Source organism: Fundidesulfovibrio agrisoli (assembly GCF_022808715.1).
Classification (GTDB): domain Bacteria; phylum Desulfobacterota; class Desulfovibrionia; order Desulfovibrionales; family Desulfovibrionaceae; genus Fundidesulfovibrio; species Fundidesulfovibrio agrisoli.
In genome coordinates, this window is the sequence record NZ_JAKZKX010000022.1 from 1 (window position 1) to 55,749 (window position 55,749).

Below are 55,749 nucleotides of genomic sequence, written 5' to 3' on the forward strand. Positions count from 1 at the left end.
CTGATATTCTTCCGATATATCGGGGTGCGCCGCCGCCCGCAGCCCGGCAGGGGAGACTCCAACCACAATGATGTTCTCAGCCCCAACGGCCCAAAAGGGATTCCAAAGGGAGGAACTCCCTTTGGCGGGGTCCAGGGGCGGCGCCCCTGGCCGCCGGAGGCTCCTCCCCCCTCTCGCCCCTTACGCCTTCCTGGGCCGCACGGCGTAGCCGTACTGGGTGGGCCACTTGGCGTCCGCCCCGAGCTCCTGGAAGGCCCGGTGCGCGAAGTAGGGCTCGCGCAGCATCTGGCGGCCCAGCATCACCATGTCCGCCTGGCCCGAGGACACGATGGCCTCGGCCTGGGCCGGGTCCGTAATCATGCCCACGGCGCTCACGGGCATGCCCGCCCGCTTGCGCACGGCCTCGGCGAAGGGCACCTGATAGCCCGGCCCCACGGGAATTTTGGCGTGAGGGACGAGCCCGCCGGAGGTGATGTCCATCAGGTCAACCCCGACGCCCCTGAGCTCCTTGGCCAGGGCCACGGTCTGCTCCAGGTCCCAGCCGCCGTCCACCCAGTCCGTGGCGGAGACGCGCACCATGAGCGGCATGGATTCGGGCAGGGTGTTGCGCAGGGCCTCGGCGGTCTCCAGGGTCAGGCGCATGCGGTTCTCCAGCGTGCCGCCGTATTCGTCGCCGCGCTTGTTGGAGAGCGGGGAGAGGAACTGGTGCAGCAGGTAGCCGTGGGCGGCGTGCAGCTCCACCACGTCGAACCCGGCGGCCACTGCGCGGCGGGCGGCCATGACGAAGGCCGACTTGATCTCCGCGATGGAGTCGGTGTCCAGGGCGCGCGGTGCGGGCTCGCCCTCGGAGAAGGGGATGGCGCTCGGGGCCACGATCTCCCAGCCGTCCTCGGCCTCCGGGGCCACGCGCGCCCCGCCCGTCCAGGGCGGCAGGCAGCTGGCCTTGCGCCCGGCGTGGGCCAGTTGCATGCCCGAGACCGCGCCCATGCGCCGCAGGAACGCGGTGACGCGCGCCAGGGGCTCGATGTGGGCTTCGGTCCAGATGCCCAGGTCGGTGGCGGAGATGCGGCCCTGGGCCGTGACGGCCGTTGCCTCGGCGAACACCAGGCCCGCGCCGCCCACGGCCCGGCTGCCCAGGTGGACAAGGTGCCAGTCGTCGGCGAAGCCGTCCTGCGCGCAATACTGGCACATGGGGGAGACGACGATGCGGTTGGGTATGGTCAGGCCGCGAAGGGTCATGGGCGCGAGCAGCGCGGCGGTATTCACGGGGGAATCAGCATTCATGGGATGCCTCCTTGCTGTGGCCGCCGGAGGGCGGGCTGCTCAATGCTATGGCCCATAGCGGGCGCGATGGCAACCCGGTGGGACGCGAGGCACCATCCCCCACGGTGCCCGGCCCCTCCTGAAAGGCCAAAGAAAAAGGCCGCCCGGAGGCGGCCTTCCCAAGAGAGGGGCGTAGGGGGGGCTAGCCCTTCTTTTTGGATTTCTTCATCGACATGCCCACACCTTCGAACATGAAGAAGATGCTGTAGCCGTACCACATGGTGTAGACCACGTAGAAGGCGAGCAGGCTGATGAGCAGGGTGAGGTTCTTGGAGACGGGCTCGCCGGGCACGCCGTAGAAGTTGTAGGCGGGTTCCAGGCCCTTGCGCATCACGGTGTCCAGCACCTTGGCCTCGGCGACCTTGCCTTCCTTCTGCAGGGGCTTCATCATGGAGCCGAAGCCCTTCCAGAGGTCCTTGCAGAGTTTGCGATCGGCCAGGTTCTCGGGCTTGTCCACGTCCGTGCCGACCACGGCGAAGACCTTCATGGCCTTGGCGGTGGCGAATTCGGTCATGGCGCCCAGGTCGCCCTTGATCGTCATCACGTTGTCCTTGACCTCAACCTGCGCTCCGGAGGCGGTGAGGGCCTTGGCGTAGGCCTGGGCGTCCTTGTTGGCCTTGTCCTGGGCCTTGGCCGGGTCGGGCTCGTCCTTGGGGTCGGGCTTGGCCACGGTGGCGGTCACGGCGACCTGCACGCCCTTCTGCTTGGCCACGGTGGCCTTCACCTGGTCGAAGTAGTCGGAGGAGTTCTTCGCCAGCATGTTGAAGAAGTCGTCGGAGAACTCGAGGCCGTTCTGCGGCTTGCCGTTCTGATCCTTGAAGAGCGGCGACATGATGCAGAAGAACACGGCCAGGAACGTCACCATCAGGAACGCGCCCTTGGCGAAGGGCCCTTTGTTGACGATTATCATTTCTTATTCCTCCCCGCGCAGCATGGAGATGTTGGCAAAGAACTTCCCGAACACCCACACGCCGAACAGGCCGACGCTGACCCAGAACACGATGTTGCCCACGTATTCGATCATGTTGTTGAGTTCGGGGGACCAGCCCAGATAGCCAAGCTCGGTGAGCTTCTTGGGCAGGGTGGCCGCGCGGTTGATGAAGCCGGAGATGATGGACAGGGCGTAGAAGCCGCGGATGTGAACGCCCTTGACCACCTTGGTCACCAGCGCGCCCACCTGGATGCCCAGCAGGGAGCCGATGAGCATGCCCATGGCCAGGGTGTAGAACACGAAGCCGTAGAGCGCGTATTCCTTGATGGCCGCGAAGCCTGAGGTGAAGATGATCTGCAGGATGTCGGTGCCCACCGTGGTCATGGAGGAGACGCCGAACACGTACACGAACATGGGGAAGGTGATGAAGCCGCCGCCCACGCCCATGATGGCGGCCAGGGCGCCCACGATGAAGCCGCCGCAGGCCAGCACCCACATGGAAAGCTGACGCCCGCCGGGGACGAAGTCCTCGTCAAAGGTGATCATCGGGGGAATGCGCAGGGCCTGCACCTTGGCGGCCAGGGGAGGCACGTCGCCGCCGGCGGGGCCGCCGTGGGCGTCGCCGCCAGCGGCCTCATTGCGGGACTTCAGGAAGTCGTACGCGCCGTAGAAGCCCAGGAAGCCCAGCAGCACCGCGTAGATGGTGGAGATGAACAGCTCGGACATGAGCGGGTCGGAGTCGTAGAGGGCCTTGTTCAGGTAGCCGCCCGTGACCGCGCCGAAGCCCGAACCCAGCAGGAAGCCCAGGGCCAGCTTCACCGAGACGTTGCCCAGCTTCTTGTGCACCGCGGTGCCCATGATGGCCTTGGCGAAGATGTGGAACAGGTCCGTGCCCACCGCCAGGATGCCCTTGACGCCCGCGGCCATCAGCGCCGGGGTGATGATGAAGCCGCCGCCAGCGCCGATGCAGCCGGTGATGAGGCCGGCGGCGAGGCCCACGCCGATGGAGGCCAGGAAGATCGTGGTGTTGTAGTAGGAAGGCATGTAGGCGGTCTTGCCGCCGATCACGTCGGCCGCCTCGACCAGGCTGAAGCCCAGCACCGGCAGGGCCAGCACGGCAAGAATCAACAGTTTCTTGCGGTTCTTGATGATGCTCATGGAGACTTCGTAGTCCCATTTGGCATGAGCTCGGGCTCCATCCATCATGCAGGTGTATACATCCCTGAAAAATCGCATCCCAACCACCTCCGGTTAAGTCACGCGTTTGGCCCCTCGGGGCGTAGCATCGGGGCGCCAACCCGCGCCCCCCCAATCAACCCTCTGCCGGGAGACCGGGGCTCACAGCCCCGAAAAACCCTTTTCCATCCCTCCGCGAACGGCATCCACCACCAGCGCCGGGTCTTCGCCCTTGGGCACGAAGAGCACGCGGGGCTCGCCGAGACACTCCCCCGCCTCGTCCCTGCTGTGGGCCAGCACGGCCACCGGAAACCCGGGCCGCGCCCGGCGCACCAGCCGGATCACCGAGAGGGGGTCCATGTCCGGCAGCTCGGAGTCCATGACCAGCAGGTCTGAACCGGCGCTCACCAGGTCCACTGCCTCGCGCCCCAGGGCGCAGCCCTTCACCGCGTAGCCCTCGCGGTTGAACTCCCTGGCGAGCAGCTCCCGGATGTGGGGGTTGCGATCCGCCAGGATGACGGTGAAGGTCGTGGATGCCGCAGTTGCCATGCCTCCCCTTAGGCAAGACGCGTGCCGGAATTCACGAATCGCAACCATGCTGAATAACGACATAAAAAAGGCGGCGGACCGAATGGTCCGCCGCCTGGGTGTCCGTTTTCTTTACAGCCGGTAAAGAATCAGACGCCGATGGCCCTGGCTCCTTCCGCCTTGCTTTCCTCCAGGTCCGCGATGACGGTCTTGAGCTCATGGGCGTGGCCGGAGAGGCCCTGCACGGCCCGGGCGAACTCGCCCACGCCCTGGGCCAGGTTCTGGGAGAAGCTGCTGATGTCGGAGACGGCCCGGGCGATCTCCTCGCTGACGCTGGACTGCTGCCCCGCGGCCTGGGCGATGCCGCGCACCTGGCCGGAGCTTTGGTCGACCAGGCCCACGATGAGGGCCAGGGCCTCGCCTGACTGGTCCGCCAGCCCGGCGGCCACGGCCACGGCCTGGGCCGCGCGTTTCACCAGTTCGACGTTGCCGGAGGTGTTGGCCTGGATGTTGGCGATGGCCTGGCCCACCTCCTTGGTGGAGTCCATGGTCTTCTCGGCCAGCTTGCGCACCTCGTCGGCAACCACCGCGAAGCCCCTGCCCGCGTCGCCCGCGCGGGCCGCCTCGATGGCGGCGTTGAGGGCCAGCAGGTTGGTCTGGTCGGCGATATCGGAGATGACGGTCATGACCTGGCCGATGGCCGTGGCCTGATCGCCCAGCTTGGCCATGCCCTGCTCCAGGGTTTTGGCCAGGCCGTCCACCTCGTTGATGGCTTTGCGGGCGTTCTCCACCACTTCGTGGCCGCTCTGGGCCTGCACGCGGGTCTTGTCCGCCAGTTCGGAGGCCTCGGCCGCGTTGCGGGCCACCTCCAGCACGCTGGAGTTCATCTCGTCCATGGCGGCCGCGGTCTCGCCCGTGGTGGCCTCCTGCCCGGACACGCCCTTGCGCAGGGAGTCGATCTCGGCCATGAGCGCCTCGGAGCTCTCGGTGATGCCGCCCACCACGCCGTGCAGAATCCCGGCGGCCTGGAGCATGCCCTCGCGCCGCGCGGCCTCGGCCTCGTGGCGGGCCTGCTCGGCCAGCTCCAGGGCCTGCTTGGCTTCGAGCACGGCGTTCTCGGCGCGGCGCCCCTCCTCCCGGATGGTCTCCAGGTTGGCCTTGAGCGAGTCCACCATCTTGCGCAGGTCGTCGGCCAGCGCGCCTAGCTGATCCGAGCTGTGGAGCTCCAGCCTGGCGTCCAGGCTGCCCCCGGCCACGCCGCGCGCGAATTCGCCGCACGCCGAGAGTGGCTTGAGAATGCACACCCGCAGCGCCACCATGATAACCCCGGCCAGCGCCAGGGCGATCACGAAGGATACGAGCATGTTGTTCTGGTTCACGGCCTGCACCAGGGCGGTCATTTCCTGGTAGGGGGAGACCACGACGTAGCGCCAGCCCGTGAGCGGATCGGGCAGCACCGTGACCATGCCCTTGTGCCCGTCCTGGTTGGTGGCGACCTTTTCCATCGCAGTGGCCGCCAGGGCCTTGCGCATCCACTCGGGCGGGTCCTTTTCGGTCTGCATGCGCTTGGCCGCGTCCGGGTGGGCCACGTACATGCCGTCGCGGTCCAGGATGAAGGCGTAGCCGGACTCGCCGATGCGGGTCTTGCCCACCTCGGAGGTGAGGTACTCCAGGTCCAGCCCGGCGTTGAGCACGCCCACGAGCTTGCCCGAGGAGTCCTTGATCGCCGCCGCCAGCACCACCACGGCCTTGCCCACCGTGCGGCTCATGAGCGGCTTGGAAACGGCCTTGTCTTTTCCTGAACTGACGGCCTTGAAATAGTCGCGGTCCGCCACGTTCACGGAGCCCTTGAGCACCTCGGAGGAAGTGACCGCCTCGCCTTTGAGGTCGAAGACGTTGAGGTAGAGGAGCCCCTTGAAGCTGTGGATCAGGCTCAGCAGCTCCTCGTGGGTGCCTGGGGGGGTCTTGCCCTCCGCGGCCAGGATCACGTCCTGGCGCTTGGCGATGCCCACCAGGGCGTGGAGCCTGTCCTCGACGCCGCCGGTCACGTCGCGGGAGAGGAATTGCGCCAGCAGGGCCGTGTCCTGCCCGAGCATGGTCTCCATCGAAGAGCGCACCAGGTTGGCGTTGAGCACCACCAGGCAGACCATGCCCAGCAGGATCGCCCCGAGGGCCGGAAACAGGAATTTCAATTGCAGCGACAACCTCATGAGCCCCCCTGGATAATCGTTTCCGCGTAGCTTGGCACCCTTTCTATTTGTTTCGGCAATAGCCCCGAAAAGATTAGTCCGGCCCCGCCGGGGCGCAGGAACCGGAGTCGCGCGGGCGGCGGGGTCGCGTGCGAAGGCCTAGATCACGGGCACCCGCAGCAGGATGCGCCGGCGATCGGGCGCGGTGCGGTCGGGGTCGTTCAGGGCCACCTCGTGCAGGCGGCCCACGGCGTAGGCTCCGCGCTCCTCGATGAAGGCGTAGAGGGCCTTGATCGACTCCGCCAGGGCCTCGCGCGGCCCCACGTGCAGCATCTGGGCGCAGCGGCGCTCCTCCATGCCCATGGCCACGGCCAGGCGCAGCGCGGGCGGGACATCGCCCTTGGCCGCCAGGGCCGCCTTGACCTCCTCCAGCTCGTTCTCGCCCACGGAGTCGGGCAGGCGCATGCACAGGGCCCAGTTGAGGGCCTCGTCGGGGGTCTGGGTGATGTCGAAATATCCCGGGTCCATGTGCCAGAGCGTCTCGCGGCGGCAGAGCTTGAAGCCCTGCCCCCCGGCGGCGGCCCGGGCCTGCAGCGCCCGGCCTAGCAGGCCCAGCGCCTGGAGGCCCTGGCGGTATTCGCCGCCGTCCATCCCGCCGCGCCCCTCCACGCAGAGGTACCAGCCCGACTCCACCTCGAGGAAGCGGGGTTTGCGCCGGGCGGCGTAATCCTTGCGGTTCAGGGCGAAGAGGTCGATTTTCTGCTGGGTCATGAACTGCTCCGGGTTGTGTTTGGCGATCAAAGATTCTAACTGCCTGCGGCATGCACGCCACGCCCGCCCTGCCCAGGCGCATAGCGCGCCAACTGCGCGCGCAGCCCGGAAGCCCGGAGCACGACCTGGCCGAAAACCTCTGGAGCCAGGCCCTGCTGCTGGCCGCGCCCAGGGCCTTCGCCCTGCGCCTGGCCCGGCGGGATTTCGAGGCCCTGTTCGGAGCGCACCTGGCGCAGGCCGGGCGGACCAGGGCCGCCCTGGAGGGCTGCACCGGGGTGTGGGTGCTGGCGGCCAGCATCGGCCCGGCCCTGGAGGAACGCGCGCGGGCGCTGTTCGACTCCGGCGAGGCCTTCGCGGGTTACGCACTGGACCTGTGCGGCAACCTCCTGGCGGACCAGGCCCTGCGCTCCCGCATGGAGGCGGCCAAAGCACAGGAGCCCCCGGGCAGCCGCTTCACCCGGCGCATCAGCCCCGGCTACCGGGACTTCCCCCTGGAGGCCCAGGCCGTGTTCGTGGAGCTGGCCGGGGCCGCAACGGGCATCGCCTGCGGCGCGGGCATGGGCCTTGCCCCGCGGAAATCCCTCACGGCGCTCCTGGGCCTGCTTCCCTGAGATCTTCCGTCGGTCCCGGCTAGGGCAGCACGTCGCCTATCCGCACCGAAGCCTCCACCACCAGCCCGAGCTTCTCCATCTTTGCCAGCAGCGTGGGCCGCGACAGCCCCAGCAGCCGCGCCGCCTGGGAGCGGTTGCCCCCAGTGACGCGCAGGGCCTCGGCCAGCACCACCGCGGCGAAGCGGTCAGTCACGTGGGCGAAGAGGTCCGGCCCGCCGGCGGCCACGGCCTGGGCCGCGTAGCGCTTCAAGGCCTCCTCCAGGTCTGCTGGAGACTCCGCCCCGGCCTCGGGCGAGCGTTCGGCGATGGCGGCGCGCACGTCTTCCGGGCCGATGGGCAGCCCACGGCTGAAAATCAGCGTCTTGTGCAGCACGTTGGAGAGTTCGCGCACGTTGCCGGGCCAGTCGTGGGCCGTGAGCGCCGCGAGCCCGTCCGGGGTGACGCCCGGGCTGGCCGTTCCCGCCCCGGCCGCGTGCTGGGCCAGGAAGTGCTCGGCCAGTTGGGGGATGTCCTCCTTGCGCTCGCGCAGGGGCGGCAGCAGGATACGCACCACCTGCAGGCGGTAGTAGAGGTCCTCCCGGAAGCGGCCTTCGGCTATGGCGGCGTCCAGGTCGCGGTTGGTGGCCGCGATGATGCGCACGTCCACGGGGATGGGCCCCTTGCCGCCCAGGCGCTCGATCTGCTTCTCCTGCAGCAGGCGCAGCAGCTTGGCCTGGATGGACAGGGGCATGTCGCCTATCTCGTCGAGGAAAACGGTGCCGCCCATGGCCTGTTCGATCTTGCCCGCCCGGCGCTGGGCCGCGCCGGTGAAGGCCCCCTTCTCGTGGCCGAAGAGCTCGCTCTCCAGCAGGGTTTCGGGGATGGCCACGCAGTTGACCACCACGAAGGGCCTGCCCTTGCGGGGGGAGTAGCTCCACAGGGCGCGGGCGGCCAGCTCCTTGCCGGTGCCGGATTCGCCCTGCACCAGCACCGTGGCGTCGGTGGCGGCCACGCGCCCGAGCTGCTTGTAGACCTCCCGCATGACCCGGCTCTGGCCCACCAGGCTCACCGGCGGGGCCTGGGCCGCCTCGGCGCCGTTCTCCTGCCCGGCCTTGGCCTGGCGAGAGGCGTCCAGCGCCTGGGAGATGAGCCCCAGCATCTCCGGGATGTCGAAGGGCTTGAGGATGTAGTCGAACGCGCCCTTGTTCACGGCCTCGATGGCCGTGTCCGTGGCCCCGTAGGCCGTCATGATGATTACGGGGGTGTGGGGGTCGGCGGCCTTCATGCGCTCCAGGGCCTCGATGCCGCTGATGCCCTGCATGCGCACGTCCATGACCACCACGTCGGGCTTGTCCGCCTTGAGCCGGGCGATGCCCTCCTCGCCGGAGGCGGCCGTGAGCGGCGTGTAGCCCTCCAGCGCGATGAGCTTGGCGAAGCTGTCGCGCAGGCGCGGGTCGTCGTCCACCACGAGTATCACTGCCACCGCGCGCCCCCCTGCATCCTGTTGTCGAAGGGGATGGTCATGGTGAACTTGGCCCCGCCGCCCTTGGCCTGGGTCAGGGTCAGGCTGCCGCCGTGCTCCCGCACGATGCGCCGGGCGATGGGCAGGCCCAGGCCGGTGCCCTCCTCCTTGGTGGTGTGGAAGGGCTCGAACACGCGCTCGCGCTCCTGCTCGGGCACGCCCGGGCCTGTGTCGGACAATGAGACGATGGCCACCCTGCCCATGGGCTCCATGAAGCCCTCGATCTCCTCCACCACGATGCGCCCGGGGCCGTGCATGGCCTCCATGGCGTTGCTCACGAGGTTCACCAGCACCTCCTTGAGCTGCTCCGGGTCGATGAGGATGGGCTGGAGCGCACCGTCGCGCACCACCTCCAGCTGCACGCCCTGGGCCTCCAGGCGCGGGCCGAGCAGGTGGGCCGCCGCGTCCGTGACGTCGGAGGGGCTGATGCGCTTGAGCGAGAGCTTGAGCGGGCGGGCGTACTCCAGGAAGTTCTGGATGATGCCGTCCAGGTGTTTGATTTCGTGCGAGATGACCTCGAAGTCCTCGTGCTGGTTCTCGTTCAATTCCAGGGAGCGTTGCAGCGAGAACAGGCGCATCTTCACCGAGGTCAGCGGGTTGCGGATGGAGTGGGCCACGCCCGCGGCCATCTTGCCCACCGTGGCCAGGCGCTCCGTGGCCTCCAGGGCGGTCTGGCTCTTCTCCAGCTTGGATCGGGCCTGCACCGCGCGCTCCACCAGGGTGTGCACGCGGTTCTCCAGCGCGGCCACCTCGTCCGCGCCCACGGGGTCGTCCTCGCCCTGGGCCAGGCGGCGGATGGGGCCAAGCAACTGGCGGGAGAGCACCAGGGCCAGAATCATGCCCAGGATCAGGGTGAAGGGCAGGAAGGCCGTGGCCATGCCATTGACCAGGCGCATACGCCACAAGCCCTCGGCCCGGTCGCGCTCCAGGTTGCGGCGCAGGGTGTCCAGGAAGAGCTCGCAGCTCACGATGAGTGAGTCGAAGCGCTTGCGCGCGGCGGCGTGCACGGGGGTGGCCAGTTCGCGCTTGCCCTCGTCCAGCAGGCTCACCACCTTCTCGCGCTCAACCGTGAGCCGGATGAACTCGCCCTCGATGTGGTTGAGCATGGCGCGGGCCTCCTCGTCGTCCACGAAGGGCCGAACCCGGACGATCTCCTTCTCGAAGGAGGCTTGCTGGTCGGCCAGGCGGGCCAGCCAGACGGGGTCGAAGTTCAGGGAGTAGTAGGTCAGGAAGCCGCGCTGGGCGGCCAGGGAGCTCTCCAGGCGCATGGCGGCGTCCATGGCCGCCACCTGGCGCTCGAATATGCCGGAGAAGAAGTTCTGCAGCCCCGTGCCGTACCAGAGCATGAACGTGCCCCCGCCCACGGTGACCAGCATGAGCAGGCCGAGCACCAGATAGACACGCATCCGCAAGGACATGGAGAACTTGAGCCGCATCCGTCGATATTGCGGGGGCGCGCCGGGAAGTCAAGGCCGGGGGAGGGCGCATTCCACCGGCATGGTGGCATTTTTCCCGGGTGATGCTATGGTCGCCCCACGTACCGGGCTTGGCTTCGGGCCTGATTCCGGGCCTACCCGGGCCGCCCTCAAGGAGGCAGCATGTTCGGTTTGTCGCCATCCGTGGCCTGGGCCCTGGCGGGCCTGCTCCTGATCGCTCTGGAAGCCGTTGTGCCGGGGCTCATCATCGTGTTCTTCGGCCTGGGTGCGCTGGCCACCTCCCTGGCGACCGCCCTGTTCGGTCTTTCCACGGATTCCCAGCTCTTGCTGTTCGCCGCGTCCTCGGTGGTCAGCCTGCTGGGCCTGCGCCGACTGTTCAAGAAAACCTTCCAGGGCGAGGCCCGCACGGAGAACCAGCTCCGCCAGCGCCTGGAGGACTTCACAGGCGAGGCCGCCGTGGTCACGGAGGCCATCCCCGAGGGGGGCGCGGGCCGCATCAAGCTGCGCGGCTCGTTCTACGCGGCGGTCGCGCGGGAGGCCATCCCTGCCGGGACCGCCGTGAAGGTCGCGGCGGACGTCCACGGCGACCACAGCCTGTTCAAGGTCGAAACCCTCTAGCCATCCAAGGGAGCCCTCATGCCCTACGTCGCACTCTCCATCGCGGCAGTGGTGCTGCTGCTGATACTCATGTCGGCCACGGTGGTGCCGCAACAGAACGCCTACATCGTGGAGCGCCTCGGCAAGTACAGCCGCACCCTGGAGGCCGGTTTCCACGTGCTGGTGCCCCTGCTGGACAGGATCGCCTACAAGTACTCCCTCAAGGAGGAGCTTGTGGACACCCCCTCCCAGCCCTGCATCACCAAGGACAACGTGACCGTGCACGTGGACGGCCTGGTCTACATCAAGGTCAACGACCCCAGGCTCGCGGCCTACGGCGTGGCCAGCTACCGCTCGGCCGCCACGCAGCTGGCCCAGACCTCCCTGCGCTCGGCCATCGGCAAGATCACCCTGGACAAGGCTTTCGAGGAGCGCGAGCTGATAAACTCCGAAGTGGTCAAGGCCGTGGACGAGGCCGCCGCGCCCTGGGGCGTGAAGGTGATGCGCTTCGAGATCAAGGACATCTCCCCCCCGGAATCGGTCAAGGTGGCCATGGAGGCCCAGATGACCGCCGAGCGGGAGAAGCGCGCCCAGATTGCCCTGGCCGAAGGCCAGAAGCAGAGCGCCATCAACATCTCGGAGGGCCAGATGCAGCAGGCCATCAACCTCTCCGCGGGCGAGAAGCAGCGCCAGATCAACGAGGCCGAAGGCCGGGCCAGGCAGATCGAGCTGGTGGCCGCCGCCACGGCCGGGGGCATCCGCACCGTGGCCCAGGCCCTGAACGAGGAAGGGGGCGTCACCGCCGCCAACCTGCGCGTGGCCGAGCAGTACATGGACGCCTTCGCGAAGCTGGCCAAGGAGTCCACCACCATGCTCATCCCGCAGAACGCGGCGGACGCCGCCGGGCTGGTGGCCACGGCCATGCAGGTCATCAAGAAGAGTTGAGCTGTCCCCGCCTCCGAGCGGGGCCAGGCGGAAGAACGCCATTACTTGGGTTGGAGTCTCCGGCCCTGACCGCCCCCCCGGCGCGCCGCCCGACATATCGGAAGAATGTCGAACGGCGCGCCGGGGGGCGGCCAGGGCCGGAGACGGCTTTGTTCAGGGCGGAAACTCCTGGAGACTGGCTTCAGTCCACAACGCGGATACCCGTCCAAAAGCGCAGGAATTCACGAAAATATGCCGGTCCGCCCCTGGATTTGTTGCCAACACGCCTATTTCAAGGCATCCATTTCCAAACGAGAACGGAAGGGCCGCCCATGTTTTTCGATCCGAAACTGCCGGACAAACTCTACAAGCGTTCGCTCTTCTCCTGGGTCCTCACGAGCAATCTCAAGCTCCAGGGTCTGTTGCTGCTGGTGATCGTGGTCACGGTCTCCATCCGGGTGCTGCCCCTGGAGATGCAGAAGAAGATCATCAACGAGGCCATCGGCGGGCAGAAGGTCCAGCTCCTGCTCCTCTACTGCGGCTACTACCTGCTCGCCGTGGTGTCCGGCTCGGCCCTCAAGTTCGCCATCAACGCGCTCCAGGCCCGCATCGGGCAGGAGTCCCTGGCGGACATGCGCAAGAAGCTCTACGCCCACATCCTGACCCTGCCCATCAACTTCTTCCGAACCTCAAGCCCGGGCATGATCGTCTCCTCCCTGGTGACGGAGGTGGCCAACGCGGGCGATTTCGTGGGCCAGGCCATCGCCGTGCCCGTGACCAACATCCTGACCCTGCTGGCCTTCGCGGGCTACCTCTTCTACCTCAACCCGCTCCTGGCCGGGCTTTCCATGGTGCTCTACCCCCTGGCGCTGATCTTCGTGCCCATGATGCAGCGCCGCTCCAACGACGCCAACCGCGAGCGGGTGGACACGGGGCGCACCATGTCCACCATGATCGGGGAGACCGTCTCCGGCATCCACGAGATCCACGCCAACGCCTCCTTCCGGCACGAGAACAACCGCTTCGGCGACATCACCGACAAGCAGTACCGCATCCGCCTGCGCTGGACCCTCTGGAAGTTCGCCATCAAGAACTCCAACAACTTCTTCCAGTCCCTGGGGCCGTTCGTGCTCTTCCTGGTGGGCGGCTGGCTGGCCATCAACGGCCGGTTCGACCTGGGCGCGCTGGTGGCCTTCCTCTCGGCCAACGAGAAGCTCTACGACCCCTGGAAGGAGCTGATGGACTTCTACCAGACCTGGCAGGACGCCAAGGTGAGCTACAACCGGGTGATGGAGTACTTCGCGGAGGACTGCGAGTTCACCCTGGAGCCCGCCGAGCCGCGCGAGCCCCTCTCCCTGAAGGGGCGGGTGGAGGTCAAGGACCTGGTAATGGAGGCCCAGGGCGGCATCAAGCTGCTCAAGGGCGTCTCCGTCAGCGTGGAGCCGGGGCAGCACATGGCCCTGGTGGGCTTCTCGGGTTCGGGCAAGTCCACCCTGGCCCTGTGCATCGCCCAGATCTACCGCTATTCCAACGGGCACGCGCTGCTGGGGGGGCACGAAATTGCGGACATGGCCAAGTCCGACCTGGCCGAGAACATGGGCTTCGTGCCCCAGCACCCCTTCATCTTCGACGGCTCCATCCGCCAGAACCTGCTCTACGGCGTGAACTCCCGCATGGTGGACAAAGGCCAGGACCCCGCCGAGTTCGAGCCCAGCCTGGACGAGCTCATCGAGATAACCCAGCAGGTGGGCCTGTTCCTGGACGTGCTGCGCTTCGGCCTGAACACCGTGTTCCGCAAGGGCAAGAAGGAGCACCTGGTCCAGAAGATCATCGCCATCCGCGAGGCCTACGCCACCCAGCAAAGCGAGGAGCTGCGCGGCCTGGTGGAGTTCTTCGACGAGGGCCGCTACCTGCTCTACGCCTCCGTGGCCGAGAACCTGGTCTTCGGCAACGCCAACGACGAGGCCTACCTGCCCGAGAACCTGCCCCGCAACGCCGACTTCCGCGACTTCCTGCAGGACGCCGGGCTCATGGACGTGCTCCTGGAGCTGGGCAAGGCCCTGGCCATGCAGACGGTGGACATCCTCAAACTGGTGCCCGGCGCGGACGCCTCCTTCTTCGAGCAGACCCCCGTGCTCCAGGAGGAGTTCGAGGGCGACCTCCAACTGGCCGAACACCTGGATCGCACCCCCATAAGCGAACTCAGCGCCGAGGAGCGAGACCGCCTGCTCACCCTTGCCCTGCGCTTCACCCCGGGGCGGCACGCCCTGGTGCCGCTGACCGTGGAGCTGGAGCGCAAGCTGCTCTCCGGCCGGGCCCTGTTCATGGACCGCATCGCGGCCAGCGCGCCCGAGAAGGTCAGCTTCTACCGGCGCGACAACTACATCCACACCCAGACCATCCTGGACAACATCCTCTTCGGCCGCCTCAAGAGCGAGAGCCCCAAGGTGCTGGAGCGGGTCAACAAGTCCATCATCCGGCTGCTCATCGCCCAGGACATGCTGGAGCGCATCGTGGAGCTGGGCCTGGACTTCCAGGTGGGCACCATGGGCGACAGGCTCTCCGGCGGGCAGCGCCAGAAGGTGGCCCTGGCCAGGGCCTTCCTCAAGGACCCGCCCCTGCTTATGTTGGACGAGGCCACCGCTGCGCTGGACAACGCCTCCCAGACGCGCATCCAGAACCTGCTGGAGAACCGCTGGAAAGGCCGGTCCACCGTCATCGCCGTGGTGCACCGCCTCGATACCATCAAGAACTACGACATCATCGCGGTCATGAAGGCCGGGCAGATCGTCGAATCCGGCTCCTACCAGGAGCTGATAGAGAGAAAGGGGATGCTCTATGAGCTCGTCCACGGACCCAGGGCAAGCGCCTGAGGCCTGCGGGTACAGCGACTTCCTGGACATCATGCGCGGGCTGCCCTTGTTCGCCAAGGTGCCCCTGGAGGTCAGCAAGGTGCTCGCCTACCTGAGCCGCCTGGAGGAATTCCAGCCGGGCGACTACCTGGTGCGCGAAGGCGAACACGCCGAGACGTTCTATTACATCACCTGCGGCAGCATCGTGGTCAGCCGCATGGCAGGCGGGGAGCCCGTGACGCTGCGCCGCTTCGGCGCGGGGGACTGCCTGGGCGGCCTGGCCCTGATTTTGGGCGGCAGGAGCCTCTACACCCTGCAGGCCGATACGCGGACCTCGGCCATGACCCTGGGGCGCGAGCAGTTCCTCAAGACCGTGCAGCGCTTCCCGCAGGTGGAGCCCGCCATGCTCCAGTCCCTGGCGGAACACGTGCTCGCCTGGGAGGAGCGCTTCCTTTCCCGCCACCCGGAGCAGTTCGCCCAGTTCGGGCAGGATTTCGGCCTGACCCTCTATTGAAACCAGCCGTTTGACACGTGGCCGCCTTCCCGGCTACGTGCCTGCAAATTCAGCCGGAGAGCCACATGCAAGACCCGCACGTCCTGTTCAACGACTACGCCGCCAAGCAGCGCCTCAAAATGACGCCGCAGCGGCGGCACATCCTGGACGTATTCCTCGAACAGAAGGGGCACGTGACCTCCGAGGAGCTCTACGAGCTGGTCAAGAAGGCCTACAAGACCATCGGCCAGGCCACGGTCTACCGGACGCTCAAGCTCCTCTCCGGCGCGGGCATCGCCAAGGAGGTGGACTTCGGCGACGGCGTGACCCGCTACGAGCTGCAGCAGGGCGACGACCACCACGACCACCTCATCTGCGAAGGCTGCGGCGAGAACGTCGAAGTTCTCGACGAGGAGATCGAAAAGCTCCAGGAGCAGGTTGCCGCGCGCCACGGCTACCGCCTCACCCGCCACAAGATGTACCTCTACGGCATCTGCCCGAAATGCCAGGGGAAGAAGAAAGCCTGAGGAAGAAGAGGATGCCTCCGGCGGCCAAAGGGCCTTCGGCCCTCTGGACTCCCTTTTTGCTTCGCGCCTACCGGTGCGGATGCTTGGAATTGCGATAAATCGAACAGCCTGGAAGGCTCCGCCTTCCAGGCTGTTTTTTTCGCTACGGGCATCGTGGCCTGAAGCACCCGACGCTTCCGCCCTGTCCCATTTGCGGGTCAAGGGGGCCACGCCCCCTTGCGGGGCGCGGGGCAGCGCCCCGCTCTTCACTTCCTTCCCCTCCGCTCTCGCCCCAGCGCCCGAAAAAGAGGGAGCCCCCGCGTCTGCGCTCGCGGGGGCTCCCAGGGCGGCCTCCTGTCAGGAGGCTTTTCGGAGGAGGAAATTCTCGCCTGCCGCGGTCCTCACTGGGGGGGCGGAGGCGGTGGCCCGTCGGCCGGGCCCTGCCCGGGGGGCGGGGGCGGCGGGCCGCCGAAGAGGCCCAGCCCGCCGGGCGGCGGGCCAGGCGGGTGCACGCCCGGTTCGAAATTCTTGCGGCGCTGGCGCATCTCCTCCCGGCGCTTCTCGTGTATCTTGGCCTGCTCAGGAGTGAGGTACTGGCTGATGCGGCCCATGTAGTCGTCCCGGATGCGCTCCTCCTGCTCCATGAAGGGCTTGCGCTGCTCTTCCAGCTTCTCGACCATCTCCTTGAGCACCGCGCCGATTTTGAGGCGCTGCTCTTCGCTCAGGCCCAAGTCCTTGGTCATGTGCTCCAGAATGAAGGCCTGCGGCCCCATGCGCTGCATGCGCGCGAACTGGTCGCCGCGCACCACGCGCCAGGCTTCCGTGCCCAGGGCTCCGACAGCCGCGCCCGTGAAGAACAGGGCGGCCGCCAGCATCCATCCGCGATTTCTGGTCATCATTCCCCCTACAACGTCATCATCGAGGCCAACAGCGGGCCGTCCAGCGCGGTGGTCAGGTAACCGGCCGCGTCCTGGCCCTGCCCGTGCAGCACCACCGCGCCCAGCAGGGCGGCGGCGGCCAGCCCGACCGCGAACCAGGGTTTGGCCGAAAGGCCCAGCACGTCCCATACGGAGAGTTCCCGCCGTGCGGTGGACAGAGCGGCCATGACCCTGGCCTCGAAACCGAGCGACGCCCCCTGTGGGATGTCCCTGGTGAACCAGTCGCCCAGCAGGTTGTCGAGCCTGGTGAATTCCTTTTCGTCGTGCATCATGCTTCTCCCTCGAGTGCCGCCTGATCCAGGGCCTTGGCCATCAGCTTTCGGGCCCTGTGCAGGCGGACCTTGACCTTCTCAAGGCTCCAGCCGAGCATCTCCGCGATCTCGGAGAGTTCGTGGTCCCGCCCGTAGAAGAGCCCCAGGGCCACCCTGTCCTCCGGTTTGACCTTGCCCAGCAGCCAGGACACCACGGACCCGGCCTCCCGACGCCTGAGCAGCTCCTCATGGCGCTCCTGGGACTCCCCGGCCATGAAGGCTTCCGCCCAGGAGCTTCCGTCCGGGCCCGGCGCGTCCATGGAGACCTCGTTGCGCGAGCCCACCCCGCGCCAGTAGCGGATCGCCCGCCGCAGGGCCAGGGAGGACAGCCAGGAGCGGAAAGCCGCCTTGTCTCGCAACTGGCTGAGCTTCTCGAACCCCTGGATGAAGGCCTCCTGGGCCACTTCCGCCACTTCGGAGGCGGGCAGGTGCCGGCGCAGCAGGGCGAACAGATAGTCCTGATGCCGCCGGACGAGCACCGCGAAGGCGTCTGTCCGGCCTGAGAGCACCAAGTCGATCGCTTCGGCGTCGCTCGGGTCGGCGTCTTGTGCTTTTCTCATGCCTCTGGCTGCCGTGTTGAGGGTTCCCCTCCCCCCTTGACGGCCTGCGCTCTCTCCGGTCGCGCCTGGCGCGCTCCGGCTGCGCACTACTCCTCCCATCTATCGTTCCCGACTATGGAGCTAGAGCGGCGCCGCCTCTCCCGAGTTACACACCTGCCAGAAAAAACGTGCCTATGCAAAAGCGGAACCGCCCGGCTTGTGCCGGGCGGTTCATGGGGTTGGGGGGGGTGTTTTGGAAGGAAACTAGAACAGCCTGGTGCCGAACTGGAAGACGGCCACGGCCAGGCCGTAGGCGAACACGGTGTTGAAGGTCATGGAGAACACGGACCACTTCCAGGAGCCTGTCTCCTTGCCGATGGCGACAACCGTGGGGAAGCAGGGCGAATACAGCAGGATGAACACCATCAGCGCCAGCCCGCCCGCCACGGTGAGCCCTTCGGCGGAGAGCATCTCGGCCAGGGGCGCGGCGTCGTCCTTGTCCACCTTGCCCAGGGAGTAGGCGGTGCCCAGGGTGGAGATGATGACCTCCTTGGCGGCGAACCCGCCCACCAGGGCGATGTTGGTGCGCCAGTCGAACCCGGCGTAGCGGGTGAGCGGCTCCAGGGAGGCGCCCAGGCGGCCCGCTAGGGAGGCGGAAAGGCCCTCGGCGGCTTCCCTCTTCTCGATGTCGGCCAGCTTCTCCTTGAGGGCGTCCAGGCCCTCGGGTTCGGCGGCCTGGGCCGTGGCGGCCTCTTCGCCCTGGGCGGGGGCCTCGGAGCCGAGGGCCGGAGCCTCATCCTTGGAGTCGGCCGCGGTTCCGGGTGCGGCCGGAGCCTCGATGGCCTCGATCTTGGCCGCGATCTCGGCCTTGGCGGCCTCGAAGGAGGCGGCCTTGTCCTCGTCCACGCCGGGGAAGGTCATGGCGGCCCAGACCACGATGGACACGGCCAGGATCATGGAGCCCGCCTTCTTCATGTACTGCCAGGTGCGCTCCCAGGTGTGGATGGCCAGGCCGCGCCAGGTGGGCAGGCGGTAGGGCGGCAGCTCCATGACGAAGGGGGTGGCCTCACCGCGCACCATGCTGGAGCGCAGCATCCAGGCCACGGCCAGGGCCATGGCCCAGCCCAGCAGGGTCATGCCGAAGAGCACCTGGGCCTGGCTGTCGGGGAAGAACACCGAGGCCAGCAGGATGAGCACCGGCAGCTTTGCGCCGCAGGTCATGAAGGGCGCGGTGAGGATGGTGGCCAGGCGCTCCTTGGGGCTGCGCAGGGTGCGGCTGGCCATGACGCCGGGCACCGCGCACCCGCCCGCGATGCCGCCGGAGATGATGAAGGGCATCACCGAGCAGCCGTGCAGGCCGAAGATGCGGAAGACCCTGTCGAGCATATAGGCGATGCGCGCCATGTAGCCCGAGTCCTCCAGGAAGGCGATGAGCAGGAAGATGAGCATGACCAGCGGCACGAAGCCCATGACGCCGCCCACGCCCGCGATGATGCCGTCCACCAGCAGGGAGCGCAGCAGGCCCTCGGGCAGCGCGCCCTCCACCAGCTTGGCCATCAGTGCGAAAAGGTTCTGGGTCCACTCCATGGGCACTTTGCCCACGGTGAAGGTGATCTGGTAGACGAGGTAGAGCACGCCCAGCATGAGCACGGGGCCCAGCAGCTTGTGGGTGAGCACCTGGTCCAGCCGGTCGGAGAAGGCCAGGCGGTCGCCCAGGTTGTCCCTGGTGACCACGCCGCCCTTGAGCACCGAGGCGATGAAGCCGTAGCGATAGTCCGCGATGACGGCCTCGGGGTAGGTGCTCAGGGTGGTGCGCAGGTGCGCGGCCACGTGCGCGGCGCGCTCCTCCAGCCAGGCGGAGAGGACAGGGTCGGCCTGGACGCCCAGCTCCCTGATCTGGGAGTCGTTCTCCAGGTACTTGAGCGCCACCCAGCGGGCCGGGTAACGGCTGCTCAGGAACGACTTGGTCATGATCGCGGCGCTCATCTCGGCCAGCACGGGGTCCAGGTCCGGGCCGTAGGAGATCTCCACGGGCTTCCAGCGGCCCTGGCGCTCCTTGGCCAGGCGGGTGGCGGCGGCGGTGAGCTCGCGCACGCCCGTGCCGGTCCTGGCGACGAGCTCCACCGCGGGGCAGCCCAGCAGCTCGCCCAGGCGCTTGGCGTCCACCACCATGCCCATCTTGCGGGCCTCGTCCATCATGTTCAGGCCCAGCACCACGGGGATGCCGAGCTCCAGGAACTGCACGGCGAGGTAGAGGTTGCGCTCCAGCGACCCGGCGTTGAGCACGTCCACCACGGCCTGGGGGCGCTCCTCCACCAGGAAGTCGCGGGCCACCAGCTCCTCGGCGGAATAGGCGGTGAGGGAGTAGGTACCGGGCAGGTCCACCACGTTCAGCACCGCGTCGGAAGTGCGCACCTGGCCCACCTTCTTCTCCACGGTGATGCCGGGGTAGTTGCCCACATGGGTGCGCGCCCCGGTGAGGGCGTTGAACAGGGTGGACTTCCCCGCGTTGGGGTTGCCCGCCAGGGCGATGGTGTACGTGGAGAGGGCGGCGTCCTTGCCGGAGCCCTTGCCGGGCTCCTTGCCCGGGGCGCTGGCGGCGGAGACGTTCTGGCTGGCGTTGGTCACTTCATTCCTCCGGGGTGGCGACGAGAATATTGTCCGCCTCGTTGTTGCGAAGCGACAGGGTGAAGCCCCGCAGACGCAGGGCCACGGGGTCTTTCAGGGGCGCGCGGCCCACTATCTCAACTTCCGCGCCGGGCACGAGGCCCATGTCACGGATACGGCGTCCGAGTTCGCCCTCGGCGTTCACCTGGGCGATGATGGCCTTATCCCCCACCTTGAGGGAGCGCAGCGGTCGTGACTGGGGCATGTTATCTCCGATGTTGATAATCATTCTCAATTATGGGGCAAAAATTAAAGCCCCTTGGAGCAGCCGCAACCACCGCCAGGGCGCATTTCGCCAATGGAGCCGCCCTGGCAGGAGCAGCCCGAGGAGGACTTGCCCGAGCCCGAGGAGCAACAGCCGGAGCTGGAACCACAGCCGCACCCGCCGCCGGCGAACTTCCGGCGTATCAGCCAGGCGGCTGCCAGGGCCACAATGAGCCCGACGAGCACTTTTTCGAACATTCTTGTTTCTCCTTGAGGGGAAATCGTCGTAGGAGCCCGGCGCTAGACCCGCACCACCTTGATCTGGTCGGCCAGGCCGTTGCCCAGGCAGATCTCGTCGCCCCGGACACACACGCGGCAGCTCTCGCCGTCCTGGCGGATCACGGCCTCAACGCCGGGCGTGAGGCCCATGGAGCACAGCCTGCACCGGCACTTGGGATCATCGCAGAGTTCGAGGACCCGAACCTTGCTTCCCTTGGGGCATCTGCTCAAACTGACCATGAGGACTCCTCGGCGGCTTCCGGAAACTTTCGGGGCCTCTCCGCTCCGGCCGGTGGGCCATGCGCGGCAGGCGTTTCCTGCGCCACGGCTTCTTGATAATGTCATTGATAATCATTGTCAACAACGAATGAAAAAAACCTCCCTTCCTGATCCAGTTCCCCTCCCTGGCAGGCCCGGCGGAGGGGCCTCCGGGCCAGGCTCCTGGCGCGCTTACGCCCGTGACAACGAGCACTTGGAAGCACACCCCGAGTGGTTCAGGCTTCGGACGCGCGTGATCGGGGGGAGGCAGGAGGCGCGGCCACCGCGACTCGCCGATGAATTATCCTGGCCTCCCATGCCCGCGCGCGCCGCTCTGCCGGAACGCCGCGCGGCTACGCGCCTGGATAATTCAGGCGCTTGCGCGCATCCGCGCCTCGTCCAGGCCCGGGAACAGGCTCTGCGCGGTGGTGAGCAGGCGCTCCAGGTCCGCGTCGGCCAGGCCCAGGCGCGTGCGCAGGCGCTCCAGCTCCACCCCGGGGTCGTAGAGGGGGTAGTCGCTGCCGAAGAGCACGCGCTCGGCCGGGTGCCTGTCCAGAATGGCCCGAAGAGTCGCGTCCTGTATGAAGGGCAGGCTGGAGGAGGTGTCGAGGTACACGTCCTTGCCCGCCAGGTGCTCCAGGGCTTCCTCCCAGTGCATCAGCCCGCCCAGGTGCGCGGCGATGATGGTCAGCCCGGGAAACTCCCTGTGGATGGCCGCCAGCTTTATCGGGCAGGAGGGGTTCTTGTCCGGCGGGAGCCGGTCGCCCACATGGAAGATGGTCACGAAACGGCCCTCCAGGGCCGCCATCACGGGGCGCAGGGCCGGGTCGTCCAGGCGGAAGCCCTGGAAGTCGGCGTGTATCTTGATGCCCCGGATGCCCGCGCGCTCCAGGCGGTCCAGCTCCTTGGCGTTGTCCGCGTAGCCGGGGTGCACCGTGCCGAAGGGGATGAGCGCCGGGTATTTCCGGGCCAGTTCCATGGCCCAGTTGTTGGCCGGGATCACCTGGGCCGGGGTGGTCGCGGCGGCGTGCACGGCGGCGCGGTCGATGCCGGCGGCGGCCAGCCTGCGCAGCAGGTCTTCCGGGGTGCCGTCGCCCACGGCCTTGATATCGTAATGCTCGTTGAGCTGCCGCACCGCCTTGCCCGCGATCTTGGGGTGGAAGGCGTGGGCGTGTATGTCGATTTTCACTGCTGACAAATATCCTTGAGCCAGGCGGGAACGGCCACGGGCCTGCCCGAGGCGTCCACGCAGGCGTGCTGTGTGGAGCCCAGGCACAGGGGCCGGGTGCAGTCCGGCGGCCCGTAGACCTGGTAGACGAAGGTTACGGAAGCCCGCCCCCAGACGCTGATGCCGGCGCGCACGCTCACCAGTTCGTCGTAGCGGGCCGGGGCCAGGTAGCGCACGGCCATCTCGCGCACCGGCAGCATCACGCCCCGGCGCTCAACCTCCGCGTAGGAGAGGCCGCGCTCCCGCAGGAACTGGCCGCGGGCGCGTTCGAACCAGTGGGCGTAGTTGCCGTAATAGACCACGCCCATGGCGTCCGTCTCCCCGTAGGAGACGAACAGCCGGAAATCGGTGGATGCCTCGGGGAAAGGCTCGCCCGGCCGGATCATCGCAGGCCTCCCTTGGCCAGGGCGAACTCCAGCAGGGTGTGCCCCGGGTCGATGGAGAGCCCTGTGCCTGCCGCCTCGGCCTCGCTGAACATCGCCGCACCATTCCCGGTGACTCCGGGGCCGTAGAGCAGGAAGGGCACGGGGTCCTCGACGTGGGTGCGTTTTGCGACGGGGGTCAGGTGGTCGCAGGTGATGAGGAACAGGGCATCCGGGAAGGCCTGGCGCAGCGGGGCCACCACGCGCGCGTCGAAGCGGGCGATGGCCTCGGCCTTGCCAGGTGCGTCGCCGCCGTGCCCGCATTCGTCCGGGCCCTCCAGGTGCACGAAGACGAAATCCCCGTGCTGGAGAAAATCGACCGCCGCCCGCACCTTGCCCTCGTAGTTGGTGTCCAGCAGGCCGGTGGCCCCCTCCACGTCAAGCACCTCCATACCAGCGGCGCGGCCCAGGCCCTTGATGAGGTCCACCGCGGAGATCACGGCCCCGCGCAGGCCCGTGGCGGCCTCGAAGCCGGGCAGCTTGAGCGCCCTGCCCTGGCCCCAGGGCCAGATGGCGTTGGCCTTGGTGGGGTTGCCGGGCGCGGCCAGGCGTTCGGCGGCCTCCCGGCAGAGCGCCTGCAAATGCGGGATGGTGGCCAGGGCTTCGAGGTCCTGGTCGATGGGCTGGCCCGTGATGTCGTGAGGCGGGCGGATGGCCAGGCGCGCCTCCGGGGAGGAGGCCGCACCGGGCTGAACCAGCAAATGGCGGTACTGCACGCCGGGGAGAAGCCGGAAGCGGGCCTCGGGGCCGCTGCAGCTGGGGCACTCGCGGTCCAGGGCCTCCACCAGCGGGCGGGACTGCTCGGTTGCGATGTGCCCGGAGGAGTAGTCCTGCATGAGGCCGCCCGGAGCGTAGGAGCTCACGCTGACCACGTTGCAGCGCCAGACCAGGTCGTCATCGGCCAGTTGCAGGCCTTGGGCGGCGGCCTCGATGGGTCCGCGCCCGGTGTGGTGCCGGGCCGGGTCGAAACCCAGCAGGGCCATGTTGGCCACGTCCGAGCCCGGGGGCATGCCGGGGGGGATGGTGCGGGCCAGACCGGTCAGGCCTTCGCGGGCCATCTGGTCCATCACGGGCGTGGCGGCGGCCTCCATGGCCGTGGCCCGGCCCAGCTCGCCGGGCCAGCCGCCCATGCCGTCCGCCACCAGGAACAGGAACTTTCTTCGCATGGCGTGTTCTCCCGGCCCGCAGAGGTGGCCGTTTTTCTCGAAAAAGTCAAAACCCCGATCCGACGGCCTGGGCCGCGCGGATCGGGGTGGACGGTGCGGGGTATGAACCGATCCCGGCGAAAAACTCAGCCTACTTGGAGACCCACAGGGCCGCGCCCTCCAGCTTGCGCAACAGCGTCTGGCTGAGCGAGCCGAAAATATTGGAGAAAGCCCCAGGCTTGCCGCCGGTGCGCCCGATGGCCACGGCCGCGTACTCGCCCTTGCGCGCCTCCTCCAGGATCATGTCCGCCGGGTGCTTGGAGGACTTCACCAGGTAGCTGATGCGCTCCTCCTCCAGGCCGTTCTCACGCAGCAGTTCCCCGGCCTCGGCCATCACGCTCTCGATGCTGCGGTTGCCCACGGGGGTGGAGGCCCGGTTGTGCAGCACGGTGACGCTGTGCTCGGGCTCGTCGCGCAGCACGAAGCCCACATGGTCGGCCACCCGCAGGGACTGCTCCGAGCCGTCGACGCAGAGCAGCACGTTGCGGCGGTTGCGCACCGGGTTGCGGCAGACCCACAGCGGGAAGCTGATGGACTCCCACAGCAGCCGGTGGGAGACCGAGTCGTCGAACATCTCGTCGAACCAGCTCAGGCCCCGCCTGCCCAGCACCACGGCGTCGTACATGCCGCGCTCGGCCTCGGTGGCGATGTCCTTGACGGTGCCCAGCTTGGCGGGAAAGGCCTTGAGCTCGATGCGCTCGGCCGGGAAGCCCATATCCAGCAGCCAGTTGCGCGCCGTATGCAGGGCCTGGGGCACGGGCCTGCACCCCCCTCCGAAGGACTGCGTCTCGTCCAGGGAGCAGTAGGGCAGGTTTTCGAGCCCCGGCTGCGGGTGGCGCGGCCCCACGTAGAAGAGGGTCAGGCGCACCAGGTCGCGCCGGGTGAAGAAACCGAAGACGTAGCGCAACCCGAAGAACGCGTTGACGTCCTCCGAGATGCTCACCAGCAGGTGTTTTTCGAGCACTTCCATACGCCCGCGCCGATCAGTCCCGCCAGTGGATGCACTCCACGGGGCAGGTATCCATGGCGTCCTGGATGCACTCCTTGGATTCGTCGGCCGCGGGGTCGGCCTCGGCCTTGCCGTCGGCGTCCATATGGAAGACGTCAGGACAGATCTGCACGCAGGATTCGCAACTGATGCATTCGTCCTTGTCCACATAGGGGTGCGGCATGTCGGACCTCCTGAATGATGCTGAATTGGCCGTGAAAGCGAGCCATTGTGCGGACTAGAACGGATGCGGGAGGGAAAGTCAAGCCGGGGGGGCGGCACCAGGACGCTCGGGGCGGCCCAGGATGCGGCGAAGGCGCTAATTGCGCCGGCACCGGCGGGGACAGGACACGCGCGGGCGGCTCAAGGGGCGGTCTTGAGCATGTTGTAGATGATCTCGCGGCTGTTCACCCGGTAGCTGCCCTGGGCGATGCGCCGCTTGATCTCGGCCACGCGGTCGGCGCGCTCCTCGGGGCTTTCCGAGGAGGAGTCGTCGCCGTGGTCGGCTCTGTGTTTCGCGTCGGTTTCCATTGCCGTTTCCTGCCGTATGTTCACCTGCGATATCGGCAGGCTGCGGCGGAGCTTTAGCGTCCGGAAGGGGTCTCGCGGGCCCAGCCGGGGCAACCCCGTGAAACTGCGGCGTGTTTTTATTTTACGCCCCGCGAAGAGATTCCCTCGCGGGGCGAAATATTCAGGAAACCCGCTCCAGCACGTCCCCCGCGCGAACCCGCCCAGGCGAGAGAACTCTGGCGAACAGGCCCTCGCGGGGCATGATGCAGTCGCCCACGATGCGCCTGATGTCGCAGCCGTTGTGGCAGGTCTTGCCGATCTGGGTGATCTCGAGCACCGCGCCGCCCACCGTCACCCGGTCGCCCACGGCCAGGTTCAGGGCGTTCAGGCCCTCCACGGTGAGGTTCTCGGCGAAGGCCCCGGGGCTGATGCTGGCCAGCTTGAGGCGCATGCCCTCCAGGCTGCCGAAATCGAGCAGGCTCACCTGGCGGCCCGAGCCCGCGTGGGCGTCGCCCGCCACGCCGTGCTCCACCACCAGTTCGATGGATTCCACCGGCACCTTCTTCTGCCCCTTCCTCTCGCTGACGCTGACCGCCTTGACCACGGGCATGGGCCACCTCCTGTTGGAACCGTTTTCGTCCACTTCAATAACTCCTGCCGGGAGCAGGGGCAAGCCGCAGGCGGCGGCCCATGGCGGGGTCCAGGCGCAAAAAAGGCCCGGGGAGCCGCCTCCCCGGGCCGATTCATGCGTTTTTAGCCTTGCCGCCCGCCGCTCAGATTTCCGCCCGGGGCGGCACGGCGCTGCCCTCCACCCCGCGCAGGTGCTCGCGCATGGCCTGCGCGCTCAGCTCCGGGTCGCCCGCTTCCAAGCCCTTGACGATGAGCGCGTGGGCGTCGAGCGAGGCCGCGATCCGTTGCGGGCTCATCAGGTGCTCGTCCCTGCTCTCGGCCAGCAGGTCGTGGAGCATGGCCGCCACCTCCCAGAGCACCTCGTTGCCGCTGGCCTTGGCCAGGGCCATGTGGAAGCGGGTGTCCAGCGCGGAGAAGTCCTCCGGGCCGGCGTGACGCTGTTTCTCCAGGATGCGGCGGATGCGCTCCAGGTCCTCCGGGGTGCGGCGCAGCGCGGCCAGCGCGGCCACCTCGGGCTCCAGGATGAGCCGCAGCTCCATGACCTCGCGCAGCCGCCCGGGGCGCTGCCCGGCCTGCTTTTGCAACCTGCTCATGAGCAGGGATGTCTCCTTGCCGATCATGAGGGCCGCACAGCGCTATTCCACGCGCATCATCTTGTAGACGACATTGCGGCCGGGGTACTGCATGAGCACCTCCCCGTTCTCCACATAGAAGACAACGCCGTCCACGCCGGAGGTCATGCGGTCGCCGTCGATGGTGAAATCGGCCCAGCCCTTGAAGGCGATCTTCTTGTAGGAGTCATAATAGTAATAGACCGCGTACTTGTCGCCCTTCTGCACCAGCCAGTAGTTGAAGGCCCAGGGCTTGTTGAGCTCGGACGGGGCCGAGCGCCGCCAATAACCCAGGAGCAGCGGGTTGGGCGCTTTGTTCACCTTGGCGTAGACCGTCGGGGTTGTTTCGATGTCGGCGGGCTTGATGGGCGTGATGCCGCCACAGGCCGCGCACAGCAGCAGCACCGCGAGTACGGAGACGGAAGCGCAATGTTTCAGCATAAGATTCTCCTTGGCGTGAAACCGGTATCGAGGCGAACCACTATTGAATGTTATGCCCGCAGCCGGGGCAGACGTAAAGCCCAAAAGCCTCAGGGCTTCACGTAGGCGTAGCCCTCGCCCTGCAGGCGCACCAGTTCGACGATGGCCGCCGGGACCACCTCGCACCCAGGCACGAGAAAATCAGGAAACAGGCTGAAATCGTTCAATGAATTGGCGCAGGCCCGCACGCTGACGCCCTGCGCCAGCAGGTTCGAGAGGGTGGCGGCGTGGTCGGGGTTGGCCTTGCCCAGGAGCTGCACGGCCGGGCCGTTGGCCACCAGCACGATGGAGGCGGGCGCTCCGGCCAGGGCTTTCAAGGCGTTGGCTGCGTTGCGCGCGGCAACGGCGAGGCGGTCGTCCGCGGTGTCCACATGGAGCAGGAGCTTGAACATGGCGCCCTCCGGGGAGGATTACGGTTTCTTCACGGCGGCCGGCCGGCCGTCCTCCAGGATGAAATTCTGCCCGCAGGCCCCGCAGGCGCAGGCCTCGCCCGCGCCGAAATCCAGGCGCTCCCCGCAGTAGCAGACCCAGCCCGCCTGTCGGGCGGGCACGCCCATGACCAGGGCGTGGGGCGGCACATCCGCCGTGACCACGGCCCCGGCCGCGACCATGGCGTAGGCCCCGATCTCATGGCCGCAGACCACGGTGCTGTTGGCCCCCAGGGTCGCGCCCCGGCGCACCAGCGTTGGGCGGTACTCGTGCCTGCGGCAGACGAAGGCACGGGGGGTGAGCACGTTGGTGAACACGCAGGACGGCCCGCAGAACACGTCGTCCTCCAGGACCACGCCATCATATATGGAGACGTTGTTCTGGATCTTCACGCCGTTGCCGATTCGCGCCGTGCCCGTCACGCAGACGTTCTGGCCAAGGGTGCTGTTCTCCCCGATTTCGGCCCCGGAATACACGTGGCAGAAGTGCCAGATGCAGGTGCCGCGCCCCACGCGCGCGCCTTTGTCCACGCAGGCGGTGGGGTGCACCTGGGCGGCGGGGTGCACGCCGTTTTCCTCTGTTTCAGGTGCAGAACCGGCCGGAAGCCGGGCATCGTAGGGGAAGGGCTGCATGGTCCGGTGGTAGAGGGCATGCCCCGGGGTGTCAAGGATGGACGGGGCCTTCATGACTCCTGCCGCACGATGCGAACGTACACGCCCCCCGCGAAGGCTTCCTCCGTTGATCTCCGGGCTCATCCGGTTGCGATCGGCGCCCCGCCGCGGCGAATCGCTGGTTCATTTCGCGCCCATTCGCGGTGCGGACCGGGCCAGCGGCGCTTCACCGGCATGCCCCGCCCACGCCCGGCAGGGCCGAATGGAAAAAATGCCACACCCCATGTAACAAAATGCACACTCTACGGGTCTGATTTGGCCCCACGACAGGCGCCCCCAACCGCCCAAACTCCCCCGCAGGCCGCGCGGACTCTGCACCTTGAAAACCTGGAGCCCTTTCGGCACGCGGTTTGCTCAAGGCTGACCGCGCCCGGCGCGGACCCTTTAAGGACTACAAAAAGTGGAATTGGAACCGTAGCGGATTCAAAATAAAAAGTTTATTTCTCATGAATTCTTTCACAAAGGCATCCCCGAGTTGTTCCCTGGCGGACAGCCCCCAGTGTTACCATTTGCGACTTTCATGACACTGATCGCGCATCATGCTGTTATAATATGATGTTTCTGAACATTCCCCCGGATATCCGTCAACCCGCTCCCATCGGGATGCACACCCGCCCGCAAATTTTGAGATTGGGGTTGCATAACCCTTACAAGTGGAGCATAGTAGGTCAACCTCCTGGAATAAGAAGACTTGCCGGATTGCAAGGCCTGTTGCGGATGGAAACTGTGGGCAGTTGTTTTTGTACACAAGTTTGCGACACGCCAGAGCCGTGTCCACAACATGGCAAGACGCCCGGCATGGAGTCCGGGCGGCGCAGCGCGCAACGCCCGCAGACCCCGCGGCACCGCCGGCGGCGCACCGGCACCCGGGAAGTGCAGTTCCTTGATCGGCTATTGAAGCGAACAGCAAGGAGTGACGTCTCGTGAACGAAAACGCCACGCTCGACCTTCTTTACGTCTTCGCCTTCTTCCTGGGCGGGCTGAGCTTCGCCCTGGGCCCGTTCGTCATCGTCTACCTTCTCTCGCCGCGCTCCACCCGCAGCACGCGCGGCCAGACCCGCCAGTTCATCGAATGCGGCGTGCCCCCCATCGGCGACGCCTGGATCAAGTTCGGCGTGGTCTACTACCTCTACGCGCTGATGTTCGTGGCCTTCGCGGTGGACATCCTGTTCCTGTTCCCGGTGGCCCTGGTCTACAACAGGCCCGGCCCCGCTGGCGACCTGCGCGCCTTCGTCGAGATACTGATCTTCGTGGCGATCCTTTCGCTGGTGATCCTCTACGCATGGAAAAAGGGAGTGTTCAGGTGGCAACGCAAGACGTTCTCCAATCGATAGTGCACTTCTCGCAGCTCGACAAACTCGTCGAGCTGTGCCGGGCCAACTCCCTGTGGCCCATGACCTTCGGCCTGGCCTGCTGCGCCATCGAGATGATGGCCACGGGCGCCTCCCGGTTCGACCTGGCGCGCTTCGGGGCCGAGGTGTTCCGCCCGTCGCCCCGCCAGAGCGACGTGATGATCGTCACCGGGACCATCAACAAGAAGATGGCTCCCGCCGTCCAGACCCTCTACGACCAGATGCCCGAGCCCAAGTGGGTCATCGCCATGGGCAACTGCGCCATCTCCGGCGGGCCCTTCGTGTTCGAGGGGCAGTACAACGTGGTGGAGGGGGCCTCCAAGCTCTTCCCGGTGGACGTGTTCATCCCCGGATGCCCGCCCAGGCCCGAAGCTCTCATCGAGGGCATCCTGCTCTTGGAGGAGAAGATGACCGGCACCCGGCGCTGGCCCCGCGTGGTGGTGGACCCCATGCCCCGCCAGCCTCTGCCCCCCGAGGATGAGGAACAGGGCGAGCCCGCAACCGAGACCAAGGCGGAGGCCAGCTGACCATGGACGCAGACACCCTCAAGCAAAAGCTCGCGGCGCTGCCCTCCGCCGCCGTGCAGGAGCTCGACCACGCCCGCAGGGGCTTCTCCCTGGACGTGAGCCTGCCCCCCGCGCAGTTGGTTGCGGCCGTCACCATCCTGGACGAGGCCGGTTACTTCATCGAGACCATCACCGGGGTGGACTGGCTGGGCGAGAACGCCGCCAGGATAAAAGAGGCCCAGGCCGCGGCGGCCGCCAAAAAGGCAGCCGCCGCCAAGAAGGCCGCCGAGGCCCGCAAGGCGGCTGAGGAGGCCGGGGAGCCCCTGCCGGAGGAGGCCGCTCCGGAAGTTGAAGAAGAGGCCCCCGCGCCGGAACCCGCCGTGGACGACCTGGAGGCCATCTACGACTTCAACCGCTACGACCGCTGCCACAGGGTGACCCTGCGCACCCGCGCCCCCCGTGACAAACCCTCGGTGCCAAGCATCGTCCACATCTACCAGGCCGCCCACTGGCACGAGCGCGAGACCCACGACTTCTTCGGCATCAAATTCGAGGGCCACGGCTACCTGGTGCCCCTGCTGCTGCCCGAGGACGCCGACTACCACCCCCTCCGCAAGGACTACAGCGCATGACAGCCATCGCCCAAAGCGCAAGCAGCGAGACTTTCGTCCTGAACCTGGGGCCGCAGCATCCCGCCACGCACGGCGTTCTGCGCGTGAAGCTGGTCATGGACGGGGAGTACATCGTCGAGGCCGAGCCCGTGCTGGGCTACATCCACCGCATGCACGAGAAGATGGGCGAAAACCGGACCTGGGCGCAGTTCCTGCCCAACACCGGCCGCATGGATTACCTGCACGCCCTGGCCTACAACCACAACTACGTCTGCCTGGTGGAGCGCGCCGCCAGCATCGAGGTGCCCGAGCGCGCCGAATACATCCGGGTCATCACCAACGAGCTCAACCGCATCTCCAGCCATCTGCTCTGGTTCGGGGCCTTCGTGCTGGACCTGGGCGGCTTCTCCCCCCTGCTCTACGCCTTCGACGACAGGGAGCAGATCCTGGATCTGCTGGAATCCGTCACCGGGTCGCGGTTGACCTACTGCTATTTCCGCTTCGGCGGCGTCTACAACGATGTCGACCAGGACTTCCTCGACGGCTGCAAGGCCTTCGTGGCCCGGCTGCGCGAGCGCATGCCCATGTACCACAACCTGGTCACCAAGAACATCATCCTGATGAAGCGCCTGCAGGACATCGGCTTCATCGACGCCGAGATGTGCCGCAAGTACGGGGCCACCGGCCCGGTGGCCAGGGGCGCGGGCATCGACTTCGACGTGCGCCGCCACGAGCCCTACTCCGTCTACCCCCGCTTCGATTTCGACATCCCCGTGTACCCGGGCTGCGACTCCATGGCCCGCTACATGGTGCGCATGGACGAGATGGAGCAGAGCATGCGCATCATCGAGCAGGCCGTGGGCGCAATCCCCGAAGGGCCGGTCATGGCCGCCAAGGCGCCCAAGATCATCAAGCCGCCCAAGGGCGACTACTACCACGCCGTGGAGACCGCTCGCGGCTCCTTCGGCATCCGCGCCGTCAGCGACGGCACCAACACGCCCTACAGGATGAAGCTGCGCACCCCGAGCTTCTCCAACCTGGTGACCTTCGGCGAGGCCGCCAAGGGGATGCTCCTGCCCGACGCCCTGGCGCTGATGGGCAGCCTGGACCTGGTCATACCCGAGATCGACCGCTGAGGTGGGCAATATGACGATCGACTCCGAACTGTTGCGGCTTCTGCTCTACGTGGTGGGCTTCATCGCCTTCATCGCCACCAACGCCGCCTATCTGGTCTGGCTGGAGCGCAAGGAGGCGGGGCACATCCAGTGCCGCATCGGCCCCAAGGAGGTCGGCCCCTTCGGCCTGCTCCAGCCCGTGGCCGACGGCCTCAAGCTCATGACCAAGCAGCTCATCATCCCCAAGGGGGCGGACTCCTTCCTGTTCCGCCTGGGCCCCGTGCTGGTGATGACGCCCGCCGTGATGTGCTTCGTGACCATCCCCTACAGCGACACCATCGTGGCCCGTAACCTCGACGTGGGGCTGCTAGCCATCTTCGCCTTCGCCTCGGTGAACGTGCTGGGCCTGCTGCTGGGCGCGTGGGGCTCGCGCAACAAGTACGCCGTGATCTCGGCGGCGCGCGTGGTCTCGCAGAACGTGGCCTACGAGATTCCGATGCTCATCGTCATCGTGACCATGGTCATGGTCACCGGGACCATGAACCTGCACGAGGTGGTCACCAGCCAGAACGGCGGCTTCTGGCACTGGAACATCTTCCGCTTCTCGGCCAGCCCGCTGATGCCAGTGGCCTTCCTGATCTACTTCGTGTGCATGCTGGCCGAGACCAACCGCGCACCCTTCGACATGGCAGAGGCCGAGAGCGAACTCGTCGCGGGCGCCTTCACCGAATACCCGGGCATGGGCTTCGGCGTGTTCTTCATGGGCGAGTACGCCAACATCGTGGTGGGCACGAGCATGGCCACCATCCTGTTCCTTGGCGGCTGGAACTGCCCCTTCGGGCTCTGGCCGGGCCTGCACTGGTTCCTCATCAAGATGTACGCGCTGATCTTCACCGTGATCTGGATCAGGTGGACCTTCCCGCGCACCACGTTCTACTCGCTGCTCAACCTCTCCTGGAAGGTGCTGATCCCCGTGGCCTTCGCCAACCTGATCCTCACCAGCGCGCTGCTCAAGGTGCTCTAGCCATGAAAGCCTACATCAGAGACATCGTAAACGGCACGTGGAGCCTGCTGGTGGGCATGGCCATCACCATCAGGTACTTCTTCGGACCCGTGGTCACGCTGCAGTACCCGCACCAGACCGTGCCCATGAAGCCGCGCTTCCGGGGCCACATCGACCTGGTGCTCGACGAGCGCAAGGGCACCAACAAGTGCATCGTGTGCAACGCCTGCATGAAGACCTGCCCCTCGGGCTGCATCACCCTCGAGGGCGAGAAGCGCGAGGGCGTGAAGCAGAAGGTGCTCACCTACTACCAGCTCGATTTCACCAAGTGCAGCCTCTGCGGCCTGTGCGTGGAGGTCTGCCCCACGGCCGCCCTCGACTTCTCCAAGGACTACAACCTGGTGGGGTCGCAGGAGTCCGAATTCGTCTTCGACCTGCTCAAGCGGCTGGAGGAACGCAAGCAATGACCACGCAGACCTTCCCCGTGGAGGCCCTGGCGGGCCTCCTGCTGACGCCCCCAGGGTTCACGGCTTCGCAGGCCCTGACGGGGCTGCTCTTCCTGGGCTTCGTGGCCATCACCCTTGCCGGCGCCGTGGTGGCCACCGGGGCGCGCATGCTGGTGCGCAGCGTCGCCGGGCTGGCCCTGTGCTTCCTGGGCGTTGCCGGCCTCTACTACTACCTCGCCAGCCCCTTCGTGGCCCTGATGCAGATTCTGATCTACATCGGCGCGGTGTGCGTCACCATCATCTTCGCGGTGATGCTGGCCGAGACCGCCGGGCAGGAGCGCGAGGTCAAGCGCAAGCCCGTGATGACCTTCCTGGGCGTGGCGGGCAGCGCCGCCATGACCGCCGCCCTGGCCTGGGTGGCCCTGGGCACGAAATGGTCCGGCGCGCCGGCCGCGCCCGAGGCCGGGTCGCTGGAAAAGGTGGGCCAGTCCCTGCTGACCACCTACAGCATGAGCTTCGAACTCATCTCCGTGGTGCTGCTGGTGGCCATCGTGGGCTCGCTGGTGCTGGCGCGGGCAGGGAGGGACAAGTAGATGTTCCAGATTCTCAACCTGGGCGGCAGCCTGGAGACCTACCTGGTCCTCGGGGCCGTGCTCTTCGGCTTCGGCCTCTTCGGCATGGCCCTGCGCAAGACCTTCATCGGGATGCTCATCGCCTCGGAGCTGATCCTCTCCGGGGCTTCGGTGAACTTCATGGCCTTCAACCACTTCCTCGCGCCGGACCCCACGGTGGGCCAGATCATCACCCTGTTCATCATGGCCATCGCCGCGGCCGAGGCAGCGATCGCGCTGAGCATCATCATCGCCATCTACCGCAACTACCGCTCCATCGACGCCGACACCCCGGCGGAGCTGAACGGTTAGCGGACAGGAGAGCCCGCCATGGACAGCGTCGAATCCATCAAGCCTTTGGCAGCCAGCCTGGCGGCCCTCGTGGGGGCCGTGCTGGTGATGCTCTCGGGCCGCAACCCCAACATCAGGGAGTCGTGGTCCAGCGTGGCCTCACTGGTGATGTTCGCCATCATCATGTCCATCGTGCCGGACGTGGCCCCCGCGCCCCTGGGCAAGGGCCTGACCCTGCACTACACCCTGTTCAGCATCCTGCCGGGCCTTTCGGTGACCTTCCGGGCGGACGCCTTCTCCATGGTCTTCGCCATGGTGGCCTCCTTCCTGTGGATCATCGCGGTGTTCTACTCGGCGGGCTACATGAGGGGCCTGCACGAACACGCCCAGACCCGCTTCAACGCCTGCTTCGCCCTGGCGCTGTTCGGGGCCGTGGGCGTGGCCTTCTCGGACAACCTGTTCACCCTCTACCTCTACTACGAGATCGTGAGCGTCTGCACCTACCCCCTGGTCGCACACCACCAGGACGAGGAGGGCTACGAAGGGGCCAAGAAGTACATCGTCTACCTGACCACCACGGCCAAGGGCCTGATCCTGCCGGCCATGATCGTGATCTACGTGCTCACCGGCACCCTGGACTTCGCCCACAACATCCACACCGGCATCTTCCCCCAGGGCGTCAACGACACCCTGGTGACCATCCTCTACTGGTGCTGCATCCTGGGCTTCGCCAAGAACGGCATCATGCCGTTCCACAACTGGCTTCCGGGCGCCATGGTCGCGCCCACGCCGGTCTCCGCCCTGCTGCACGCGGTGGCGGTGGTCAAGGTGGGCGTGTTCTGCACCACGCGCGTCATGCTCTACGTCTTCGGCACTGACCTGATGGGCGCGCTGAACCTGGGCGTGCCCACGGCGTACTTCGTCTCCTTCACGATCCTGGCGGCCTCCATCATCGCCCTCACCAAGGACAACCTGAAGGCCCGGCTGGCCTACTCCACGGTGAGCCAGCTCTCCTACATCGTGCTGGGCGTGGCCCTGCTCACGGTCGACGGCATCCAGGGCGGCATCGTGCACATCGCCAACCACGCCTTCTCCAAGATCACGCTCTTCTTCTGCGCGGGCGCCATCTACGTTGCCACGCACAAGAAATACATCTCCGAGATGGGGGGGCTGGGGCGCACCATGCCCTTCACCTTCGGGGCCTTCGCCATCGCCTCGCTCTCCATGATCGGCGCGCCGCCCGTTGCGGGCTTCGTGACCAAGTGGAAACTGCTGGTGGGCGCCATGGAGATGCCCACGCACTCCATGGGCATCCTGCTGGTGCTGCTGGCCAGTACGCTCCTGAACGTGGCCTACTTCGCCCCGGTGACCTACAAGGCCTTCTTCGGCAAGCGGCCCGAGGGCGAGGTCTCCGCGGGCATCAAGGAGGCCCCGCTCTCCATGGTCATCCCGATCCTGATCGCGGCGGCCATATCCGTGTACATAGGCATCTTCCCCGACACCATCATGCTCTTCGTCAAGGCGGTGACCGGATGATCGTCAAATTCATCGACTTCCTGCGCGACCGGCTCACCCTGGTGATCCGGTGCTGCATCGGCGTGCTGGCCCTGCTGGTGCTCTGGGACGCCCTGTTCGTCTCCAAGGAGCACGCGCACACCATGGTGGAGCACATCCCGGGCTTCTGGTCGCTGTTCGGGTTCGCGGCCTGCGTGATCATCATCATCGGTTCCAAGTGGTACGGCCACCAGGGGATCATGACCCGCGAGGACTACTACGATGACTGATCTCTGGATCCACCCCTCGCTCATCCTGATCCTGGGCGCGCTCGTGCTGCAGATCACCCCCAAGGCGATGCGCAAGGCCGTGCTGATCGCGGTGCCGGTGCTGGCCTTCCTGGACGTGCTCTCCATGCAGGGGCACTTCGGGGTCTACGGGCAGGCCCGCTTCCTGGACTGGACGCTCACCTTCGGGCGGGTCGACGGCCTCTCCATGGTCTTCGCCTACATCATGACGCTCATGTGCATCATCGGCACCATCTACGGGCTGCACGTGGAGAACACCTGGGAGCACCTGGCCGCCTGGATCTACGTGGCCGGGTCGCTCGGCGTGATCTTCTGCGGGGACTACCTGGTGCTGTTCCTGTTTTGGGAGCTGATGGCCTTCTCCTCGGTGTTCCTGGTCTGGTTCAGGGGCCGGAAGGAGTCGCTGGCCACGGGCTACCGGTACCTGCTGGTGCACACGGCGGGCGGGCTCATGCTGCTGGCGGGCCTTGTGCTGCGCTACCAAGCCACGGGGGGCGACATCTCCTTCGGGCCCATCGGAGTGGGCGACCCGCACCTCTACACCTGGCTCATCATGGCGGGCTTCATCCTCAACGCCGCCGTGCCCCCGCTGCACGCCTGGCTGCCCGACGCCTACGGCGAGGCCACGGTCTCGGGCGCGGTGTTCATGTGCGCCTTCACCACCAAGACGGCGGTCTACGCCCTGGCGCGCGGCTTCGCGGGCATGGAGATCCTGGTGCCCCTGGGCGTGTGCATGGCCCTCTACGGCGTCGTGTACGCGGTGCTCGAAAACGACGCCCGGCGGCTGCTGGCCTACCACATCATCAGCCAGGTGGGGTACATGGTGGCGGGCGTGGGCCTCGGCTCGCAGATGGCCATCAACGGGGCCTGCGCGCACGCCTTCGCGCACATCCTCTACAAGGGCCTGTTGTTCATGGGCTGCGGCTCGGTGCTGCAGATGACGGGCAAGAGCAAGTTCACGGAGCTGGGCGGGCTCTACAAGAAGATGCCCCGCGCCTTCCTGTTCACGCTCATAGGGGGCCTCTCGATCTCGGCCTTCCCCTTGTTCAGCGGCTTCGTGAGCAAATCCATGATCGTGGCCGCCGGTTTCGAGCAGCACAACCTCTGGGCCGCCTTCCTGCTGATGCTGGCCTCGGCGGGCACCTTCCTGCACACGGGCCTCAAGGTTCCCTATTACATCTGGTTCGGTAAGAACAACTGCAGCAAGGAGACCTGGGAAAAAGCCAAGGATCCGCCGCTGAACATGCAGGCGGCAATGCTCATCGCCTCCTTCCTGTGCATCTTCATCGGCTGCTACACGCCGTACCTCTACGACATGCTGCCCTACCCGGACGTGGCCGCGCAGTACCACCCGTACGACACCTACCACCTGTCCGAGACGCTGCAGATCCTGCTGTTCACGGCCCTGGGCTTCTTCCTGCTGCTCAAGAAGCTCACCCCTGAGGCCGTCATCAGCCTGGACATGGACTGGTTCTACCGCATGGGCGGCCGCGCCTTCTTCTGGCTGGCGCGCAAGCCCATCCAGTCCGCCGACGACACCGTGAGCGAGGCCTACAACACCATCGGGCTCATCCCCCTGATGAAGACCTCGCGCTTCTGGTCCTGGTTCGACTGGAACATCCTCGACGGCGTGATCGACGGCACGGCGCGAGGCGTGCGCGAGACGGGCGGCGTGCTGCGCGGGGCGCAGGCCGGGCGCCTGCAGTACAACATCATCCTGATGCTGGCGGTGGTCGCCGTGGTGCTCGTCGTCCTGGCCGCGGCCTGAGCCCGTGAAGCCCTGGCCGTGCCTCGATCTCATTGAGCAAGGAGCGTGGGAATGGACTTTCTGACCATGAATACATTCGGGTTCCCGATCCTCTCGCTACTGATCTTCCTGCCGTTGGCGGGAGCGGTGGTGGCCCTGATGCTGCCGGGCGAGAACGCGGTGAAGGTGTGGAGCCTGATCGTCACCCTGGCCGTGGCGGCCCTCTCCCTGCCTGTGTGGTGGGGGTTCGACACCACCTCGCACCTCTACCAGTTCGGCGAGCACGCCGCCTGGATTCCCACGCTGAACATCAACTACACCCTGGGCGTGGACGGCATCTCCATCCTGCTGGTGATGATGACCACGCTCATCATGCCGCTGTGCGTGCTGGGCTCCTGGCGCTACATCACCACGCGGGTGCGCGAGTTCATGATCTGCCTGCTCATCATGGAGACCTCCATGCTGGGCGTGTTCATGGCCCTGGACCTGGTGCTCTTCTACGTGCTCTGGGAGGCCATGCTCATCCCCATGTACCTGCTCATCGCGGTCTGGGGCGGCCCCCGCAAGACCTACGCCTCCATCAAGTTCTTTTTGTACACCCTGGCCGGGTCGGTGCTGCTGCTGGTCGCCATCGTGGCGCTCTACATCAGCCAGGGCACCTTCAGCATCCCGGCGCTCATGGGCCAGAACTACTCGTCGACCTTCCAGCTCTACGTGTTCCTGGCCTTCTTCATCGCCTTCGCCATCAAGGTGCCCATGTTCCCCTTCCACACCTGGCTGCCCGCGGCCCACGTGGAGGCGCCCACGGCGGGTTCGGTCATCCTGGCCTCGGTGCTCCTGAAGATGGGCACCTACGGCTTCCTGCGCTTCTGCCTGCCCATCACCCCGGCGGCCACGGTGGGGCTGATGCCCTTCCTGCAGTGGCTCTCGGTGGCGGGCATCCTCTATGGGGGGTTCACGGCCCTGGCCCAGCAGGACATGAAGAAGCTCATCGCCTACTCCTCGGTGGGGCACATGGGCTTCGTGACCCTGGGCATCTTCGCGCTCAACCAGCGCGGCATCGAGGGCGCGGTGCTCCAGATGATAAACCACGGCGTGACCACGGGCGCGCTGTTCTTCTGCGTGGGCATGGTCTACGAGCGCAGCCACAGCCGCGAGCTGTCGGCCGCCGCCGGGCTTGGCCGCTTCATGCCCATCTACGTGACCTACCTGACGGTCTTCTCACTCTCATCCCTGGCCTTCCCGGGCACCAACAGCTTCGTGGGCGAGTTCCTGATCCTGGCGGGGGCCTTCTTCAACAACAAGATCGTGGCTGCCTGCGCCGTGCCCGGCGCCATCCTGGCGGCGGCCTACATGTTCAGGATGCTGCAGCGCGTCATCTGGGGCGGCACCGCCAACCCGGACCAGTCCAAGATGTTCGACCTCAACTGGCGCGAGACCGTGACCCTGGCCCCGCTGCTCGTCTTCGTGTTCTGGATCGGCCTGGCCCCCGAGCCCTTCCTCAAGGCCATACGCCCGAGCATCACCAACCTCATCGCGCAGACCGCGTATACGGCCCAGAACTCGCTGGCGCTCACCGAGCTGATGCCGCGCTGAACGGAAAACAGGACTTACAAACCAAGGCCAACATATGAACGCACTGCTCTTCGCTCCTGAACTGGTCCTCATCATAGGCGGGCTCGTGGTCTTCGGCCTGAGCATGGTCTCGGTGCCCCCGGGTGCGGTCAGGAAGATCACCCTGGCCCTGGCCCTGTGCACCATCGCGGCCTGCGTGCTCACCCTGCCGCTGAAAGGCAGCCTGTTCTACGACGCCTACCGGGTGGACCTGTTCTCCCAGATCGTGAAGCTGGCCCTGGCCGCCGGTTTCGCCCTGGTGCTGCTCTTCGGCACGGACCTCAAGGACGTGGCCGAGGACATCCGCCCCGAATACTACTTCTTCCTCATCACGAGCATGCTGGGGCTGACCCTGCTGGCCAGCAGCGTGGAGCTTCTGACCCTGTTCCTGTCGCTGGAGCTGTCTTCGTACTCGTTGTACCTGCTGGTGCCCATGCGCGACGAGCGCGGCGGCATGCGCGAGCAGATGGAGGCGGCGGTCAAGTACATCCTGTTCGGCGTGGTGGCCACGGGCATCATGCTCTTCGGCATGAGCTACGTTTTCGGGCTCACCGGCACCACCTACCTGTACAAGCTGCTCCCGGCCATGCACGCCGTGATGGGCCAGCCCGTGGCCTGGGTGGCGCTGCTCATGATGCTGTGCGGGTTCTTGTTCAAGCTGGCGGTGTTCCCGTTCCATTTCTGGTCGCCCGACGTGTACCAGGGGGCCTCCAACGACACCACGGCCTTCATCGCCTCCATCCCCAAGGTGGCGGCGGTGGCCATCCTGGCGCGGTTCTGCGCCCTCGCCACCCCCGAGACCCAGGCCGTGATCACCACGCTCACGGCGCTCTCCATCGCCTCCATGTTCTACGGCAACCTGGTGGCCCTGGTGCAGACGGACATCAAGCGCATGCTGGGCTTCTCCGGCATCGCCCACGCGGGCTACATCCTGCTAGGCTTCGTGACCATGCAGGCTTTGGGCTTCGCCACCGCGCTCTACTACGTGGCGGGCTACCTGGTGATGATGCTGGCGGCCTTCCTGGTGATCTGCACGGTGTCGCCCACGGGCGCCAACGTCACCATCAAGGATTTGAACGGCCTGCACAGGCGCTCGCCCCTGCTGGCCTTCACCCTGGCGGTGAGCATGTTCGCCCTGGCGGGCATACCGCCGTTCGTCGGGTTCATGGGCAAGTTCATGCTGCTGACCGGGGCCTACAAGGCCGGGCACCTGATGCTGGTCATCATGGCGGCGATCAACACGGCGATCTCCATCTACTACTATCTGCAGGTGGTGCGGGCCATCTACACCGTGCCCCCGCAGAGCGACGACGCCATCGGGCTGGAGCCCGGCGTGCGCGTGGCCAGCGTTGTCCTGCTGGCGGCGATCATCGCCCTGGGCTTGGCCCCCGACGCCATCGTGCAGATGACCTCCACCGCTGTGAAGGCCATCATGTAGATATTCGCGCCGCCCGCGCCCCACAAAAACCCGGCCCCCGCAGGCGCATGCCTGCGGGGGCCGGCTTCTTTACCATACTGCCGCTCTTGGGATTCCAGGCCGAAAACCGCCCTGTTCCCGCCGCCTCGACACCCCATACGGGATTTCAAAGGGAGGAACTCCCTTTGGCGGGGTCCAGGGGCGGCGCCCCCGGCCGCCGGAGGCATCTCCCCCCCGGCTTCCTCCCCTCAGCCCGGAATCAACGCCGCCCTCATCCCGCTCATCTCCGCTCCTGATTCCACACCGCCAGCGCGGCCCCCACAGCCGTAAACACCCCGGCCAGGATCAGGCCAACCCGGCCGTGGAGCCTAGCTCCCTAGCTCCGCCCGCCCGGCAGCGCGGCTTTGCGCGCGCCTGGGGCCAGCGCGCCCGCGTGGCCCGCTCCGCCTTCGCTCTTCATCTCCTCGATGAGGCTCTTGAGCGCCTGGGCCTGGTCGGCCAGTTCCACAACAGCCGCGGCGGACTGACGCATGGCGTCGGCGGTCTCGGAGGATATCCGGCTGACGTCCTCGATGGAGTGGTTGATCTCCTCGCTGGCGGCGGACTGCTCTTCGGAGGCCGTGGCGATGGAGCGCACCTGATCCGTGGTGATGTCCACCAGCCCGACGATCTCACGCAACGCTTCACCGGACTTCCCGGCCAGCTGCGTTGCCGCGTCGATCTTGGAGACGGCCTGCTCCACGTTGCCGATGTTCTTGCGCGCACCTTCCTGGATGCCATGGACGGCGGCGTCCACTTCCTTGGTGGCGGTCATGGTTTTTTCGGCCAGCTTGCGCACCTCGTCGGCCACCACGGCGAAACCGCGTCCGGCATCCCCCGCGCGGGCGGCCTCGATGGCCGCGTTCAGGGCCAGGAGGTTGGTCTGGTCCGCGATGTCGGAGATGACGCCGAGCACCCGCCCGATGCCCTCGGCCTGCTGGCCCAGGGCCGTCATGTCGGATTTGAGGCCCAGGGCCTGCTCCTGCACCTCGCCGATGCCCCGGATCACCTGGGCGACCACGGTCGCGCCGCCCTCGGCCCTGTGTTTGGCGTTGTCGGCGGTCTCGGCAGCCTGGGAGGCGTTCCTGGCGACCTCCAGCACCGTGGCGTTCATCTGCTCCATGGCGGTGGCGGTCTCGCCCACGCGCCCGCTCTGCTGCTCCGCCCCCCGGCTCGATTGCTCGATCTGGGCCGAAAGTTCCTCGGAAGCGGAAGTGAGGATCTCCACCACGCTCTCCAGCTTGCCGGCGGCCTGAAGCATGCCTTCAGCCTTGGCCAGCTCGGCGGCGTGGCGGGCCTCGTCGGCCTCCCTGGAGGCCTGGGCCGCGCGGGCCGATTCATCACTGGCCAGGCGGCTTTTCTCGTCCGCCTCGGCGATCTTGCCCTTGAGGCTGGCGACCATGCTGCGCAGGCTGTCGGCCAACTTGCCGATCTCGTTGGTGTGGCGAAGGCCCAGCGTGCTGTCCAGGTCGCCGCCGGCCACGCCCGAGGCGTACGCCTCCAACTGCTTCAAAGGCCTGACCGCGATGCGCTCCAGGGCCAGCAGGCACACGGCTATGAGAATGGCAATGGCCCCTGCGCCAAGCAGGATCATGAAGTTGCGCTCGTGCCTGGCGGCGGACTCGATCTCCTCCTCGTCCATGGAGAAGGCCAGCACCCAGTTCCAGCCGGGCACGCGCATCCAGACGACGCTCTTTTCCGCGCCGTCCCGGACCAGCCTGGCCGCGCCCTTGGGCGAGCCCAGCAGGGTGGCCACCCCCTGCTCCGAGGCGATGTCCTTGAGCAGCATCTCCTTGTTGGGGTGGGCCACCACCACGCCCTTGGGGGAGAGGATGAACGGATGGCCGGTTTTGCCCACGCGGGTGGCCTCGATGTAGTTGGCGATCAGGCTGTCCAGCGCGTAGGACATGCCCACCCCGCCCAGCACCTTGCCGGAATCGTCCGTGATTGGGGCCGTGACGCTGACGATCAGCTTGCCCGTGGCGATGCTTTTGGTGGGGACGTTGCTGTAGGCTTCCTTCCCGGCCAGGGTCTCGCGGATGTATTCGCGGTCGGCAAGGTCGTTGGGCTTGCCCGGCTTGCCCTGGATGCTCAAGAGCGCCTGCTTGCCCTTGGCGTCGAACACGTAGAACGTGTTCACGTCCGGGGAGGCAAGGGACATGGCTCGGACCAGCTCCCGGGCCTCGGCTTCATGCTCTCCTGTCTGGAGATACTGGCGCAGCACGGCGACCTTGGATATGCCGCGCATCCTCTCCATCTGCTGCGAGCCGAAGTCCGCAGCGGAGCTGGTGAGCGTTTCAACCATCTGCTGCATTTCATGCCGTTTGGCGGAGAGGCTTCCGTCGTATATGGAAGCTGCTACGAAATAGACCAACACAGACTGGACACAAAGAACGACAACCCCGATCAAGAGGGCCATCGTCGTCCTGATGCTTCTGGTCATCATTTGCATCTCCAATGTTGTGGATGCCGCTTCATTTCACTATTATACGTCACAACTCACAACCCCGTCCATACTAGATTTCGGGGCCGTCAATATCAGTCATCGACAGCACACCGGGGACACGCCCGCTCGCCCTGCGCAACATGACCCGGGCAATGCGCCGGGGCAGCTATGGTCGGGATGTGCGGGACGGATAAGGATGCGCGGGAATACGGGCGCTTCGTTCAAACGGGCGGCGGCGCTCTCCGCTCAGGGCCCGCCCAGAATCCATACCGCAAGCGGCGCGAACACCGCAGTGAACACCCCGGCCAGGATCAGGGCCAGCCCGGCCATGGAGCCCTGCTCCTCGCCCTCTTCGAGCGCGGCGGCGGTGCCCTGCGCGTGGGACACGGTGCCCAGGGCCAGCCCCCTGGCCACGGGGTTGCGGATGCCCACGCGCCGCAGGAACACGGCCCCCACCAGCGAACCCAGGGTGCCCGTGGCCACCACGAAGGCCGTGGCCAGAGGCGGGACGCCATCGTACATGCGGGCGATCTCCACCGCGAAGGGGATGGAGACGCCCTTGGGCAGGATGGACATGACCACTTCGCGCGGGAGCCCGGAATACTTGGCGATGGCCCCGGCCGTGAGCATGGCGGTGAGCGCGCCAAGGCCCACGCTGGCCAGGATGGGCAGCGCGTAGAGCCGCAGCAGCCCGCGATGGCGGTAGAGGGGCACGGCCAGGCCCACCGTGGCCGGGCCGAGCAGGAAAGTCATGATGTCGCGGGCGGGGATGTAGTCGGCGTAGGGCATGTTCAGGCCCATGAGCACGGCGCCCACCACGGCGGCGCTGAGAACAACCACGTTGAGAAGGGGGTGGGGGCGGCGCAGGTAGAGCTTGCGCAGCAGCACGTAGGCCGCCAGCGTGAGCGCCACGAGCAGGGGGGTGGTCAGATGTCGCACGGCTTGCCCCTGCGATGCAGCCACTGGGTCAGGGCGCCGACCAGCCAGAACGGGAGCAGTGAGCTGACGACCACGGCGGTCGAAAGCTCCAGCCAGTATTCCTTGAACACCGCGCCCCAATCCATCAGGCCCACGGTGATGGGCACGAAGAAGAACACAAGGTGCCTGAGCAGAAAGTCCGCCGCGTGGGAGACGTGCTCCAGCTTGACCACGCCCAGGCAGAGCAGGGTGAACAGCGTCACCACGCCCACCACGTTGCCGGGCAGGGGCAGGCCCACGGCCTCCACGAACCAGCAACTGCCGCGATAGACGGCCCAGAGAATGGCCGCCTGCCAGGTGAACCTGAACACATTGCCGAGGGAAACGTCCTGCATGATGCGCCTCGCCCGATCAGCCTGTTGAAAATACCCGCCGGCTGCGCCGCCTTGAAGAAGTCAAACCCCACGCACTCTAAGTGCGCCTCGTCATTGACTTTTTCTTGCGCCATGCCCGCAGGTTTGTGGGACGGGCTGACAATATCGATAGCCGCTAGGGATGGCGCGCAGGGGTGGGCCTATCCGAGGCGCGCCCCGATTGCAACGCCGGAACGGCCGGAGCCCCGTCCCTCCGTCAGTATCCCATGCTCACCAGCATGCGCCCGGGGAGCTTGCCCGTGTACTTGTCGATGACCAGACCCGTGCCCTTGCCCACCACGAAGCGCAACTCGGCCCGGGTGAAGGGCTTGCCGGGCGTGTAGACGCTGTAGAAGTAGGCGTCGTCCCCGCTGCTGCTCCCGCTCCTGTCCAGCACCAGCTGCTCGGGGCCGCCGTCCAGGGTCAGATAGGCTTTCAGGCCGCCGTTTTCCTCGTCGTTGAAAACCTGGGGGTGCAGGGTCAGCTCGAAATACGTTCGGGGTTTCCGAGAGGCGACCACCAGCCCGGCCACGCCGGGCGTGTCCTCGTAGGTGGTGATCTCGGCCCTGTTCGTGGCCGCCTGGAGCCCCTGCACATGGATGCGCGCGTCCGCCGACCAGTCGCCCGCAAGCTCGCCGTCGTCCCCCTGGATGGCCAGGCCGCCATCCTTCACGGCCAGGCCAACGCGCGAGACGTGCCCGAACCCGTACCAGGGCGCGGCGGCCAGTTCCACGCCGCCCTCCGGCTTCAGGGCGATGGCCCGGGCCGCCAGGATGGCGACTACGGTGTTGCCCGCCCTGTTGGCGTGGAAATCGTAAGGGGAGTTGTAGAGCGGCACGCCATCCTGGTGGAAGGCCGCACGGAAGGCGGGCAGTAGGTCGATGGCGGCCACGCCGTCGCGGGCCAGCCGGGGGTTCAGGTAGGCGGAGGGAGCCAGCCGCTCCTGCCGGACCTGGGTCTCGTCGGGCGCCATGAGGAACAGGAAGCGCGCCCCGCTGGCCTCCACGCTGCTTCGCAGCGCCAGAAGCCCCTCGTAGTACTTGCCCCAGCGGCAGGCCAGGGTCTCCAGGCTGGCCTGGTCCAGCACCCCGGAATCCAGGGCCTTGGCCTCCTCATCGGACGGCCTGGGACAGTAGCGCCCCTCGTACCAGGGGTCGGCGGGCTTTACGGGCTGCACCCGCGCCGGAAGCATCCTGGCCTTGAACAGCTCGTAGGCCGCAGTGGTGGCGGCGGCGTAAATCCTGGACTGCTTGAGCATCTGCCTGAACGCGCTGTACGGGGCCGCCTTGGCCCGGGCCTCCCTGCGGAAGGACTCGCCGTTCATGGTCTGCACGTCGTTGTAGTAGAACTGGCAGATCACCAGGTCGGGCTTGAGCGCGCGCCCCTTCTGCTCCCAGTAGTCCAGCTCGTCCACCACGTCGAAGAAGGGCATCCCGGCGTTGACGACCTCGATCTCCCGGCCGGGATATTTGGCCCGCAGCATGGCCTCCAACTGGGCGGGGTAGGCCTCGCTGTCGTTGACCCCGACGCCGAAGGTGAAGGAGTCCCCCAGGCAGAGCACGCGCACGGCCCCGCTCCCGGCCGGAGCCAGCTCGCGCGTGGCGCGCAGCCCCTGGGAGTTGGTGGTGACCGTATAGGGCAGGCCTTTTATGAGGGTGTCCGTGAGGTGGCGGTTCGGGGCGAAATCGCCCGCGCGGTCGGGGTGGAACTCGAAGCTCACGAAGCCGGGCACCGGCGCGGCAAAGAGCCTCAGGCCGAGTTCCGCCAGCAGGAGCAGGCAAACCATCGAGAACGGAAGGTAGAGAACGTAAAACAGCGCGCGTTTCATCGGTCACCGGGGGTCATTGTTGGGCCATACCGGCCAGGCGGGGCCGCGCCCCCGGAGACCGTGCCGGTCCGGGGCGCGCGGGTTGGGGAAGCGTGATCCGGGCCGGGGCCTACTCCTGTGCGTGAGGCGCGCCCTTTCCCGCCGGGATGGCGGGCCTGGCGTCCGGCGCGGGCGCGCCCATTCCCTGGGGCGGGGCGGGCATGGTCATCCGTTGATAACCGGCGGGCACGGTGAACAGCGCGGGGGCGATGGAGCCGGGCCTGATGTTCCTGTATTCCATGGTGATGCTCCGGCCGCCTTCCCTGAGCACGGACTTGATCGGCATGCCGAGCTGCTCCGCGTACCATATCGTCATTTCGCCGCTGGCGCCGCCGGGGTTCTTCAACTCGAGGGCGCGCTTCTCGCAATCCCAGTTTTCTATGGGCTCGCGCCCGATCCTGCGCCACTTCGCCGCATCCGGCCGCCCCGAGAGCGCCAACAGCCCCAGGCGCCGGGGATCCAGGGGAAGCTCCAGGTAGGACTTGGCCGCGGTCTGAAGCATGCAGGCCTTGCCCAGCGCCGCATCGATGATGAACACCTGAAGCTCATCCTCCACAGCGGTTTCCAGTCGCATCCTGCTGCCTTTGACGTAGACCCTTCCGTCCTGCAGGAACTTTCCGTCCGCCGTCAGGAGCATGTCCGCGGCGAAGTCTCCCGCCAGGGCCGCTGTCGCGGCCGGGAAAAGCAGGGCCAGCGCCAAAGCCAGCCTCAGGATTCGGTTCATGTCACGACCTCGTGTCGGGATTTGCGCCCCGCAAACGGCCAGGCCCGGGCCTCAGTCCCGGTCGCGGGCGGCGCCTAGAAGCTGAAGACCTTGGCCTCGACGGCCAGGTCGATGAGCACCGAGGCGGTGCTGATCTCGAACCCGGCGGGCAGGTCGTCCGCGCCGATCAGGCGGGCCTCCGCGCAGGGCTTGCACACCAGGAGCTTCACGCCCTTGTCCTGGAGTTCCCTGATCTGGTCGATCATTGCGTCCCCCGTGGGGATGCGCACCTTCTCGGCCATGCCCAGGTTGGCCCAGTACACGGCCTCGTCCAGCAGGAAGACCGTCACTTCGTGCCCCTTGCCGGCGGCGACCTTGGCCAGAAACATGGCGCGCACGGCGCGGGTGGTGTCTTCGGGGCCACGTGAAAGCACGAACAGGAACTTGCTCATGGTGTCCTCGCTTTGGATGCCGGTTTCGGGGTCCAGTCAGGGTACGCGAATGCGGCGCGCAAGGCCAGCGCGGCGGGGGCGCGGTCCGCCCTCATCCCCTCACTTGAGCGGCAGCGACACCGTGAAGCGCGTGCCCTTCCCCAGCTCGGAATGGGCTTCGATGAGGCCGCGGTGGTTGGTGACCACGATGAAATAGGACACCGAAAGCCCCAGCCCCGTGCCCTCGCCCACGCCCTTGGTGGTGAAGAAGGGCTCGAACACGCGCTTGCGCACGTTCTCCGGCATGCCGGGCCCGTTGTCCTCCACCTCGATGCGCAGGAACTCCCCGTCGAGGCTGGTCCGCAGGGTGATGGTCCTGGGTTCCTCGCGCTGCGGCAGCCCGGTGAGGGCCTGGGCCGAGTTCTTGAGCAAATTGAGCACCACTTGCTCGATCTCCGTGCGCGTGCAGGGTATCAGCGGCAGATCCTGGGCGTACTGGCGCTCGATGCGTATCTTCTTGAAATCGTATTTTTTCTTGAGGTCATAGTCCGAGAGGGCGAGCTCCACGGCCTTGTCCAGCAGGGCGTTGACGTCCGCCGGGGCCCGCCTGGATTCGCTCTTGCGGCTGAACTCCAGCATGTTGGAGACGATGCGCGCGGCCCGGATGCCCGCCTCCCGGATGCCTTCGAGGAAGGAGATGATCTGGCGCTTCCGGGCGTAGGCCAGGATGGACTCCATGGTGCAGCCGCTCTCCTGCGCCGCCGCGAGGTTGGCCCTGCGCTCGGGGGAGAAGTGCGAGAGCACCACCTGCGCGCTCTGCAGGATGGCGGAGAGGGGGTTGTTGATCTCATGGGCCATGCCCGCGGCCAGCCCGCCCACGCTCATCATCTTTTCGGTCTGGATCATGAGCTCCTGCATGGTGCGGTGCTCGGTGACGTCCGTGTGCGTGCCGCTCATGCGCAGGGCCTTGCCCTGCGCGTCGTACTTGACCACCCGGGCCTGGTCCAGGATCCAGCGGTAGCTTCCGTCCTTGGCGCGCATCCTGTACTCGGCCCGGTGCATGGGCGTCCTGCCCGCCAGGTGGTCGTGGAGGGATTTCAGGGCCATCTCCCTGTCCTCGGGGTGGACCAGCTCCGTCCACTGCCCGGTGGCCGACCTGACCTCGTCCAAGGTGTAGCCCAGAATCCGGGCCCACATCTCGTTGCGGTGGACGCGGCCGGTCTCCATGTCCCAGTCCCAGAAGCCCAACTGGCTGCCGTCCAGCACGGATTCGAGTCGGTCCTCGCTTTCGCGCAGGGCCTCCACGGCGGTCTTGCGTTCGGTGATGTCCTCGTAGATGCCCACCACCCCGCTGACCCGGCCCTGGGCGTCGAGCAAGGGGAGCTTGCTCGTCTCCACCCAGATGCGCTTGCCGTCGCTTTGCATCTGCTGCTCCACGAAGTTGCGCTTGGGCTCGCCGCGCTCCATGACCAGCCTGTCGTCCGCGCGGTAGCCCTCCGTCTCCTCGGGGAGCCAGGGCAGGTCGAAGTCGGTCTTGCCCACGATCTCCGCAGGGTCTTCCAGCCCGGCGGCCAGGGCGAAGGCCTTGTTGCAGCCGAGGTAGACGCTGTTCCTGTCCTTCCAGAAGATTGACTGGGGCACGGAGTTCAGGATGGTTTCGAGCACCTGGCGGTTTTCGCGCAGTGCCTCCTCGGCGCGCTTGCGCTCCGTGACGTCCAGCCCCACGCTGATGAAGCCTTGGAATTCCCCGTCCGCGCCAAAGAAGGGCCTGTTGTTCCAGGCCACGATCAGACGGCTGCCGTCCTTGCGCATGTTCTCGTTCTCGGACGCGGACTCCAGTCCGGGGGACGCCAGGATGTTTTCGATCCTGGCACCGAGATTCTCCCCGGCCATATCCGTCCGGGGCACAATCGTATCCAGGACGTGCCGGCCCAGAACCTCCTCGGGCTTGTACCCGAAGACCTCGCTGGCGTATTCGTTGAATTCCAGGATGCGCCCGCCCTTGTCGATCTTGAGGATCATGCTCCGGGCGTTCTCCACCAGCTCGCGGTAGCGCAGTTCGCTGGCCTGGGCCTCCTGCCTGGCGTCGTGCATGCGCTGGTAGCTCTCGCGCAGGCTGGCGCGCATGGCGTTGAGCGCGTCCGACAGGATGTCGATCTCGTCGCCGCTCCAGGGTTTGTCCAGGTCCAGGGGGCGGCCCAGGTCCTCGATGCCGGTGCTCTGCAGGAAGGCCGCCGCGTCGGCTAGGTGCCTGCTCACCTGCTGCTGGAAGCGCCTGAAGATGAACAAGGCCACCAGGAAGATCATGAGCGCGTAGAGCAGGCTCATTTTCAGCGTTCGCTCCACGATCTCGCGCGCGGCCCCCTCGCGGGAGGCCTGCACCGTGAGCGTGCCCACGGGCACCCGCCGCTGGCTCCCGGTGTAGACCAGGGCGATCTCCCGTGTGATCGCGCCCTTCTGGGCCTTCTGCCCCAGCTCCATGACGGTCTCGTCGTCGCTGGTCACGCCGACATAGCTTACGAAGCGCTGGGACTGAATGCCCTCGAGCTGGGCGGCAAGCTGGTGTTTGTCGAACTCCCAGAGCGCCGTGGAGAGGGATTTGCCGTAGCGTTGGCCAATGGCCTCCAGGCTCTTTTCTATGCCCGAGACGGCCTGGGTGTACTCCATGGCCAACTGGGCCAGGCTGAACACGGCCAGCAGGGCCAGGCTGAACACCAGCACCTGGCGCAGCAGGCGCTTGCCGATGCGGCTTTCCGGCGTGTCGCTGTGGAAATTCATCGGCTTACGGCTCCGTGCGCCGGGGTATGGGCACACGCGCCCGGGATGCCGTGGGCGGCAGGAAACTGGGTGGAATACGGACGAAGCATGACAGTCTCCCCAAGCCAGATAGCGCGCGGAGGCGCGGCAGCCGGGAATATGTACGCCGCCGCCCGCCGGGGCACAAGCCCCCTGCGGGGGCTGATGGACGCCCCCTCGGCTGGGGCTCGCATCGCGCGCCGCCGGCATGGGCGCGCCGGGCGAAAATGCCGGCCACCCGGCCCCGCGCCGCCGCGCCTTTACAGATTTCCAGACGCGGCGCGGCATGCGGGGCCGGGTGGGGCCGGCCTCATTTCATTCGCTGGGCGGCGTCAGGCGGCCGCCTCCGGCTCCGCGCCCGCTCCGGCGAGCTGGAGCAGCTCCTCCTCCGAGAACACCTTGTCGATGTCCAGAAGGATGATGAAGCTCTCCCCGTGCTTGCCGATGCCCTTGATGAAATCGGCCTTGATGGAGGTGCCGATCCTGGGCGCGGGCTCGATGTTCTCCGGTTCGATGTCCATGACTTCCTTGACCGAGTCGGACAGCGCTCCGAGCACGGTGGATTCCCCTTCGAGCTCCACCTCGACGATGATGATGCAGGTGTTCACCGTGCGCTCGGTCGCGGGCATGCCGAACTTGAGGCGCACGTCCACCACGGGCACGGCGCGGCCCCGCAGGTTGATGACTCCCCGGATGTACTCAGGGGTGCGCGGCACCTTGGTGATGGACGAGTACTCCAGCACCTCGCGCACCGAGGCGATCTCCAGCGCGAACACTTCCTCGCCCAGGGTGAAGGTCAGGTATTGGTTGTTGGCGTCGCTCACTTCGGGCTCCTGGGGCTAGAATTTCTCGAAGTCGTCGTCATGGCCTTCGGCGCCCATGTCCAGCACCACGCCCCTGCCTGCGGGCTTGGCCCTTCTGGCCTGGGTCTGCGCCGCAGGGCGCTGCGCCGCCTGGGGCAGGGCCTTCGGGGCCGAACGGCGGCCGGTCTGCCCGTCCTTGAGCTTGAAATAGCTCACGGTGGCCAGCAACTGCTCGGCCTGGCTGGAGAGCTCTTCGGAGGTGGAGGCCATCTCCTCCGAGGCGGAGGCGTTCTGCTGGATCACCTGGTCGAGCTGCTGCACGGCCCTGTTCACCTGATCCGCACCGGCGTTCTGCTCGCGGGAGGAGGCGGAGATCTCCTGCACCAGCTCGGCCGTCTTCTTGATGTCGGGCACGATGGCCCCGAGCATCTGCCCGGCCTTTTCGGCCACCGCCACCGACTCGGACGACAGCGAGGATATCTCGGCCGCGGCGTGGCCCGAGCGCTCGGCCAGCTTGCGCACCTCGGCCGCGACCACCGCGAAGCCCTTGCCGTGCTCGCCCGCGCGGGCGGCCTCGATGGCGGCGTTGAGCGCCAGGAGGTTGGTCTGGCGGGCGATCTCCTCGATGATGGAGATCTTCTCCGCGATCTGCTTCATGGCGCCCACGGTCTGGGTCACAGCCTGTCCGCCCTCCTCGGCGTCCTTGGCGGCCTTGAGGGCCATGGCCTCGGTCTGCACGGAGTTGTCGGCGTTCTGCTGGATGTTGGAGGCCATCTCCTCCATGGAGGAGGAGACCTCCTCCACGCTGGCGGCCTGCTCGGACGCGCCCTGGGAGAGCGATTCCGACGTGGCGGCCAGTTCCTGTGCGCCGGAGGCCACGTTGTTGGTGCCCTCGACCACCTCGCCCATGACCTCGCTCAGGCGCTGGACCATGGTGCGCAGGGCGTCGGCCAGCACGCCGATTTCGTCCTTCTGGTTCACGTCGAGGGTCTGGGTCAGGTCGCCCTGAGCCATCTTCTGGGCGAAGTTCACGCCTTCGATGACCGGCCTGGTGATGCCCCTGGTGATGACAATGGACACCACGATGCCCAGGATCAGGGCCACGGCCAGGCCGACGACCATGACTGTGGAGGCGCGGGAGAGGCTGTGCGAGGCCTCGGCGGTGAGCTCCTCGGTGATCTTCACGCCGTAGGTGGAGGTCTCCTCGGCGGCCTTGAGCACCTCGGCGGCGGCGGCGTTGCGCTTGGCGCCCAAATCCTCCAACGTCTTGTAGTTTTTGAGGAAACCAAGCATGGCCTCCTTGTACGCCTCGGCGGCTTTGGCGGTTTCATTCAAGGCCTGGGTGGCCACGGGCAGATGCGTCAACGGGCGGAGGGCGTTGATCTTGGCGGTGATCTGGTCGAAATTAGACATCGCCGCCGTTATCAGTTTCTGGTCGCGCAAGGCTTGGCCCTTGAAGTTGGCCACCCGGACGCCGTTGCCAAGCTCAATCACCTCATTGATGAGGGTGATCTTCTTCAGGCGTTCCGACGCTTCCAGGCTGGCGACGGCCCCCTTGGCTGCCGCTTCCGCAAGTGAAGAGTTCTGGCTTTCAAGATAAACGCCGGCGTTTTTCATGAAGGTCTGGGCTGCCTGGTCCATCTGCTTCCGGGTCTCGTCAATGGCCTTGTCTTGAGCGAACGTCTGCTCCGCAAGAGCCTTGTACTCCGCCAGCTTGGCAGTTGCCTTTGCTGCATTGTCCTTGAGATGCACCAGGTTGGGATACTTCTGGGCAAGGTCACGAGCTTGCTGCAGGGATTTCTCGACTGCACCCAGGCCTTCGGATGCCGCGCGCCAGTAGGTTTCTTCGCCCGTGAACGCAAAGCTTCGCATGGCCATCATGGTGTTGAGCGAGTTGCGCTCCACCTGGTTGGCGACGGCCACCTCGGGAGCAATCTCCTGGGCCAGCCGATCCGCCAGGGAGCCCACCGAGAGCATGTTCATCATGGCCATGCCGCCCAGGGAGCAGGCGATGAGCAGGAGAATGCCGAAGCCCAAGCCGATTTTCATCCCCAGTTTCAGATTCTTCACCGTACAGCCTCCTGATTGGATTGTTCGCCTTGCGAATGCCGCGACTGGCCCCGGAGGGAGCCCGTAAGCCTGTATGTCAGGAGCTCCTTGAGCTCCCGGGCGAGTTCGCCCTTGTCGGTTTCCTGGCTGAACGAACGGCACACGCCCAGCAGCATGGACCAGAGGATGAACTCCAGGGCATCCTCCGAGATGGCGTTGAAGACTCCGTCCTCCACCCCCTGGCGCACCCTGGACAGCGCCAGCCCCACGAGCTGGTTCTTGAGGACCACAAGCTCCGTCTGGGGAAACCTGGTGAGGTTCAGGCGCATGAATGGGTTGCACTTGGCCAGGAACACCGCGCTGTCGCTGTTTTCCCCGGCAAAGGCGAAAAGGCTGTCGATGAAGGCGTGCACGGCCTCCAGGTGGGTCATATCCGGGCGCATGGCCTTAAGCGCGTCGCGGTGCAGACGCGAGAGGATCATCCTGGTGACGATGAAAAGCAGATTATCCTTGGACTTGAAGTGGTAAATGATCAGCCCGGAGGAGACCTTGGCGCTCTTGGCCACCTCCAGCAGGGAAACGCCGCCCACCCCCCTCTCGGCGAAGAGCGAGGTGGCCGCCGCAAGAATGGACTCGACCGTATCCTTTACCATGCTGGCTCCTGACTGAATGCTCATTCAGTCAAGCTTTTCAACCGCCGTGTCAACGCCAATTATCGAGCCGCAGGAACATGCCCGCGGAACATGCTGAAAGCGTGAAGAATAATTAAATCCCTACCGCGTTACTCCAATGCGGAAGCGTCCTGAGAGGATGGTTGTGGAAAGGGAGTGACGGCCGGAACCCGGAAATATGAAGGCCCCAGTGGGCATCCGCTGAACAAGCATTCAGCCAGATGGCGCGCCGGCGGGGCGCTGCCCTTCATTACCTGGAGGCTGGTTCCCTCGGCTCGGAGGAGACAGGAAGGCGGATGAGAAAACGCGCGCCCTTGCCCGGTTCGGAGTCCACCTCGATAGTGCCCCGATGGTTGCTGGTGATGATGAAGTAGGAGACGGAGAGCCCAAGCCCGGTGCCTTCGCCCACGGGTTTGGTGGTGTAGAACGGCTCGAAGGCCTTGCGCCGGGTGGTTTCGTCCATGCCCGGCCCGTTGTCCTCCAGTTCGATGCGCACCCAGTCGCCCGCGCCGCGGGTGCGCAGGGTGATCCTGGGCGAGGGCGCGCCAGCCAGGGCGTGGGCGGAGTTGCCCAGGATGTTCATGAACACCTGCTGGATCTTCGACTTGGAGCACAGCACCTTGGGCAGCCCTGGGGCGTAGTCCCGCTCGATGGCCAGCTTGCGGAAATCGTACTTCTTCTTCAGGCTGTAGTCCGTGGAGCAGAGCGCCACCGAGCTGTCCAGCAGGTCGTTGATGTCCGCCCAGTCATAGACCGCGTCACTCTTGCGGCTGAACTCCAGCATGCTGTTCACGATCCTCGCGGCCCTGGTGCCGGCCTCGTGGATGCTCTCCAGGAAGCGGAAGATGTCGCGCGCCTGCATGAAACGGCCGATGGACTCCCACGGGCACCCGGCCTCCCGCGCGGCCAGGTGGTTCTGGGCCGAATCCTCCGTGAGGCGGCGCCGGATGACCTGCACGTTCTGCAGGATGCCCCCCAGGGGGTTGTTGATCTCGTGGGCCATGCCCGCGGCCAGCCCTCCCACGCTCATCATCTTTTCGGACTGGATCAGGGCCTCCTGCATCTCCCGGCGCTCCGAGATGTCGCGGGCGATGCCCATGAAGTGGGGCTCCTTGTCGAGATCCAGCACGGCGACCCTGACCTCGACCGGGTAGACCGTGCCGTCCTTGCGCCTGTGCGTCGTCTGGAAGATGCCGCCGCCCGCGTGGGACATGTCCTCCAGGGATGGAATCTCGGGCTGGCGCTGGTACTCCGGGTCCACGTCGCCGATGTGCAGGCCCAGCAATTCCTCCCGGGTGTAGCCGGTCTGCTCCAGGGCGCAGGCGTTCACATCCACGAGCCTGCCGCCGCGGTCGGAGACGTAGATGGCGTCCCCGGCGCTCTCTATGAGCAGGCGGTAGCGGCCTTCGCTCTCGCGCAGGGCCTGCTCGGTGCGTTTGCGCTCTGTGATGATGTCGAACACGGCCACGAAGTAGCCGGGTTGGGGGCAGAACACCGCCAGGGAGAACCAACTCTCAAGGGATTCGAGATAGTATTCGAAGCGCTCCGGCGCGCCGCCGCGAGCCACGCGGTCGTAGATGGAGAAAAGGCCGGGGTCGCGCTCCCTGATGCCGGGGATGACCTCCGACACGGCCCGGCCCGTCACGTTCTCGAGCCCGGTCAGAGTGGCGAAGGCCGGGTTGACGTCCACATAGACAAAATCAGAGGGGATATCACCCTCGTACACCATCTTGCAGTAGGCAACCCCCTGCACCATGGTGTCGAAGAAAAGACGAAGCTGCTCATGGTTCAGGCGGCCGAGGCTCCCGGTTTCGGTCTGGGGCTGGCCGGGAGTGCGCCGGGGGTCGGGGTTGGGCGTGTCCATGGGCTCTCTGGTACGGCGATTTCGGG

Annotated in this window: 56 protein-coding genes; 19 read left to right on the top strand and 37 right to left on the bottom strand. The window is 66.6% G+C overall.

The window, feature by feature from the left end; translation table 11 throughout:
- Positions 1-180 precede the first annotated feature (180 nt).
- From MLE27_RS14185 to MLE27_RS14210, 6 genes are all read right to left on the bottom strand, one after another.
- Positions 181-1,284, bottom strand: a complete 1,104-nt coding sequence (locus tag MLE27_RS14185; RefSeq protein ID WP_243312747.1) for an NADH:flavin oxidoreductase/NADH oxidase — start codon at positions 1,282-1,284, stop codon at positions 181-183.
- 181 nt (positions 1,285-1,465) lie between these two features.
- The gene (locus tag MLE27_RS14190; RefSeq protein ID WP_243312748.1) at positions 1,466-2,233 is read right to left on the bottom strand and encodes a hypothetical protein; all 768 of its coding nucleotides are present in this window, start codon (positions 2,231-2,233) and stop codon (positions 1,466-1,468) included.
- 3 nt (positions 2,234-2,236) lie between these two features.
- Positions 2,237-3,490, bottom strand: a complete 1,254-nt coding sequence (locus MLE27_RS14195; RefSeq protein ID WP_243312749.1) for a sulfite exporter TauE/SafE family protein — start codon at positions 3,488-3,490, stop codon at positions 2,237-2,239.
- A 102-nt stretch (positions 3,491-3,592) separates the two neighbouring features.
- Complete coding sequence (locus MLE27_RS14200) at positions 3,593-3,979, bottom strand: response regulator (protein WP_243312750.1); 387 nt, start codon at positions 3,977-3,979, stop codon at positions 3,593-3,595.
- 128 nt (positions 3,980-4,107) lie between these two features.
- Positions 4,108-6,168, bottom strand: a complete 2,061-nt coding sequence (locus MLE27_RS14205; protein ID WP_243312751.1) for a methyl-accepting chemotaxis protein — start codon at positions 6,166-6,168, stop codon at positions 4,108-4,110.
- Between the two features lie 138 nt (positions 6,169-6,306).
- Positions 6,307-6,918 carry a GyrI-like domain-containing protein gene (locus tag MLE27_RS14210; RefSeq protein ID WP_243312752.1) on the bottom strand — a complete coding sequence of 204 codons (612 nt, stop codon included), beginning with the start codon at positions 6,916-6,918 and terminating at the stop codon, positions 6,307-6,309.
- Positions 6,919-6,968: 50 nt separating this feature from the next.
- On the opposite strand from MLE27_RS14210, the gene MLE27_RS14215 reads away from it, so the two are divergent.
- The gene (locus MLE27_RS14215) at positions 6,969-7,529 is read left to right on the top strand and encodes a hypothetical protein (protein ID WP_243312753.1); all 561 of its coding nucleotides are present in this window, start codon (positions 6,969-6,971) and stop codon (positions 7,527-7,529) included.
- A gap of 19 nt (positions 7,530-7,548) precedes the next feature.
- Here MLE27_RS14215 and MLE27_RS14220 read toward each other — a convergent pair whose 3' ends face one another.
- Together MLE27_RS14220 and MLE27_RS18205 are read right to left on the bottom strand one after the other, a co-directional pair.
- Positions 7,549-8,991: a sigma-54-dependent transcriptional regulator gene (locus MLE27_RS14220; protein ID WP_243312754.1), complete on the bottom strand. Its 1,443-nt coding sequence runs from the start codon at positions 8,989-8,991 to the stop codon at positions 7,549-7,551.
- Positions 8,982-10,436 carry a sensor histidine kinase gene (locus MLE27_RS18205; protein WP_243312755.1) on the bottom strand — a complete coding sequence of 485 codons (1,455 nt, stop codon included), beginning with the start codon at positions 10,434-10,436 and terminating at the stop codon, positions 8,982-8,984. Before MLE27_RS18205 ends, MLE27_RS14220 begins: the two co-directional genes overlap by 10 nt.
- A 192-nt stretch (positions 10,437-10,628) precedes the next feature.
- Between MLE27_RS18205 and MLE27_RS14230 the strand changes: the two genes are divergently transcribed.
- The 5 genes from MLE27_RS14230 (at position 10,629) to MLE27_RS14250 (ending at position 15,859) form a co-directional block, all read left to right on the top strand.
- Entirely contained in the window at positions 10,629-11,084 is a 456-nt protein-coding gene (locus tag MLE27_RS14230; protein ID WP_243312756.1) for an NfeD family protein, read from the top strand.
- Positions 11,085-11,102: 18 nt separating this feature from the next.
- Positions 11,103-12,008, top strand: coding sequence for an SPFH domain-containing protein (locus MLE27_RS14235; protein ID WP_243312757.1), 906 nt, complete (start codon positions 11,103-11,105; stop codon positions 12,006-12,008).
- A 311-nt stretch (positions 12,009-12,319) separates the two neighbouring features.
- A complete protein-coding gene (locus tag MLE27_RS14240; RefSeq protein ID WP_243312758.1) occupies positions 12,320-14,860 on the top strand; it encodes an ABC transporter ATP-binding protein/permease in 2,541 nt (846 codons plus the stop codon).
- Complete coding sequence (locus MLE27_RS14245) at positions 14,826-15,353, top strand: Crp/Fnr family transcriptional regulator (protein ID WP_243312759.1); 528 nt, start codon at positions 14,826-14,828, stop codon at positions 15,351-15,353. The genes MLE27_RS14240 and MLE27_RS14245 overlap by 35 nt, the downstream gene beginning before the upstream one ends.
- 65 nt (positions 15,354-15,418) lie before the next feature.
- Positions 15,419-15,859: a Fur family transcriptional regulator gene (locus MLE27_RS14250; protein WP_243312760.1), complete on the top strand. Its 441-nt coding sequence runs from the start codon at positions 15,419-15,421 to the stop codon at positions 15,857-15,859.
- Between the two features lie 380 nt (positions 15,860-16,239).
- Here the strand turns inward: MLE27_RS14250 and MLE27_RS14255 are convergent, their stop codons facing one another.
- The 18 genes from MLE27_RS14255 to MLE27_RS14340 form a co-directional block, all read right to left on the bottom strand.
- Positions 16,240-16,734: a hypothetical protein gene (locus MLE27_RS14255; protein ID WP_243312761.1), complete on the bottom strand. Its 495-nt coding sequence runs from the start codon at positions 16,732-16,734 to the stop codon at positions 16,240-16,242.
- Positions 16,735-16,742: 8 nt separating this feature from the next.
- Positions 16,743-17,048, bottom strand: a complete 306-nt coding sequence (locus tag MLE27_RS14260; RefSeq protein ID WP_243312762.1) for a hypothetical protein — start codon at positions 17,046-17,048, stop codon at positions 16,743-16,745.
- Positions 17,045-17,647: an RNA polymerase sigma factor gene (locus MLE27_RS14265; protein WP_243312763.1), complete on the bottom strand. Its 603-nt coding sequence runs from the start codon at positions 17,645-17,647 to the stop codon at positions 17,045-17,047. Before MLE27_RS14265 ends, MLE27_RS14260 begins: the two co-directional genes overlap by 4 nt.
- A 243-nt stretch (positions 17,648-17,890) precedes the next feature.
- Positions 17,891-20,158 carry a ferrous iron transport protein B gene (gene feoB / locus MLE27_RS14270; RefSeq protein ID WP_243312806.1) on the bottom strand — a complete coding sequence of 756 codons (2,268 nt, stop codon included), beginning with the start codon at positions 20,156-20,158 and terminating at the stop codon, positions 17,891-17,893.
- Between the two features lie 97 nt (positions 20,159-20,255).
- Positions 20,256-20,498 (bottom strand): FeoA family protein, encoded by a 243-nt coding sequence (locus MLE27_RS14275; RefSeq protein ID WP_243312764.1) that lies wholly within the window; start codon positions 20,496-20,498, stop codon positions 20,256-20,258.
- A 44-nt stretch (positions 20,499-20,542) separates the two neighbouring features.
- A complete protein-coding gene (locus tag MLE27_RS14280; protein WP_243312765.1) occupies positions 20,543-20,755 on the bottom strand; it encodes a hypothetical protein in 213 nt (70 codons plus the stop codon).
- A gap of 42 nt (positions 20,756-20,797) precedes the next feature.
- The gene (locus MLE27_RS14285) at positions 20,798-21,016 is read right to left on the bottom strand and encodes a FeoA family protein (RefSeq protein WP_243312766.1); all 219 of its coding nucleotides are present in this window, start codon (positions 21,014-21,016) and stop codon (positions 20,798-20,800) included.
- A gap of 388 nt (positions 21,017-21,404) precedes the next feature.
- Positions 21,405-22,223 (bottom strand): amidohydrolase family protein, encoded by an 819-nt coding sequence (locus MLE27_RS14290; RefSeq protein WP_243312767.1) that lies wholly within the window; start codon positions 22,221-22,223, stop codon positions 21,405-21,407.
- Positions 22,220-22,648, bottom strand: a complete 429-nt coding sequence (locus MLE27_RS14295) for an acyl-CoA thioesterase (RefSeq protein WP_243312768.1) — start codon at positions 22,646-22,648, stop codon at positions 22,220-22,222. The genes MLE27_RS14290 and MLE27_RS14295 overlap by 4 nt, the downstream gene beginning before the upstream one ends.
- Positions 22,645-23,850: a 2,3-bisphosphoglycerate-independent phosphoglycerate mutase gene (gene apgM, locus MLE27_RS14300; protein WP_243312769.1), complete on the bottom strand. Its 1,206-nt coding sequence runs from the start codon at positions 23,848-23,850 to the stop codon at positions 22,645-22,647. Before apgM ends, MLE27_RS14295 begins: the two co-directional genes overlap by 4 nt.
- Positions 23,851-23,980: 130 nt before the next feature.
- Entirely contained in the window at positions 23,981-24,859 is an 879-nt protein-coding gene (locus tag MLE27_RS14305) for a universal stress protein (protein ID WP_243312770.1), read from the bottom strand.
- Between the two features lie 13 nt (positions 24,860-24,872).
- On the bottom strand, positions 24,873-25,061 hold the full coding sequence (locus MLE27_RS14310) for a ferredoxin (protein ID WP_243312771.1): 189 nt from the start codon (positions 25,059-25,061) through the stop codon (positions 24,873-24,875).
- Positions 25,062-25,240: 179 nt separating this feature from the next.
- On the bottom strand, positions 25,241-25,408 hold the full coding sequence (locus MLE27_RS14315) for a flagellar biosynthesis anti-sigma factor FlgM (RefSeq protein WP_243312772.1): 168 nt from the start codon (positions 25,406-25,408) through the stop codon (positions 25,241-25,243).
- A gap of 160 nt (positions 25,409-25,568) precedes the next feature.
- Positions 25,569-25,997, bottom strand: a complete 429-nt coding sequence (locus MLE27_RS14320) for an MOSC domain-containing protein (protein WP_243312773.1) — start codon at positions 25,995-25,997, stop codon at positions 25,569-25,571.
- Between the two features lie 163 nt (positions 25,998-26,160).
- Positions 26,161-26,610 (bottom strand): FadR/GntR family transcriptional regulator, encoded by a 450-nt coding sequence (locus MLE27_RS14325; RefSeq protein ID WP_243312774.1) that lies wholly within the window; start codon positions 26,608-26,610, stop codon positions 26,161-26,163.
- Positions 26,611-26,652: 42 nt separating this feature from the next.
- A complete protein-coding gene (locus tag MLE27_RS14330) occupies positions 26,653-27,069 on the bottom strand; it encodes a hypothetical protein (RefSeq protein WP_243312775.1) in 417 nt (138 codons plus the stop codon).
- Between the two features lie 89 nt (positions 27,070-27,158).
- A complete protein-coding gene (locus tag MLE27_RS14335; protein WP_243312776.1) occupies positions 27,159-27,500 on the bottom strand; it encodes a DsrE family protein in 342 nt (113 codons plus the stop codon).
- 18 nt (positions 27,501-27,518) lie between these two features.
- Positions 27,519-28,223: an acyltransferase gene (locus MLE27_RS14340; RefSeq protein ID WP_243312777.1), complete on the bottom strand. Its 705-nt coding sequence runs from the start codon at positions 28,221-28,223 to the stop codon at positions 27,519-27,521.
- Between the two features lie 908 nt (positions 28,224-29,131).
- Here MLE27_RS14340 and MLE27_RS14345 point away from each other — a divergent pair.
- Genes MLE27_RS14345 through MLE27_RS14405 form a run of 13 tightly spaced genes read left to right on the top strand, consistent with a single transcriptional unit; the run spans position 29,132 to position 40,744 of the window.
- Positions 29,132-29,542 (top strand): NADH-quinone oxidoreductase subunit A, encoded by a 411-nt coding sequence (locus tag MLE27_RS14345; RefSeq protein WP_243312778.1) that lies wholly within the window; start codon positions 29,132-29,134, stop codon positions 29,540-29,542.
- Complete coding sequence (locus tag MLE27_RS14350) at positions 29,539-30,087, top strand: NADH-quinone oxidoreductase subunit B (RefSeq protein ID WP_423747985.1); 549 nt, start codon at positions 29,539-29,541, stop codon at positions 30,085-30,087. The genes MLE27_RS14345 and MLE27_RS14350 overlap by 4 nt, the downstream gene beginning before the upstream one ends.
- A gap of 2 nt (positions 30,088-30,089) precedes the next feature.
- Positions 30,090-30,698, top strand: coding sequence for an NADH-quinone oxidoreductase subunit C (locus MLE27_RS14355; RefSeq protein WP_243312780.1), 609 nt, complete (start codon positions 30,090-30,092; stop codon positions 30,696-30,698).
- Complete coding sequence (locus tag MLE27_RS14360; protein WP_243312781.1) at positions 30,695-31,813, top strand: NADH-quinone oxidoreductase subunit D; 1,119 nt, start codon at positions 30,695-30,697, stop codon at positions 31,811-31,813. Before MLE27_RS14355 ends, MLE27_RS14360 begins: the two co-directional genes overlap by 4 nt.
- A 10-nt stretch (positions 31,814-31,823) precedes the next feature.
- Positions 31,824-32,816 (top strand): NADH-quinone oxidoreductase subunit NuoH, encoded by a 993-nt coding sequence (gene nuoH, locus MLE27_RS14365; protein WP_243312782.1) that lies wholly within the window; start codon positions 31,824-31,826, stop codon positions 32,814-32,816.
- A gap of 2 nt (positions 32,817-32,818) precedes the next feature.
- Positions 32,819-33,262 (top strand): NuoI/complex I 23 kDa subunit family protein, encoded by a 444-nt coding sequence (locus MLE27_RS14370; RefSeq protein WP_243312783.1) that lies wholly within the window; start codon positions 32,819-32,821, stop codon positions 33,260-33,262.
- A complete protein-coding gene (locus tag MLE27_RS14375) occupies positions 33,259-33,834 on the top strand; it encodes an NADH-quinone oxidoreductase subunit J family protein (RefSeq protein ID WP_243312784.1) in 576 nt (191 codons plus the stop codon). Before MLE27_RS14370 ends, MLE27_RS14375 begins: the two co-directional genes overlap by 4 nt.
- Positions 33,835-34,164: an NADH-quinone oxidoreductase subunit NuoK gene (gene nuoK / locus MLE27_RS14380; RefSeq protein WP_243312785.1), complete on the top strand. Its 330-nt coding sequence runs from the start codon at positions 33,835-33,837 to the stop codon at positions 34,162-34,164.
- 18 nt (positions 34,165-34,182) lie between these two features.
- Complete coding sequence (locus tag MLE27_RS14385) at positions 34,183-35,679, top strand: monovalent cation/H+ antiporter subunit D family protein (protein WP_243312786.1); 1,497 nt, start codon at positions 34,183-34,185, stop codon at positions 35,677-35,679.
- Positions 35,676-35,927 carry a hypothetical protein gene (locus MLE27_RS14390; RefSeq protein WP_243312787.1) on the top strand — a complete coding sequence of 84 codons (252 nt, stop codon included), beginning with the start codon at positions 35,676-35,678 and terminating at the stop codon, positions 35,925-35,927. The genes MLE27_RS14385 and MLE27_RS14390 overlap by 4 nt, the downstream gene beginning before the upstream one ends.
- On the top strand, positions 35,920-37,713 hold the full coding sequence (locus tag MLE27_RS14395; RefSeq protein WP_243312788.1) for a Na(+)/H(+) antiporter subunit D: 1,794 nt from the start codon (positions 35,920-35,922) through the stop codon (positions 37,711-37,713). Before MLE27_RS14390 ends, MLE27_RS14395 begins: the two co-directional genes overlap by 8 nt.
- A gap of 51 nt (positions 37,714-37,764) precedes the next feature.
- Positions 37,765-39,288 (top strand): NADH-quinone oxidoreductase subunit M, encoded by a 1,524-nt coding sequence (locus tag MLE27_RS14400; protein WP_243312789.1) that lies wholly within the window; start codon positions 37,765-37,767, stop codon positions 39,286-39,288.
- Between the two features lie 34 nt (positions 39,289-39,322).
- Positions 39,323-40,744, top strand: coding sequence for an NADH-quinone oxidoreductase subunit N (locus MLE27_RS14405; protein ID WP_243312790.1), 1,422 nt, complete (start codon positions 39,323-39,325; stop codon positions 40,742-40,744).
- A gap of 355 nt (positions 40,745-41,099) precedes the next feature.
- On the opposite strand, the gene MLE27_RS14410 is transcribed toward MLE27_RS14405, so the two are convergent.
- The 11 genes from MLE27_RS14410 to MLE27_RS14460 form a co-directional block, all read right to left on the bottom strand.
- On the bottom strand, positions 41,100-43,067 hold the full coding sequence (locus tag MLE27_RS14410; protein ID WP_243312791.1) for a methyl-accepting chemotaxis protein: 1,968 nt from the start codon (positions 43,065-43,067) through the stop codon (positions 41,100-41,102).
- A gap of 387 nt (positions 43,068-43,454) precedes the next feature.
- Positions 43,455-44,147 carry an LrgB family protein gene (locus MLE27_RS14415; protein WP_243312792.1) on the bottom strand — a complete coding sequence of 231 codons (693 nt, stop codon included), beginning with the start codon at positions 44,145-44,147 and terminating at the stop codon, positions 43,455-43,457.
- Positions 44,135-44,521, bottom strand: a complete 387-nt coding sequence (locus MLE27_RS14420; protein WP_243312793.1) for a CidA/LrgA family protein — start codon at positions 44,519-44,521, stop codon at positions 44,135-44,137. Before MLE27_RS14420 ends, MLE27_RS14415 begins: the two co-directional genes overlap by 13 nt.
- Before the next feature lie 235 nt (positions 44,522-44,756).
- A complete protein-coding gene (locus tag MLE27_RS14425) occupies positions 44,757-46,367 on the bottom strand; it encodes an SGNH/GDSL hydrolase family protein (RefSeq protein WP_243312794.1) in 1,611 nt (536 codons plus the stop codon).
- Positions 46,368-46,476: 109 nt separating this feature from the next.
- The gene (locus MLE27_RS14430) at positions 46,477-47,130 is read right to left on the bottom strand and encodes a DUF4412 domain-containing protein (RefSeq protein ID WP_243312795.1); all 654 of its coding nucleotides are present in this window, start codon (positions 47,128-47,130) and stop codon (positions 46,477-46,479) included.
- Between the two features lie 74 nt (positions 47,131-47,204).
- Positions 47,205-47,561, bottom strand: a complete 357-nt coding sequence (locus MLE27_RS14435) for a DsrE family protein (protein ID WP_243312796.1) — start codon at positions 47,559-47,561, stop codon at positions 47,205-47,207.
- Between the two features lie 99 nt (positions 47,562-47,660).
- Entirely contained in the window at positions 47,661-50,318 is a 2,658-nt protein-coding gene (locus MLE27_RS14440) for a PAS domain S-box protein (protein WP_243312797.1), read from the bottom strand.
- 350 nt (positions 50,319-50,668) lie between these two features.
- Positions 50,669-51,160: a chemotaxis protein CheW gene (locus MLE27_RS14445; protein WP_243312798.1), complete on the bottom strand. Its 492-nt coding sequence runs from the start codon at positions 51,158-51,160 to the stop codon at positions 50,669-50,671.
- Positions 51,161-51,175: 15 nt separating this feature from the next.
- On the bottom strand, positions 51,176-53,209 hold the full coding sequence (locus tag MLE27_RS14450) for a methyl-accepting chemotaxis protein (protein ID WP_243312799.1): 2,034 nt from the start codon (positions 53,207-53,209) through the stop codon (positions 51,176-51,178).
- The gene (locus tag MLE27_RS14455) at positions 53,206-53,841 is read right to left on the bottom strand and encodes a TetR/AcrR family transcriptional regulator (protein ID WP_243312800.1); all 636 of its coding nucleotides are present in this window, start codon (positions 53,839-53,841) and stop codon (positions 53,206-53,208) included. The genes MLE27_RS14450 and MLE27_RS14455 overlap by 4 nt, the downstream gene beginning before the upstream one ends.
- A 268-nt stretch (positions 53,842-54,109) precedes the next feature.
- Positions 54,110-55,723 (bottom strand): PAS domain S-box protein, encoded by a 1,614-nt coding sequence (locus MLE27_RS14460; protein WP_243312801.1) that lies wholly within the window; start codon positions 55,721-55,723, stop codon positions 54,110-54,112.
- Positions 55,724-55,749 lie beyond the last annotated feature (26 nt).

Coding starts and splice junctions, on each gene's coding strand:
- MLE27_RS14325 (WP_243312774.1), bottom strand. CDS start 26,610: ATGAGCAGGTTGCAAAAGCAGGCCGGGCAGCGCCCCGGGCGGCTGCGC.
- MLE27_RS14420 (WP_243312793.1), bottom strand. CDS start 44,521: ATGCAGGACGTTTCCCTCGGCAATGTGTTCAGGTTCACCTGGCAGGCG.
- MLE27_RS14185 (WP_243312747.1), bottom strand. CDS start 1,284: ATGAATGCTGATTCCCCCGTGAATACCGCCGCGCTGCTCGCGCCCATG.
- MLE27_RS14210 (WP_243312752.1), bottom strand. CDS start 6,918: ATGACCCAGCAGAAAATCGACCTCTTCGCCCTGAACCGCAAGGATTAC.
- nuoH (WP_243312782.1), top strand. CDS start 31,824: ATGACGATCGACTCCGAACTGTTGCGGCTTCTGCTCTACGTGGTGGGC.
- MLE27_RS18205 (WP_243312755.1), bottom strand. CDS start 10,436: ATGCGTGTCTATCTGGTGCTCGGCCTGCTCATGCTGGTCACCGTGGGC.
- MLE27_RS14240 (WP_243312758.1), top strand. CDS start 12,320: ATGTTTTTCGATCCGAAACTGCCGGACAAACTCTACAAGCGTTCGCTC.
- MLE27_RS14335 (WP_243312776.1), bottom strand. CDS start 27,500: ATGTTCAAGCTCCTGCTCCATGTGGACACCGCGGACGACCGCCTCGCC.
- MLE27_RS14255 (WP_243312761.1), bottom strand. CDS start 16,734: ATGACCAGAAATCGCGGATGGATGCTGGCGGCCGCCCTGTTCTTCACG.
- MLE27_RS14425 (WP_243312794.1), bottom strand. CDS start 46,367: ATGAAACGCGCGCTGTTTTACGTTCTCTACCTTCCGTTCTCGATGGTT.
- MLE27_RS14215 (WP_243312753.1), top strand. CDS start 6,969: ATGCACGCCACGCCCGCCCTGCCCAGGCGCATAGCGCGCCAACTGCGC.
- MLE27_RS14260 (WP_243312762.1), bottom strand. CDS start 17,048: ATGATGCACGACGAAAAGGAATTCACCAGGCTCGACAACCTGCTGGGC.
- MLE27_RS14355 (WP_243312780.1), top strand. CDS start 30,090: ATGGACGCAGACACCCTCAAGCAAAAGCTCGCGGCGCTGCCCTCCGCC.
- MLE27_RS14360 (WP_243312781.1), top strand. CDS start 30,695: ATGACAGCCATCGCCCAAAGCGCAAGCAGCGAGACTTTCGTCCTGAAC.
- MLE27_RS14375 (WP_243312784.1), top strand. CDS start 33,259: ATGACCACGCAGACCTTCCCCGTGGAGGCCCTGGCGGGCCTCCTGCTG.
- MLE27_RS14245 (WP_243312759.1), top strand. CDS start 14,826: ATGAGCTCGTCCACGGACCCAGGGCAAGCGCCTGAGGCCTGCGGGTAC.
- nuoK (WP_243312785.1), top strand. CDS start 33,835: ATGTTCCAGATTCTCAACCTGGGCGGCAGCCTGGAGACCTACCTGGTC.
- MLE27_RS14400 (WP_243312789.1), top strand. CDS start 37,765: ATGGACTTTCTGACCATGAATACATTCGGGTTCCCGATCCTCTCGCTA.
- MLE27_RS14455 (WP_243312800.1), bottom strand. CDS start 53,841: ATGGTAAAGGATACGGTCGAGTCCATTCTTGCGGCGGCCACCTCGCTC.
- MLE27_RS14395 (WP_243312788.1), top strand. CDS start 35,920: ATGACTGATCTCTGGATCCACCCCTCGCTCATCCTGATCCTGGGCGCG.
- MLE27_RS14410 (WP_243312791.1), bottom strand. CDS start 43,067: ATGGTTGAAACGCTCACCAGCTCCGCTGCGGACTTCGGCTCGCAGCAG.
- MLE27_RS14190 (WP_243312748.1), bottom strand. CDS start 2,233: ATGATAATCGTCAACAAAGGGCCCTTCGCCAAGGGCGCGTTCCTGATG.
- MLE27_RS14320 (WP_243312773.1), bottom strand. CDS start 25,997: ATGCCCGTGGTCAAGGCGGTCAGCGTCAGCGAGAGGAAGGGGCAGAAG.
- MLE27_RS14390 (WP_243312787.1), top strand. CDS start 35,676: ATGATCGTCAAATTCATCGACTTCCTGCGCGACCGGCTCACCCTGGTG.
- MLE27_RS14295 (WP_243312768.1), bottom strand. CDS start 22,648: ATGATCCGGCCGGGCGAGCCTTTCCCCGAGGCATCCACCGATTTCCGG.
- MLE27_RS14440 (WP_243312797.1), bottom strand. CDS start 50,318: ATGAATTTCCACAGCGACACGCCGGAAAGCCGCATCGGCAAGCGCCTG.
- MLE27_RS14460 (WP_243312801.1), bottom strand. CDS start 55,723: ATGGACACGCCCAACCCCGACCCCCGGCGCACTCCCGGCCAGCCCCAG.
- MLE27_RS14305 (WP_243312770.1), bottom strand. CDS start 24,859: ATGGAAGTGCTCGAAAAACACCTGCTGGTGAGCATCTCGGAGGACGTC.
- MLE27_RS14205 (WP_243312751.1), bottom strand. CDS start 6,168: ATGAGGTTGTCGCTGCAATTGAAATTCCTGTTTCCGGCCCTCGGGGCG.
- MLE27_RS14285 (WP_243312766.1), bottom strand. CDS start 21,016: ATGGTCAGTTTGAGCAGATGCCCCAAGGGAAGCAAGGTTCGGGTCCTC.
- MLE27_RS14430 (WP_243312795.1), bottom strand. CDS start 47,130: ATGAACCGAATCCTGAGGCTGGCTTTGGCGCTGGCCCTGCTTTTCCCG.
- MLE27_RS14315 (WP_243312772.1), bottom strand. CDS start 25,408: ATGGAAACCGACGCGAAACACAGAGCCGACCACGGCGACGACTCCTCC.
- MLE27_RS14280 (WP_243312765.1), bottom strand. CDS start 20,755: ATGTTCGAAAAAGTGCTCGTCGGGCTCATTGTGGCCCTGGCAGCCGCC.
- MLE27_RS14250 (WP_243312760.1), top strand. CDS start 15,419: ATGCAAGACCCGCACGTCCTGTTCAACGACTACGCCGCCAAGCAGCGC.
- MLE27_RS14385 (WP_243312786.1), top strand. CDS start 34,183: ATGGACAGCGTCGAATCCATCAAGCCTTTGGCAGCCAGCCTGGCGGCC.
- MLE27_RS14235 (WP_243312757.1), top strand. CDS start 11,103: ATGCCCTACGTCGCACTCTCCATCGCGGCAGTGGTGCTGCTGCTGATA.
- MLE27_RS14275 (WP_243312764.1), bottom strand. CDS start 20,498: ATGCCCCAGTCACGACCGCTGCGCTCCCTCAAGGTGGGGGATAAGGCC.
- MLE27_RS14310 (WP_243312771.1), bottom strand. CDS start 25,061: ATGCCGCACCCCTATGTGGACAAGGACGAATGCATCAGTTGCGAATCC.
- apgM (WP_243312769.1), bottom strand. CDS start 23,850: ATGCGAAGAAAGTTCCTGTTCCTGGTGGCGGACGGCATGGGCGGCTGG.
- MLE27_RS14370 (WP_243312783.1), top strand. CDS start 32,819: ATGAAAGCCTACATCAGAGACATCGTAAACGGCACGTGGAGCCTGCTG.
- MLE27_RS14405 (WP_243312790.1), top strand. CDS start 39,323: ATGAACGCACTGCTCTTCGCTCCTGAACTGGTCCTCATCATAGGCGGG.
- MLE27_RS14340 (WP_243312777.1), bottom strand. CDS start 28,223: ATGAAGGCCCCGTCCATCCTTGACACCCCGGGGCATGCCCTCTACCAC.
- MLE27_RS14435 (WP_243312796.1), bottom strand. CDS start 47,561: ATGAGCAAGTTCCTGTTCGTGCTTTCACGTGGCCCCGAAGACACCACC.
- MLE27_RS14265 (WP_243312763.1), bottom strand. CDS start 17,647: ATGAGAAAAGCACAAGACGCCGACCCGAGCGACGCCGAAGCGATCGAC.
- MLE27_RS14195 (WP_243312749.1), bottom strand. CDS start 3,490: ATGCGATTTTTCAGGGATGTATACACCTGCATGATGGATGGAGCCCGA.
- MLE27_RS14230 (WP_243312756.1), top strand. CDS start 10,629: ATGTTCGGTTTGTCGCCATCCGTGGCCTGGGCCCTGGCGGGCCTGCTC.
- MLE27_RS14330 (WP_243312775.1), bottom strand. CDS start 27,069: ATGCTGAAACATTGCGCTTCCGTCTCCGTACTCGCGGTGCTGCTGCTG.
- MLE27_RS14200 (WP_243312750.1), bottom strand. CDS start 3,979: ATGGCAACTGCGGCATCCACGACCTTCACCGTCATCCTGGCGGATCGC.